The organism is Arthrobacter globiformis NBRC 12137, from assembly GCF_000238915.1.
Classification (GTDB): Bacteria; Actinomycetota; Actinomycetes; order Actinomycetales; family Micrococcaceae; genus Arthrobacter; species Arthrobacter globiformis.
This window is the reverse complement of sequence record NZ_BAEG01000118.1, coordinates 55,014-110,586: the sequence shown is the minus strand read 5'-3', so window position 1 is coordinate 110,586 and position 55,573 is coordinate 55,014. Positions and strand designations below refer to the sequence as shown.

The window sequence follows — 55,573 nt, the reverse complement described above, 5'->3', positions numbered from 1 at the left end:
GACGCCACCACCAGCAGGTGGTCGGCGACGGCCGCCAGGCGGCCGCGGCGCATATCGCTGATGGCGACGACCTTGGCGCCCGCCTGTTTTGCGGCTTCGGCGGTGACGATGATCTGCCGCATCGAGCGCCACATGTTGATGACCACCAGGACATCCCCGGGGCCCAAGGCGTTGGCGCTGGAGGCGAGGTGGACCGCGCCGCGGTTCTCGAGGGTAATGGGGTATCCCATGGTCGAGCCCAGATGGGCCATCACGCTGGCGGGGCCGGCGAACGAGCCCAGCCCCAGGACGATGATGGACTTGGCCGCCGCCATGGTGGCGATGGCCGCCTCCGCGTCGTCGGCCGTGTTGGAGTCCAGGGTCAGGCGCAGGTTCTCGATGTCGTGGTTGAGCGCATCATGCAGGGGACTGCGGTGTTCCCCGTGCTCGGTCAGGGTGTCCTCGGTGGAGATCATCACCAGATAGCGGGACCGCAGTTCCCGCTGGAGGTCCGGCCATCCCCGGTAGCCCAGGTGCTGGGCCGCGCGGACCACTGTCGAATTGTTGACGTCGGCCCGCTGGGCGATCTCTGCGATGTCTGCGTACGAGGAAAGCTGCGGGTTGCGCGCAATCACATCGACCACGCGGCTCTGGGCCTTGGACAGCGGAAGGTCCGGAAGCGCGTCGCCGAGCCACGCATGGGTGGCGGGACCCGCGCCGGTTTCCGTGCCGGGCTCCAGGCCGGCGGCGTTGGCGTTCAAGTCATACCTCATTTCTGTTACGGGATTCCTGGTACGTGGATCACTCTGCAAGATTGATTGCATCAAATGTACTCTGCAATTCTGTTTGCGTGAAGGGCTTTGTGGGTCTCCGGTGTGAAAATCCCGGGGTTGGCCGTCCATTGCAGCGGCGGCGGGACCGGTGGACCATGAGGGTATGAGCACCGAAATCCCGGGCGCCGGGGAGCTGAACCTCCCGCAGGCGTTCCTCGTTCTGGCAACGAATGACACGGACGGCGAACCGGAAGTGCCGCAGAGCGTCCTCAAAGCCGGACTGGCCGGGGCAATCCTGGCCGAGCTGGACCTGCTGGGCGCAATCGAGCTGCAGGGGAAATACGTCAGGGCCACCGGAGCCGCTCCGCAGTCTGACTTCCTGCACCAGTGGGAGCTGATCCACGACAAGTCCCGGCCGCACAGCCCGCGGCGGTGGGTTGCCATGCTGGAAAGCCGCGCCGAACTGCACCGCGTCTATGAGGGGATGGCGGCTCTCGGCATCGTGACCCATGTGGGCGAAAAGCATCTTGGCCTCTTCAGGACCACGCGCTACCCGGAGAAGGACCACGCTCCGGAGGCGGCACTTCTGGCGAGGATCGAAAGCGTACTCAACGGATCGCCGTCGGACGCCAGAACCGCTGCGCTGATTGGCCTGCTGCACGCGGCGGGCCTGATGGACAAGCTTTTCCCGGGGGCCAGTCCTGCCCGGCTCAAAGAACTGGCCGGTGATCATTGGCCTTCCCGTGCGGTGCGCGATGAGCTTCGCATGATCCGGCTGGCGGAGGCGGAGGCGGCCACGTAGCCGAAACCCTTGCAGGAAACCCAGCCTGCTGATTTACTGCCAGCACGGTTCCCTAAGCAAACGGGTCCGAGTGCATAGCGCGCTGCCATTGGGGGAGCACCTGTCGGAGGGGTTATGGCCGGGGAACATCGCGACGATTTGGTGATGCAGTCGCTGCTGCTGGACGAGATCGGCCAATCGGTTATCGGCATGGACGGCGACTGGCGCATCACGTACTGGAACCGCGCGTCGGAGCGGCTGTACGGGTTGGCCCCGGACAAGGTTCTTGGGCTCAAGATCACGGACCTGGGCATCATCGGCGGCGCCGAGGTCCGCGGCGGCGGCGCCACCGACCGCGAAATTGCCAACAGGGTGGCCCGCGGCGGGGACTGGGCCGGCGAACTGTGGGCCCGCCACAGCACCGGCCGTGAATTCCCCGTCCACGCCACAGTCAGCCGGATCAGGGGCCGGCACACCGTGCCCGTAGCCGTTGTCGCGATCTCGAAGGACATCACGGACCGCAAGCACACCGAGGCGATCCTGCGCAGGCTCTCGGCCATGGTCGAATCCTCCGGCGATGCCATCATCGGCGCCGACCTCACCGGGAAGATCACCAGCTGGAACGCGGGGGCGGCGAGGATGCTCGGCTGGAGCTCCTGGGAGGCTGTGGGACAGAGCCACGGCCTGGTAACGGCCGACGACGGCGCCTACTTCGGCACGGAGGTCACCTCCGGTTCGGGGAGCGGGGCGTTCGTCACCGGTGTGGAGTCCCGGTGGCGCTGCAAGGACGGGTCGGTGATCGACGTCGAACTGACAGTGTCCCCTGTCTACGACCAGGACGGCATCAGGGTGGGGGCATCCGCCATTGCCAGGGACATTACGGAGATCCAGCGGCTGAAGGCCGTGGCCGATGCCGAACGCGAGCGGCTGCTGGCTGCCCAGGAGATGGCCCACGTTGGAAGTGTCGAGCACACCGTTGCCACCGGGGAGACGTGGCATTCGGAGGAATTCGACCGGATCCTGGGAATCTCCGCCGGGGACCGGAAAGACCGGGAAGCCATCCTGGCGCGGACGCACCCCGATGACCGGGACCGTGTCCGCGACGTGTGGCAGAGCCTGGACCACGGGCTCGGTTTCGCCGACTTTGAATACCGGATCATTCGGCCCAGCGGAGAACAGCGTTGGCTGCATTCACGGATCCGGAGCATTAACGGCGCCGACGGCACCCCTGTCCGGTTCCTGGACACTGTCCTGGACATCACCGACCGGAAGAATGCTGAACAGATCCTCGAGTGGCAGGCGCGCCATGACGCCCTGACCGGCCTGCCGAACAGGTACATGGTCACCGAGGTCCTCCAGAATTTCCTGGACCGGACCGCCCGGCCGGTGGTGATGTTCGTCGACGTCGACCGCTTCAAGCTGATCAATGACGGCATCGGCCACGGCGCCGGCGACATGATCCTCGTGCAGCTGGGCGAGCGGCTGAAGGCCGCCGTCCGGGAAGGCGACACGGTGGGCCGGTTCGGCGGCGACGAATTCGTGGTGATCTGCGAGGGCCTGCAGATGTGCGGCGCGCAGGATCTGGCCGGGCGGATCAGGGAAGCGACCCGGCAGCCTTTCGACGTGGACGGCCGGCAGATCTACCTCAATGTCAGCGTGGGCATCGCCCTCGCGGACGTCGAGGATACCGCCGAGTCCATGCTTCAGGGGGCGGACGCCGCCATGTACCGGGCCAAGTCCGCCGGCGGGGATTCGTCAGCGATCTACGATGTCCGCATGACCGGGCGGGCCACCGGGCGCCTCGACCTGGAGTCCGATCTGCGCCTTGCACTGGACCGCAACGAGCTTTCCCTCAATTACCAGCCGATCATCGACGTTTCCACCGAGGGGGCCGTCGGCTTTGAGGCTCTGCTGCGCTGGCACCACCACGAACACGGCCCGATCATGCCCGATGCCTTTATACCGATTGCCGAGGAGACGGGCATGATCCTGCCAATCGGCACCTGGGTGCTCCGCGAGGCGCTGCGCCAGGTGCAGCAGTGGCGCACACAGGTCCCGGGAGCGGAGAACTTCACGGCGGCCGTGAACATCTCCGGCCGCCAGCTCGTGGCCGGCGATTTTCCCGACGTCGTCGAGGCGGCCATCCGCGATACCGGCATCGACCCCGCCGCCATCCACCTGGAAATCACCGAAACAGTGCTGATGGACCAGCCGGACCTGCCCAAGGAAACGCTCCAGCGGCTGGCCCGCCTGGGGGTAGGCTTGTCCATCGACGACTTCGGCACCGGCTACTCCTCGCTGAGCTACCTCAAGTGGCTCTCGGCACGGACCCTCAAGATCGACCGCACCTTCGTGGAGGAGCTGGGCGCCGATCCGCACGGGGCCACGATCATCGAACTGGTCCTTGGGATGGCCGAGAGCCTCCGGCTAGACGTCGTGGCCGAAGGCGTGGAAACCGCCGTCCAGCTGGGCGAACTCCGCCGGCTGGGTGTGCGCCTCGCCCAGGGGTACCTGTGGAGCAAGCCGCTGCCGGCCGAACGGATCCCGGCCTGGCTGCGGTCCCATCCGGCCAACGTTGCCGCCGCGATTTCCGCGCCGGTTGCCGCAGGAAGGTCAGCGGGGGAGCCCCTGCCGCGGGTGGGCTAAGGAGGCCGGTTGGCCAACTGGCCGGGAGTTTTTGTACAGATAATGGCCCCAAAACGCCGCCCCCCAAGTCGCGACAAGTGGACAAAAACTCGCCGGCGCGACCAGGTGTAGATTTGCAGCATGGAGGCCCGCAAACGCACGCGCCGCTGGGTCATGGCCGCCGCGGCGGGTGCCGCCGTGCTGGCGCTAGGGCTCGCGCTATTCAAGCCGTGGCTTCTGTTTGTTGACGTGCGCGTGGATGAGCAGCTGCCCACAGTCGCAGCCTCAGCAGTGCAGACGCCGCCAGCCCCCTCCGCCACCTCGAAGCCGCCCTCCGGAACCACCACGAAGATGCCCGCCGCTCCCGTTCAACTTGCCAAGGGTTCCCTCATTAGCCACGAACACGCCACCACGGGAACTGTCAGAATCATCCAGCAGCCCGGCGGCTCGCGGGTTCTGACACTGGAGAACCTCGACACTTCCAACGGCCCGGATGTGCACGTCTGGCTCAGCGCAGCGGACGTGGTGGAGGGAACTGCCGGATGGTTCACGGCCGGTTCCGCCGAACACGTTGACCTGGGGGTGATCAAGGGGAACCAGGGCAACCAGGTGTACGCGATCCCCGAGGACGTTGACCTGGCCAGGTACAGGTCAGTTGACCTGTGGTGCGTCCAGTTCAGTGTTTCGTTCGGAGCGGCCCAGCTCGCGAGGTGAGCGATCCGTTGACGCAAGAAGGACGACGGCGGGTGGTTCCGCCGTCGTCCTTCATTGGGGCGGAGTCTTTGTACAGATAATGGCCCCAAAACGCCGCCCCTCAAGTCGCGACAGGCGGACAAAAACTCCGGGCCCGGGCGCGGTTTGGTGGTGCGGCGCGGTCAGAGGTGCGTTGCGATGTGCTCGCCGACCGCGAAGGCCCGGGTGATGGCCGAGCCAAGGGTTGCGCCGCCGCCGGGGTAGTTGTTGCGGAAAACCCCCGCGGAGACGTTGCCCGCCGCGTAGAGTCCCGGGATGGGCTGCCGGTGCCGGTCCAGGACGCGGCCGTTGAAGTCGGTGTCCAGGCCGCCGGAGGTTCCCAGCACGCCGGCGGAAATCCGGACCGCATAGAACGGGGCGGTCGCGAGCGGCGCCAGGCACGGGTTGGGAGTGTTGGCAGCGTCGCCGAGGAAGCGGTCCTGCGGGGTGGCGCCGCGATGGAATTCCGGGTCCATGCCCTCCGAGGCACCGGCGTTGAAGCGGGCCACCGTGGCGGTCAGCCCGGCCGGATCGATGCCCACCTTGCCGGCCAGCTCCTCCAGCGAATCGGCGGCCGTCATCCAGGCGGCCGGAGAGCCCGCGGCTGAGCCGGCCACCGGGTACTTCGCCAGATACGCAGCGTCGAACACGAGCCACGCCGGGTTGTTCTGCTGGCGGCCGGTCAGCGGGTCAACGGAGGCGAAGACTCGGCAGGCATCGTGGTAGTTCAGCGCCTCATTCACGAAACGCTTCCCGGCCGCATTGACGGTGATCGAGCCGGGAAGGGTCATTTCCACGTTCCCCATCCGGCCGGACCGCACACCGTCGTATTCGTGCGCGGCCTCGGAAATCACCGGCACTCCCCAGATGGCGGTCATGTCCGCCACGGCGGCGCCGGCCTTCAGGCCCAGCTCCAGGCCGTCGCCCTCGTTGGACGGCGCGCTGATGGGCGTCACCGGAAACGGCAGGAACGCCTGGCGGAGCCGCGGGTTCCACTCGAAACCGCCGGAAGCCAGTACGACGGCGGCCGCCGAGACGGTTCTGCCGGCTGCGGCGCCGCCGAGGGCCACCGCCCACTTGCCACCATCGCGGCCCAGGTCTTCGACCGGTGCGGAGACCGCAATTTCCACGCCGCGGTCCAACGCGCTCGCCAGCAGCGACGCCACCAGGGCGCCGCCCATGGTCCGCACGCCAGTGGCAGCCCGCCGGGACAGCAGTTCCGGATCCGCCGCACGGCCGTTGAGCTGGTCGCGCTCCGTCATGGTCAGGAGCGGAAAATAGGACGACGGCCGGATCGCCTCCGCGAGGCCCGGGTACCCCGACGGGTCGAAGGCGTCATTGTCCAGGCCGCGTCCGCCGTCGGCCGCGCCGGACCACTCCATGTGGTAGTCCGGGCGGGCGATCGGCGTCAGCGAAAGCCGGGTTTCGTTGTCGAGATAGGCGACGGCGCGCGGAGCAGTCCTGACGTACCATTCCACCTCCTCGCGGGTCAGCACGTGCCCGGCAGCCTCGGTGAGGTAGGCGACGCCGTCCTCGTGGCTGTCCCGGTAACCGGCCTGCCGGGCGAGGTGGTTGTTCGGTGCCCACATCACACCGCCCCCGGCGGCCGTCGTGCCGCCGAGCAGCGGGGCCTTCTCGGCCACCAGTACCCGCAGCCCGGCGCCGGCGGCCCGGATCGCGGCGACCAGGCCGGCGGCGCCGCTGCCCGCGACCACCACATCGTAGGTGCCCGAGATGTTCCCGGCGGCCGTGAGCAGCGGGCTTGCCGCCGGGCCGTCCACGGCTTCGATCCCGCTCACGCCCGCACTCCCGTGAGCGCGCCAGTTCCCGCCGGGCGAGCGGACTGCGAGGCCGGCATGTCCACCACGATCTTGCCCACCGGTTCGGTGCGGCTGCGCATCAGTTCGAAGGCCTGCTGCAGGTCCCCGAAAGCAAAACGGTGCGTTATCAGCGCGCCGGCCTGGTCCCGGTGCCGGGCCAGCAGTTCCAGCCCTGCCGGGATGAGATTCAGGCTGTTCCGGCTGCCCAGCAGGTCGATTTCCTTGAAGGGGACGGCATTCATGGGAACGGACGCGGTCCGCGCCGAAATCCCCACCTGGACGATCCGTCCGGCGCTTGCCACCAGTCGGACGGCTGTCTCCAGCGAGGACGGTACACCCGTTGCCTCAATGACCAGCTCCGGCCCGGACGAGTCCGTCACCGCATCAAGCCGGACGGCCTGGTCGGCGCCGGGGAAGTCCGAACGGGGATCCACCAGCAGCGTGTCCACGGCGCCGAACATGGAAGCCAGCGCCAGCCGGTCCGGCTCGGTGTCGGCGCAAACTACGCTCACTCCCAGGTCCGTCAGGTACAGCGTGGCGAGCAGCCCGATCGGGCCGCTGCCCAGCACCAGGGCCGTTTCCCCCGGGGACGGCCGCCCCCGGTTCACCGCCTGCATGGCGATGGACGCGGGCTCGGCCATGGCTGCGAGATCGAGTTCCAGGCTGTCCGGCACGGGGCACAGCTTCTCCACCGGCACGCTGAGAATTTCCACGAGGGCGCCGTCCGAATAGCACCCGATGCAGCCGATGTTCTCGCAGACGTTGAACCGGCCCAGTCTGCACGGCCGGCAGAGTCCGCAGTAGACCATGGGGCTGACGGCAACGCGGTCACCGGTGCGGATGCCGGCGTCGTTGGTTCCGATGGCCTCGACGGTGCCGGCGAATTCATGGCCCTGGATGACGGGCAGCCCGGCCGGATAGTCGTCCTCCCAGATGTGCAGGTCGGTGCCGCACAGGGTGACGTTGTGGACGCGGACCAGGGCATGGCCGGGTTCGAGGGCCGGCTCCGGAATATCCTCATACCGGATGGTCTCCCTGGCGACGGTGCGCGCGATCAGCATGGCCTGCTCCTAGTTCCGCGTGGTGGCGGCGGCAGCGTCGGCACCAAAGAAGACGTTCCACTGCCGGATGCTGCGCTGCTCCACGAGGCCGTTGAGATAGAACGGGTCCTGGTTCATCAGGGCCTCGACGTCGGCCTTCGAGTCAGCCTCGATGATCAGCAGCGCGCCGGGATCCTCCTCCGGCCCGAACGGACCGCTCTTCACCAGCGTGCCGCCGTCGAACTGCTCCTGGAGGAATTCCACGTGGCGGGGGCGGTGTTCGTCGCGGCCGGCGGACGAGTTGGCGGCGTAGGCGTAGGTGACGGCGAATGTTGCCATGGTGTGTCCTCTTCGTTGAGTGGATGTTCCCTCCATCGTGGCCACCGGGATTGTGCCACGTCCAACACTTATTTGGTCAATGAGTATGTGTGAAAGACACATAATGCACGACGCCGGGAGGCGGGGCGGGGTGCCTCAGCCGGCCTGGGTGCCAGCCCGTGGAGACCGGGTCAGCCGGCCGGCGTCGGGAGGACTTCCTCGGCGACGCCCAGGGCCAGTGCCAGGGCGGGGGAGATGCCGGCGGGGTTCCAGGCGAGGCCTGATTCGAGCAGGGGCGCGCTGCCGGTCAGCGGGATGAACACGGTGCCGCCCGGCATGATGCTGGCGACGGAGGAGGGCATCAGGCTCACCCCGACGCCGCCGGCAACGAGCGACAGCGCGGTGTACGGATCCGTGACTTCCTGTGCCACCCTCGGCCGGAAGCCGGCGGCCGCGCAGGCGGAGAAGATGGCCTCGCGGAGCGTGGATCCCTGGGCGGCGCGCATGGTGACAAAACCGTCGTCGGACAGTTCGGCGAGCCCGACCGCCGGCCGTTCGGCCAGCGGGTGGTCAACCGGCACGGTGGCGCCCAGTTGTTCGAGGGCGATGGTGCGGGTGGTCAGCCCGCCCGCGTCCAGCGGCAGCCCGACGAAGGCCAGGTCCAGCGAACCGTTCCGGAGCTGCTGCAGGGCGTCCTGGGTCAGCAGGCCGCCGGTGAGTGTCAGGTCCAGGGACGGGTAGCGGTGCCGGAGCGCCCGGGTCAGCGGGGGAAGGGTCCGGTGGTTCAGCGCCCCGGAAAAGCCGATGCTGAGCCGGCCATAGAACGTGCCCGGCTCGGTGACGGCGGAACGGCGGGCGAGATCAAGTTCGTCGATGACCCGGCGGGCGTGGGGAAGAAAGGCAACACCCGCCGTCGTTAGTGCCACCGAACGGGTGTTGCGCTCAAACAGATCCGAGCCGAGCTCCTTCTCGAGCTTCCTGATGGTCTGGCTCAGCGGCGACTGGGCCATGCGGAGGCGCTGGGCTGCCCGGCCGAAGTGCAGTTCCTCGGCCACGGCAAGGAACGCCTCGATCTGCCGAAGCTCCATGCAGTTCCTCCTGTGTCGTGGGACGGCAGAACTATCCCACGAAAAGGCAGATAATGCCCTCAAACCGGCAATTTGAGGGCATTATCTGCCAGTTCGCGCTTCGGCTCTGTGCTAGCGGACCGGGTTGCCCAGCTGCCGCAGCGGGGTCTTGTGGGTTTCGCGGGCCCAGTAGGCGCCGGCCACAGCCAGCAGGGACGAGGCCGCGACGATCCAGGCGGCGGGGCCCCAGTTGGCCTTGTCGGCTCCCACCAGCGCGGTGCCCAGCAGGGGAGTGAAGCCGGCGCAGAGAATGCCGACCTGCAGGCCGATGGCCATGCCCGAGTAGCGGACCTTGACGTTGAACAGCTCGGAGAACCAGGCCGGATAGATCGCGTTGGACATGGAGTACGTGCCGGCCGTGATCACCGTGCTGGCGAGGAAGATCATGGGGATGTTGCCGGTGGAGATGACGGAGAAGTAGACGAAGATCATCAGTCCGGATCCCAGGACGCCGGCAATGAACACCGGGCGCCGGCCAAAGCGGTCCGAGAGGCGGGCCAGCAGCGGCTGGCTGAACATGGCGATCACGTTGCCCAGGATGCTCACCCACAGCATGGTCGACGCCGGGACTCCGACGGACACGGCGTACGCGAGGCCGAAGGACTGCATGAACGTGTTGGTGACGGTCTCGAAAGACATCAGGGCGACCTGGAAGAACTGCGCCGGATGCGTCTTGAACATCTTGGCGAACGGAAGCTTCACAAGTTCGCCGTGGTCGTGCTTTTCCTCGAAGACCTCGGGTTCCTCAAGGGAGCGCCGGACCAGGTACGCGACCACCAGCACCAGGAGGGACAGCCAGAACGGGATGCGCCAGCCCCAGGCGAGGCGGTCCGCCTCGCTCATGGCGGCGACGGGGAGGAAGGCCAGGGAGGCCAGGACGATGCCCGCGGAAATGCCGCTCATGGCGAAGCTGGCGAAGAAGCCGCGGCGGCCTTCCGGGGCCTCCTCGGTGGACAGGGCGGAGGCGCCAGCGGTTTCCGCGCCGGCGGAGAGGCCCTGCATGAGGCGCAGGAGGACCAGCAGGGCGGGTGCCCAGTAGCCGGCGGCGTTGAAGTCCGGGAGCACGCCGATCAGGAACGTGGCTGATCCCATGAGCACCAGGGTCAGGACGAGGGTGTTCTTGCGGCCGATCTTGTCCCCCAGGTGCCCGAAGACGACGGCACCGAAGGGCCGGGCCACGTAGGCGACGCCGAAGGTGGCAAACGAGGCGATGAGGGCGACGGTGGGGTCGCCTGCGGGGAAGAAGATCTTGGAGAAGACCAACGACGCCGCGGTGGCGTAGATGAAGAAGTCGTAGTACTCCAGCGCGCCGCCGAGGAAGGCAGCCAGGGCGGCCTTCTTGGCGCGCTTGAGCTGGTACTGCTTCGCCTCAGCGGTCTGGGTGGGGGCTAGATCGGTCATTGCAGGGGTCCTTCCGCACTGAAAGACGGGGTCCGAATTGGTGATTTGTGCGTATCGCGAACAAGCGTGCGATATGCGACTAGAAAAATGATAGCGCAGAGTGAAGTGACTCACAATCCGTTTTCCCTGCCCTGCACCCTCCCGGGCGGTGGACCGTATTCTGGGTACGTCAGGAACAGCGCAGCCTCTACACGTCTGAGCGGTCATCGCTGGAGGTTGCCGGAGGATGCAGGGAGCCCATGGACGAACAGCCGGCCTACTTTGTGAAATCGGTCGAAAAGGCGTTCGACGTGCTCCGGGCCTTCACCCCGAACGCGCCCCGGCTGACGGTGTCCCAGGTGGCCGCGGCGGCGGATACCACCAGGGCTTCTGCGCGCCGGTTCCTCCTCACCCTTGCCGACCTCGGGTACCTGAGGGCCGACGGTGCGCACTTCGAGCTGACCGCGCGCTCGCTGGACATCGGACGGTCCTTCCTGGCCAACCTCGAGCTTCCGGCCATCGCGGACCGGCACCTGAAGGCGCTTGCGTCCGAGCTGAACGAGACCACCTCCCTCTGCATTCTGGACGGCGCCGACGTCGTGTATGTCGCCTGTGTGCCCTCGCCCCGGCTGCTCAGCGTGACGATCACCGTGGGCACCAGGTTCCCGGCCTGGGCCACTTCCATGGGGCGCGTGCTGCTGGGGGCCCTGACCGAGCCGGATCTGCAGGCCTACTTCGAAACCGTTCGGCTGCAGAAGCTGACAGAACACTCGGTGGCAAGCCTCGACCAGCTGCGGACAGAAATTGACCGTGCCAGGTCAAGGGGGTGGGCCATGGTGTCGCAGGAACTGGAAGAGGGGCTGCGCGGCGTGGCCGTACCGGTGTGCCGCGGCCATGACGTGGTGGCTGCCGTCAACGTCTCCCTGCAGACCCACCGGTCACCTGCCGAGGACATTGAAAAGTCCGTGGTGCCGCGCCTGCAGCAAGCGGCCCGGCAGATCGGCCTGGACTACGGTGGGGACGCGTCCGGGCTGCGGCGGGCCTGATGGCCAACTCGCCCTCCGGCGAATCCGTCATCCAGCGCGTGGTGAAGATCCTGGATGCCTTTTCGAAGGGCCGGCCGCGGATGTCGCTGAGCGAACTGGTCCGGGCCACCGGCATGTCCAGCAGCACCGCCCACCGGCTGGCCAACGACCTGGTGGACAGCGGGCTGCTGAACCGCAGCGAGGCAGGGGACTACGGCGTCGGCATGAAGATGTGGGAACTGGCGTCCCGCAGCAACCCGCTTGAGGAATTCCGGCGCCGGGGCCTTCCGTTCCTCGAAGGCGTCCACGCCGCTGTCCGGGAGCAGGTGTCCCTCTCCATTCCCGACGTCGGTTCCGGCACCGTGCTCTACCTGGAGCAGCTGGACCGCCACGGCACCGCCACCAACCTTGCCGCGGTGGCCGGCCGGCTCCTGATCCACAACACGTCGTCCGGCATGGCCATGATGGCGCACATGCCGCGCGACGTGCAGGAGCGGTTCCTGGCCGGGCCGCTGGAGAAAACCACGGAGGCCACGGAGACGGATCCGGTGCGCCTGCGCGCCCAGCTCGCCCTGATCCGGGAACGCGGATACGTCCGCATGGCGGGCGTCCTGGTGGAGGAAAACACCGCCTACGCCGTCCCGGTCTTTGGCGAGGGCAACAGCGTGATCGGAGCGATCGCCGTCGTAATTCCGACGGCGGACGAGGACCCCAAAGTGGTTCTTCCCGTCCTGGTGGCCGCGGGGCGCGGCCTGTCCCGGACCATGGGCGCAGAACGCCGTCCGTACGGCACGCGGCCCTGGCTTCAGGGAGCCTGACCGGCGCCCTCGTCCACCCGGGGCCGAACAGAGCCCGCGTCCCGTTGAATGGGAAGTTTTGCCGCGGCGCTTTTCCCTGCTCCTAGTGTTTTCCTCCAGAGCAACCCACCGGACACGGTGCACGCTCACCACTTTGGCCCCACCAACTTCGGTGGCGGCCGCCCTGGAAACTCAATGAGGAGAACCTATGGGACATGTCCAGCCCCCAACCCCCGCCGCAGAGACCGCCGTCCTGGAACGCGCGGACAGCCTCCCCGCGAAGACCCCGAAGAAGGCCGCACTGGCTTCCTTCCTCGGATCCACGCTGGAGTACTACGACTTCTTCATCTACGGCACGGCAGCAGCGCTGGTGTTCCCGAGGATCTTCTTCCCCGGCGGAGACCCGGTGGTTGCCCTGCTCGGGGCGATGGCCACGTTCGGCGTCGGCTATCTGGCCCGGCCCCTGGGCGGCGTCATCATGAGCCACTTCGGGGACAGGATCGGCCGCAAGCAGGCACTGATGATCACCCTGGTGATCATGGGTGTGGCCTCCATCGGCATCGGCTTCCTGCCCACCTACGACCAGGTCGGCTACTGGGCCACGGCGCTCCTGCTGGTGGGCCGGCTGGCGCAGGGATTCTCCGCCGGGGCAGAGGCCGCGGGAGCATCGACCCTGACCATGGAACACTCCCCGGAAGGACGCCGCGGCTTCTTCACCAGCTTCGTGATGACCGGCTACGCGTCCGGCATGGTGCTCTCCACGGTGGTGTTCATCCCGCTCGCCGCCCTCCCGGAGGAGCAGCTGCTCGGCTGGGGCTGGCGTGTCCCGTTCTGGCTGTCCGCCGTGGTGCTGCTGGTCGCCTACTGGATCCGCACCCGGCTGGAGGAGCCGCCCGTGTTCGAGGAGACGGTGGAAGCGAAGAAGCCCAAGGGCATTCCGGCGGCCGAGGTGCTGAAAACCCAGTGGCGCGACGTTCTGCGCGTGGCCCTGGTAATGCTGTTCTCCGTCATGCAGACCACCTTCACCGTGTACGCGCTGGCCTACGCCACCGGCAAGGGCATCGGCCTGGACCGGACCCTGATGCTCACGGTCAACGCACTCACCATCGGCCTGTCCATGTTCACCATCCCGCTGGCCGGCATCATCTCGGACCGGTTCGGCCGCAAGAAGGTGCTCCTGGTGGGCTCCCTGGGCTGCGCCATCACCTCGTTCGGCTACTTCTGGGCCATCAGCGAGCACAACATCGCCCTGATCTTCGTCTTCGGATTCCTGAACATGTCAGTGTTCTACTCCTGCTGGAACGGTGTGTGGACCGTCTTCTTCCCCGAGATGTTCCCGGCACCGGTCCGCTACTCCGGGATGGCCATCGGCAGCCAGGTGGGACTGATCCTCACCGGCTTCGCCCCCGCCATCGCCACCGTCCTTGCCCAGCCGGGCCCCGGCGGCTGGATCCCGGTGGCAGTCTTCACCGTAGCCTGCCTGGCAGTCTCCGCGATCGCCATCGCCACGGCCCGCGAAACCCACAGGACCCCGCTCGAGGAACTCGGCCTGCCGCGCCAACGCAGCTCTTTCGCCTCCCGCTGAACCCGGCACCGCCCCACCCAGAATGAAAGTTGGAACCATGACCCCGTCAGCAACCGCCCCCCGCATGTACCGAGCCGGAATCGTGGGCTGCGGCGCCATCTCCCGCAACCACCTCGAGGCCTTCGGCGCCCTGGACAACGTGCAGGTGGTGGGTGTGTGCGACATCGACCTGGACCGGGCCCGCGCCACCGCCCAAGACTGGGACGTGCCGCATGCGGTGAACACCGTAGACGAAATCCTGGCGCTGGGCGTGGACATCGTGTCGGTCTGCACGCCCCACCCGACCCATGAAGAGGTGGTGCTCAAAGCCGCGGCAGCCGGGGTACATGTCCTGTGCGAAAAGCCGATCGCCACCCGGCTCGGATCGGCGGAGCGCATGGTCGCCGCCTGCGAGGAGGCCGGAGTGCAGTTCGGAGCGCTGTTCCAGCGCCGCTTCTGGCCGGCCGCGCAGCGGATCCGTTCCGCCATCGACGACGGGACACTGGGCCGGCCGCTCATGGCCCAGTGTTCCGTAATGCTGCACCGCGCGCCGGAATACTACAACAGGGATGCGTGGCGCGGCACCTGGGAGAACGACGGCGGCGGCGTGCTCATGACGCAGGCCATCCACCAGATCGACCTGCTGCAGTGGTACCTCGGCGACGTGGCGGAGGTGTACGGGAAGGTCAACACCTACCGGCACGGCGGCTACATCGAGGTGGAGGATTCCGCCACGGCAGTTATCACCTTCACCTCCGGCGCCATGGCAACGCTGGAGGCGTCGACGGCGGTGTCGCCCAACCTGGGCATCCAGCTGCGGATCACCGGCGAAACGGGAGCCTCGGCATCACTGACGGAGTTCCCCGAGGGCAGTGACGGCCGGCTCGACCTGTGGGCCGTGGGGGAGAGGATCACCGTGGAGCCCGTCCATCCCGAGGGCGTGGAGCCGAACGTCGACCTTTCCACCATCAACGGCCAACTGATTCCGCACCACACCAGCCAGGTCCGCGACTTCGTGCAGGCCCTGGACGCCGGCACTGAGCCCGCCATCACGGGCAAGGACGCGCTGAAATCGCTGCGGATCCTGCTGGCGGTCTATGAATCCTCGCGCACCGGAGCCCCCGTCCGCTTCGCCGGTTCCGGGGCTTCACCGGGCGTGGACATACCGGCCGACGTCGTGACCCGGGTCCCGGCAGAAGCGGCAGGCTAGGCCATGACGGAGCACAACACCGGCCACGCCGCCCGCCCGCTCACCCTGGGCCGGAACGGCCGCACGCCGCGGACCCTCCGCAACCGGCTCGCCTCCGCTCCGATGGAACGGAACTACGGCACCGTGGACGGGCACATCACCGGGCAGTACATCGACTACCTGGTCACCCGCGCCAGGGCCGGCCTCGGACTGGTCACCACCGAAGCCACATACGTGCGGGCCGACGGCAAGGGCCGCACGCACCAGCTGGGCCTGCACACCGACGCCATGGTTCCGGGGCTGCGCAGGCTCACCGACGCGCTGCACGCGGAAGGTGCGCTGGCCGCCGTCGAACTTAACCACGGCGGCCGGACCGCCCAGGCGGCGGTGTCCGGGCACAAGAACGTGGCGCCGTCACCGGTGCCGTGCGCGGTGGCCGGCGGGGAGGTGCCGCGGGAACTGACCGCCGGGGAATGCCATGACCTCGTGGCGGCATATGCCGCTGCTGCCCGCCGGGCGGTGGCCGCGGGCTTTGACGTGATCAATATCCACGGCGCCCACGGGTACCTGATCCATCAGTTCATGTCCCCCATCTCCAACCACCGCACGGACGAGTTCGCCGCCCCGGAGCACTTCCTGAACCTGGTCATCGACGCCGTGCGCGAGGCCGCGCCGGACGCCCTCGTCGGGGTGCGGGTGTCCGTCGTCGAGGGCCCGGCGGACGGCATCAGCGCCGAGGAGCAGGTGGCGATCATGGCCAAAGCGCACCTGGACCGGCTGGACTTCCTGGACCTGTCCGCCGGCAGCTACGACGCCGGGGAATGGATCGTGCAGCCCGGCGAATGGAAGCCCGGCCTGCTCCGGGACTACGCCACGGCCTACCGCCGGTTCGGGCTTCCGCTGGGCATGGCCGGGCGGCTGAACTCGCCGGCCGTCATCGAAGAGGTCCTCGGCGACGGCGTCTGTGATTTCGTCAGCCTGGCACGGGCCATCCACGCCGACCCGGCTTTTGCGGGCGGCGTGCTGCGGGGCGAGACGTACCGCCCCTGCATCGCCTGCAATGTCTGCATCGATACTCTTGGCCAGGGGCAGGTCACGTGCACCGTCAACCCGGCGGTCGGGCGCTCGCGGGTCCCGCTTCCGACGCCGGGGGTGCGCCAGGGCGCCCGGGTGGCCGTGGTGGGCGCCGGCCCCGCCGGCCTCACCGCCGCCCGGGAACTCGCACTGTCAGGCGCGCAGGTCACCGTGCTTGACGGCGGCGCCCGGCTCGGCGGGCAGCTCGCCCTCGCGGAACGGATGAAGTCCACCCCGGATTTCCACCGCTTCACCGACTGGTCCGCGGCCGAGAACGAACGGCTGGGCATTGATGTCCGGTTGGGCAACCAGGTGGATTCCCGCGACTTGGGGGCGCTGGTCCGGGAAACGGGGGCCGACGCCGTCGTGCTGGCCACCGGCGGGACCCGCCCGGGTGCAGGTTTCCCCGGCGCGGACCTGCCCGGCGTGGCCGACGTGCGCGATTGGCTTGCCGCCCGCCCCGAGGTGCTGCACCCCGATGCCGGCGGGGACGTTCCGGAAGCCGTGACCATCTGGGGTGCGGACTCGGTGGCGATGAGCCTGGCCGACACCCTCGCGGACCGCGGCACCGCCGTGCTGCTGGTGGGCCCGCAGGAGGTGCTCGCTCCGGAATCCGGGCGGCGGGCGAAGATCCTTGCCGTGCCCCGGCTGGAACAGAACCCCCGGGTCCGGATCCGGCTGGGTGCCACGATCGAGGAATACGACGGCGGCCGGATCCGGATCGCCGGAACGTCCCGGGACGGGGCCGACTCGGAGTGGCTGGACGCGCCGGGGAGCCTGCTGGTGTCCCGTTCAGTGCTGCCGCTGGACGGTTCCATCCCCGCTGAAGACCGCGAGGCAGTCCTTGCCCGCGAGGCCGGCGTGCCGGTCGTGTTGGCCGGAACGGTGGTGGACCGGAGCCCTGCCATCGCCTCCAACGCGGTGAAGAGCGGCTACGACGCAGCGCAGCGCATCGCCGCAGCCCTTGCCGCCGACCCTGCGACGCCCGAGACCGAACCCGCACCCCGCCCCTACGAACCCGTCGAACTCAGCATGAACGGAGCAGCATCATGAGCGCACCGCGCCGCCCGCTGGGCCTGGCCCAGCTGTCCCTCCTCAACACCGCCCCGCCGCAGCTGGTGGCCGTCGCCGCGGAGGCCGGCTTCGATTTCGTCGGTGTGCGCGTCCGTCCCGTCACCGCTGCCGAGCGCCCGTACGACCTGCAGCCGGGGTCGCCGATGCTGAAGGAGACCCTGGCCCGGATGGACGACACCGGGGTCACTGTCCACGACATCGAGTTCCTGCTGCTGGACGGCACCGACCAGCGCGACGCGTGGCTTGGGATGATGGCGGCGGGGCAGGCCCTCGGTGCGGCATCCCTGACGGTGGCCGCGTCCGATCCCGACACTGCGCGCCTTGCCGACACGCTGGCGCGCATGACGGAGGACGGCCGCAACCACGGCATCGTTCCCACCCTCGAGCCCATCTCCTACCAGGCGGTGCACTCCATCCCGGACGCGGTGGCCCTGGCCCGGACCGCCGGCTGCAACATCGTGGTGGACGCACTCCACCTGAACCGCTTCGGGGCTGTCCCGGGGTCCGCGCAGTGGCGGGACCTCGAGGCTAACTGTGACCTGGTGCCGCTGCTGCAGCTGTGCGACGGGCCTGCAGCGCGTCCGGCCGACCGTGCGGCGCTGGTGACGGAGTCCCGCTCGGAACGCGGTGTTCCGGGCGAAGGCGGCTTCGACCTGGCCGCCTTGGTCAACGCTTTCCCCGCCGATGTTCCGGTGAGCGCCGAGGTGCCGTCGGACAGCACGGTCGCCCGGCTGGGCGAGCTGGGCTGGGCACGGAAGCTCAGAGCCGCATCGGACACCGTGCTGCAGGCCGCAGACAACCTCCAGAAAGCAGGAAGCAAATGAACGGGGCAGCTCAGGAAAGCCAGGAAGTACAGGAAAGCACGACGGTGGAACTGGCGCCCGGCGTCGTCATTCCCCTTATTGGCCTGGGCACCTGGCCGATGACCGGCGGGGAGGCTGCCGACGCCGTGGCCCGCGCCATCACCAACGGTTACCGGCACATCGACACGGCTGAAAATTACGGCAATGAGGAGGCCGTGGGTGAGGGGATCCGCCGCAGCGGCGTCCCCCGCGGGGACCTGTTCCTGACCACCAAATTCAACAGGCAGTGGCACGGCAAAGCCGGTGTGCGCGAGGCGTTCGGCGCGGCAACCCGGCGGCTGGGCACCGGGTATCTGGACCTCTTCCTGATCCACTGGCCGAATCCTGCCGAGGGGCGGTTCGTCGAGGCAGCGGAGGGGCTCACCCGGCTGGCAGAGGAGGGGCTGATCAGGTGCTGGGGTGTTTCCAACTTCAAGCCGGCCCACCTGCGGGAACTGCAGGCGGCAGGCCTGGAAAGTCCCATCAACCAGGTGCAGATCGATCCCGAACACCAGCAGCTGGACCAGCTGGCCTTCCACCGTGGGCACGGCATCGTCACCGCCGCCTACAGCCCGCTGGGCCGTAATGGCGGCTTCCTCTCGGCGCCTGCGGTCACCGGTCCGGCCGAGGCATACGGCAAGACACCGGCGCAGGTGGTGCTCCGCTGGCAGGTCCAGTCCGGCCGGGTGGCCATCCCCAAGTCCGCCGACGACCGGCGGCAGCGCGAAAACCTCGACGTCTTCGGCTTTGCCCTCACGGAGGCCGAAATGGCCGGCATCGACGCCCTGGACACGGGCGCACCGCCGCGGCTCGACTCAGACGAATTCGGACACTGAAAGAAGTACTGGAGCAAGAGATGACTTTCCCGACAGATGCAACAACGCCGTCCGCGGCCGGAGCCGGAGGGTCGGCCGGAGCCGGTGCGCCGGCCGGAAGCCCCGACACTCTGACCTGCGACGCCCTGAACTGTGACGTCCTGGTGGTGGGCTCCGGCGCGGGCGGCCTGGCCGCCGCCGTGACGGCCGCGTACCACGGGCTGAAGGTTGTGGTGGTGGATAAGGCGGACGTGTGCGGCGGCGCCACTGCATGGTCGGGCGGCTGGGCCTGGGCGCCGGGCAATCCGCTGGCCAGGGCCGCCGGCGTCAGCGAGGACAAGGAGACCTTCCGCACCTACCTGCGCGGTGTCCTGGGGGCCGACTACCAGGCCGACCGGGTGGACGCATTCCTGGAGGCTGTGCCGCACATGGTGGGCTTCTTCCACCAGAAGACGTCGCTGCAGTTCGTTCCGGGTGCCAAAATCAACGACATCTACGGCGGACTTCCCGGCGCCGGGACCGGGCACCGCTCCGTGGGGCCCAAGCCGATGAACGCCCGGCGGATCCGTCCAGAGGTGCGCGCCAAGCTCCGGCATCAGCTGTATGAAACCTCGTTCCTGGGAATGGGCATCATGGCCGGACCTGATCTGGCCAAATTCCTGTCCGCGTCCCGGGGCAATCCCCGCGGGCTTTTCCATGCAGGCTGGCGCTTCGGCCTGCACATCCTGGACCTGGTGACGCACCGGCGCAACATGCAGCTGGTCAACGGCACGGCCCTTACCGGCCGGCTGCTGCAGTCCGCAGACCGCTTCGGCGTGGACATCCGCGTCTCCACGCCCGCCCGCCGCCTGCTGACCGACGGCAGCGGCAAGGTGACGGGCGCCGTCGTCGGAACGTCCGCAGGGGAGCTGCGGATCAACGCGGCACGCGGCGTGGTCCTGGCCGCTGGAGGCTTCCCGCACGACGCGGAGCGCCGGCAGACGCTGTTCCCGCACACGCCCACCGGACGAGAACACTGGACGCTGGCGCCTGCCGAGGCCAGCGGCGACGGCATCAGCCTGGGCCAGCAGGTGGGTGCCCGCTTCAGGGCCGACGTGAAATCCGCAGCCGCGTGGTGCCCGGTGTCGCTCGTGCCGTACCGCAGCGGCCGGACCGGCACGTTCCCGCACATTATGGACCGCGCCAAGCCGGGCAGCATTGGGGTCCTCCGCAATGGGAAGCGGTTCGTCAACGAAGCCAACGGGTACTACGACTACGTGGCGGCGATGCTGGAGGCCACGCCGGCGGGGGAGCAGGCGGAGGCCTGGCAGATCGCCGACTCCCGCTTTGTGCGCCGCTTCCCGCTGGGCATGGCCAAGCCGCTGCCCGTGCCGCTCTTTCCCTACCTGCGCTCCGGCTACCTGAAGAAGGGCCGCACGCTCGAGGAACTCGCAGAGCGGTGCGGCATCGACCCCGCCGGGCTGAAGGAGACGGTGGAGCGGTTCAACCGCCATGCGGCCGCCGGCGCGGACCCGGACTATGGCCGCGGCTCCACGCCCTTCAACCGCTATGGCGGCGACGCCGCCGTGAAGCCGAATCCGTCGCTGGGCCCCATTGAGAAGGGCCCGTTCTACGCCGTGCGCGTGGTGCCGGGCAGCTTTGGCACGTTCGCCGGACTGGATGTGGACGGTCGCTCCCGGGCCCTGGACGACGGCGGCCGGCCCATCCCGGGGCTGTATGTCGCCGGCAACGACCAGGCCAGCGTGATGGGCGGGCACTACCCGGCCGGCGGCATCAACCTCGGCCCGGCGCTGGCGTTCGGGTACGTCGCCGGACGCGACCTGGCCGGCGCCGTTGAGTACGAGGACGACGGGACCGTGCCCGCGGACTCCGGCGTGGGGGCACTGTGAGCGGCAGCCTGCACGGCCATTGACTTCGTTCCTGTACGGTCATATCCTACAACCAAATGGTTGTAGATCAGCTTAGCGATGCCGAACTCGACCGCCTCTTCCAGGCGTTCGCGGACACCACCCGGCGGGACATCATGCGCCGGGTGGCGGTGGGCGAGTACTCGGTGACCGGCCTGGCGGCCCTCTACGCCATGAGTTTTGCCGCCGTTCAGAAGCACGTGGCGGTGTTGGAGCGCGCCTCCCTGGTCACCAAAGAGAAGCGCGGAAGGGAGCAGATCGTGCGGGGCAACCATGACGGCCTGGAGAAAGTCCGCCGGCTGCTTGATGAGTACGAGGTGATCTGGCGGCAGCGCGTCGCCCGGATTGCAGACATCCTCGCTGAAGAATAGGAAGGGTCCGGCAATGACGGTTATCAGTTCCACCAAGAATCCCGAGGCGCTCAGCTTCATCCTCGTGGCCGAGTTCAACGCCGACGTGAAACGCGTGTGGCAGATCTGGGAAGACCCGCGGCAGCTCGAGCGCTGGTGGGGTCCGCCCACCTGGCCGGCAACGTTCAGCCAGTACGAATTCACCCCCGGAGGAGAGGCTTCCTATTACATGACCGGCCCGGAAGGCGAAAAGGCCGGCGGCTGGTGGCGCATCACCGACATCCAGGCACCGAACCGCCTTGAGTTCGACGACGGCTTCGCCGATGATAACGGCGCTCCCGTCGAGGCCATGGGCAGCGCGCATGCCACTGTCACGCTGGAGGACATCGGCGGCCGCACGCGGATGACCGTCCAGTCCGTCTTCGAATCCGAAGAGCAGATGAACACGATGATGGAGATGGGCATGGAGGACGGCATGAGGGAGGCCGCCGGACAGATCGATGCCCTCCTGGCCGAGCACACCCGCGCCTGACGCGCAGCTCCGGCAGGCTCCAACTGCTCCGGCTTAAACGCAAGAGGACGACGGCGGGAATGTCCCGCCGTCGTCCTCTTGCGTTTTGTCCGGGGTGCTGGTTACAGCGCACCGGTGTTCAGGCTGAGCGTGAACGTGTTCGGGCCGGTGAGGTGGACCGCAACGTCATTCTTGTGGGCGTTCGCCCGGCTCGAAAAGTCGTGCACCAGCGATTCCAGCGTGTGGTCCACTGCGGAACGGTCCCAGATCTTGATCGTCATTGATTCAGTGTTGTCAAAGGTCATTTCTCAGTGCTTTCGTGTCTGGGCATAGCGCCAATGCGATGCCGCGGAACGGGTCGGCCCAGAGAACGCTCGGAGGCCTAAGGCAGCTCGACGAGCTCACCGGTTTGGCCTCATTGCGTCCACCAGGATTTTGTTGTGTTTGAACTTCTAAGCTCGAGTTTGGAAAGCGTATTCCTACCGGGCTTCACTCTATGATGCACAGGCGGCGGAAGGCTTTTCAACCGATTTGGCCCCAAACGGTGGGTGAGGTTTGACACATGCCGCCCGCGGTGCGTATGAGACGAGACCCGCCCCACGTTCAGCGCGAACGTACACTTGAGGCCCCTAGGAAGCGGTTTCCAGGGGCCCCAAGTGTACGTTCGCGTGGGGTGGCCGAGCCGAGGACGCCGTCGTCCATCCGTTGCGTTAGCCGGTAGCGGCTGAGCCGATAAGCGCCAGGACCGAGCCGGAGGTGATCACGTCGCCCGGGCTGGCGGCGACGCCGGAAAGGATGCCGCCCCGGTGGGCGGGGACGCTGGTCTCCATCTTCATGGCCTCCAGGACCACCACGGGATCGCCGGCGGTCACGTCGGCACCCGGCTCCACGAGCCACTTCACCACGGTGCCGCTCATGGCGGCCCGGAGTTCCGCCGGGTCAGTGGAGACGCCGGAGGAAGCGCCGTCCGGGGAGCCGCCGCCGGACGGCCCAGCGGCGGAAGCCCCCAGGCCAGCGGGAAGCGCCTGGCCTGAACGCGCCCAGCCGTCCAGCAGGTCAGCCGGAAGCCCGACCGCGAGCCGGCGGCCGTCCACCTCCACGGTGATGGTCCGCCGGCGGCCGTCGGGGCCGGTGGGGCTGAAGTCGGGATCGGTCGGGATGCTGTCGGCGAAGTCCGTTTCGATCCAGCGCGTGTGGACGTCGAGGCCCGTCTCGGAAACGAAGTCCGCGGCTTCCACCACCGCGCGGTGGAACGGCAGGACGGTGGCCACGCCGGTGATGCTGATCTCGGCGAGGGCGCGGCGGGCCCGGCGCAGGGCCTGCTGGCGGTCGGCGCCGGTGACGATCAGCTTGGCCAGGAGCGAGTCGAACTGCGGTGCCACGAAGGAACCGGAGCGGACTCCCGTGTCCAGCCGGATGCCGGGGCCGGTGGGTGCGGTGAAGTCGCTGACGGTGCCGGGGGAGGGCAGGAAGCCGCGTCCCACGTCCTCGGCGTTGATCCTGAATTCGAAGGCGTGGCCGCGCGGGGCGGGATCCTCGGTGAAGTGCAGCCGTTCCCCGGCGGCGATCCGGAACTGTTCCTGGACCAGATCGATCCCCGTGGTTTCCTCGGTGATGGGGTGTTCCACCTGCAGCCGCGTGTTCACCTCGAGGAAGGCGACGGTGCCGTCGGCGGCGACCAAAAACTCCACCGTCCCCGCGCCCGAGTAGCCGGCTTCCCGGCAGACTGCCTTGGCGGCGTCGTAGATCTGGGTCCGCTGCCCCTCGCTGAGGAACGGCGCCGGGGCCTCCTCCACCAGCTTCTGGTGGCGGCGCTGGAGAGAGCAGTCGCGGGTTCCGACGACGACGACGTTGCCGTGCGTGTCGGCCAGAACCTGGGCTTCCACATGGCGCGGGCGGTCCAGGTAGCGTTCCACGAAGCATTCGCCGCGGCCGAACGCGGCCACAGCCTCACGAACGGCGGAGTCGAAGGCTTCCTCGATCTCCCCCATATTCCGGACCACCTTCAGGCCGCGGCCGCCGCCGCCGAAGGCCGCCTTGATGGCGATCGGCAGGCCGTGCTCTTCGGCGAAAGCTCGGGCCTCCGCCGCGGATTCCACCGGTCCGTCGCTGCCCGCTACGAGCGGCGCCCCTGCACGGACGGCGATCTCGCGGGCGGTGATCTTGTTGCCGAGCTGGCGGATGGCCTCCGGCGACGGACCAATCCAGGCGAGTCCGGCATCCAGCACGGCCTGGGCGAAATCCGCGTTCTCGGACAGGAAGCCGTATCCGGGGTGCACGGCGTCCGCTCCGGCCCTGGCTGCGACGTCGAGCAGCTTGGGGATGTTCAGGTAGGTGTCCGCCGGGGAGTTGCCGCCGAGGCTGAAGGCTTCGTCCGCGGCGGCGACGTGCATGGCGTCCGCGTCGATGTCTGCATACACGGCCACGGAGGCCAGCTGGGCGTCGTCGCAGGCCCGGGCGATGCGGACGGCAATTTCGCCGCGGTTGGCAATGAGGACCTTGTGCATCAGTTACTCGCTTCTCTTTCTGGAGCTTCTTCGGAGGGGCCGGCGGGGGCTGCGGCAGTTTCGGGGGCGATGCGGAAGCGGATGCTCCCGCCGATCGGGACCTGGGCGGCCAGGTCGAGCTGGTGGTCCACCACTACGCCGATCACCGGGTAGCCACCCGTGATGGGATGGTCGGCGAGGAAGAGGACGGGCAGGCCCTCCGGGGGCATCTGGATGGCACCCGCCACCGTGCCTTCGCTGGGCAGCTCGCCGGTGCGGCTGCGCTGCAGCGGTGTTCCCTGCAGCCTCATGCCCACGCGGTTGGACTCCGGCTTGACAGTCCAGTCCTGGCCGCACAGGGAGTCGATCGCGGCCTGGTCGAACCAGTCCGCACGCGGGCCCGGGACGATGTCCAGCACGGTGACCCCGCCGCTCGGATAGTCGGGCTGGATTTCCGGGCTGCCCACGACGCCGGACTCGGCCGCGCCGCCGGAGGGCAGCAGCTGGCCGGCTGCCAGCGGCTTCGGCCCGATTCCGGACATGGTGTCCGTGGAGCGGCTGCCCAGCACCGGCGGCGCGTCGACACCGCCCCGGACAGCTATGTAGCTGCGGAAGCCGGCGTCAGGAACTCCGATGGTGAGGATTTCGCCGTCCAGGAGGGCGAACGGTGCGGCCACCGGAACGGTCCGCTGCCGGTTCTGTGAGTCGCCGTTCTGTGTCTCGCCGGTGTCCGGCGCGTCGGGGGAGGCCGACGGCGTTACGACGGTGAGTGCCGACGGCGCCCCCGCAACGGCCAAAACCTGGTCACCGACGGCCTGGACCCTGAGCCCGCCGGAGACGGTCTCGATGGCGGCTGCCGACGGCGCGTTCCCGACCAGGCGGTTTGCCCGGCGGAGCGAGGCCCGGTCCAGAGCGCCGGCAGCGGAGACGCCGAGGGCTGAATGCCCCTGCCGGCCCAGATCCTGGATGAGGCTGTGGATTCCGGGCGCGAGGACGCGGAGCCCGGAGGTGGCTGCCGGGGCTTGCTGCTGGCTGTCGGTTTGCCGGGTGTCCTGGCCTGCCAGCTGGACCACATCGCGGACGGCGCGGAACTGGACCCGGTGGCCCGGACTGGCAAGCGCCGGTTCGGGGCGGTCGAGGTCCCACATCTTCGCTCCGGTGCGGCCGATCAGCTGCCAGCCTCCCGGAGACTTTCGCGGGTAGACGGCCGAGTAGTTCCCGGCCAGCGCCACCGATCCTGCCGGGACCGCGGTGCGCGGGGAGCTGCGGCGGGGAACCTCCAGCGCCTGGTTCTCGCCCACCATGTACCCGAAGCCGGGGGCGAAGCCCGCGAAGGCAACGGTCCAGATCTGGCCGGTGTGGGCTGCGATCACGCCGTCGGCACCGAGGCCTGTCAGCTGCCCCACTTCGGCGAGATCCTCGCCGTCGTACACGGTATCTATGACCACCAGGCCGCCGGCCTGCTCCGCCGGTGCCGTGAGGTCCAGCTCCAGGAGGGCCTGCCCGATCCGCCGGGCAGCGGCGGGAGATTCGGCCCTGACCATGACGGTCTCGGCGGCGGCCAGGACATCCTGCTGGCCCGGCAGCGGCGCGTCGAGGAGCGCGGCCTGCAGGGCGAGCACGTCCTGCGTTCCGGATACTTCGGCGAGGACCGTGCGGGTTCCCACCGGCCGCACCGCGCGGACCCTTCCGGGGCGGGGAGCATCCGGGCGGACGGTGTCCGGGGGCGCGGTGTTGGTACCCGTGGTGGTTGGACGGGCGGTGTTGTGGCGGGCGGCCGCCGCGGGCTGGCCGAATGATGCAAAGGGCATGTCTACGTTAATGTTTGCCATCGGGTCCTGAATCCGTCGCTTCATGCTAGACGAAGGCCTTGATGCTGATGCCGGCGGCGTCGAGGGCGCGCTTCACGGCCACGGCCATGGCCACAGCGCCCGGAGAATCCCCGTGGACGCACACCGATTCTGCGCTGATCAACAGGTCCGAACCGTCGATGGCGCTGATGGCCTCCCCGGTGGTCATCTGCAGGACGCGGGCGGCAACCGCCTCCGGATCCTCCAGCACGGAACCGGGCTGGGAGCGCGACGTCAGCGTGCCGTCCGGGTTGTAGGCGCGGTCAGCGAACGCCTCGGAGACGGCGCGGAGCCCGGCTGCCTCCGCGAGCCGCAGCACTTCGGATCCGGGCAGGCCAAGGACGGGCAGGCCGGGATCCACCGACTTGACGGCGTCCACCACGGCGCGTGCCTGCGCGGTGTTGCGGACGATGGCGTTATAGAGGCCACCATGCGGCTTCACGTAGCTGACCCTGGTGCCGGCCGTCGCGGCCAGCGCCTGCAGGGCCCCGATCTGGTAGACGACGTCGTCAGCCAGTTCACGGGGGTCGACGTCCATGTACCGGCGGCCGAATCCGGCCAGGTCGCGGTAGCCCACATGGGCCCCGACCACCACGCCGGCCTTGGCCGCCGCCTCGCAGGTGGACCGGATGACGCTGGGATCGCCGGCGTGGAATCCGCAGGCGACGTTGGCGCTGGATACGGAAGCCATCATGGCTGCGTCATCTCCCAGGCTCCATCGCCCGAAGGATTCACCGACGTCGCTGTTCAAATCTATTGCGTGCATTGTGACCCTCATCTCAACTCGTCCTTACACAAGGATGCACCCTTCCGCGGGAATGTTCAACAATTCAACAATCTGATTGTGGTTGGTTCGTGTAAATTCGGTGTATGGCCACAGTGAATCCGCATGAATCAACGGAGCGAGCAGCGCCCGGTGCAGCGCGGCTGCGCGTGGCCGTGCCCTCAGTGGCCACCCGGGTCGCAAGCGAGCTCCGGCTCCAGATCGCTGAAGGTGCGCTTCCCCCCGGCACAAAGCTGAAGGAGGAGGCACTTTCCGAGGAGCTAGGGGTCTCCCGCAACACTGTGCGCGAGGCGTTCGCCGAACTCGCCAGTGAGCGGCTGGTGGTCCGCCAGCCCAACCGCGGCGTCTTTGTCGCCAGCCTTGAGGCCAGCGACATCCACGACGTCTACACCGTCCGGCGGGCCATCGAGGTCAGTGCGGTCCGGGGCGGCGGCAGTGCCGAAAGTATCGCGGCCGTGCGCGCGGCCGTCGAGGAAGGCAAGCGCGCGGCCGAGGCCGGCGACAGTGAGCGGCTTGGCAGCGCCAACCAGCATTTTCACGGTGCCCTCGTTGCCATGGCCGGCAGCGAGCGCCTGGATATCATCATGTCGCAGGTGCTGGCCGAAATGCGGCTGTTCTTCCACAAGGCCTCCATCGACGGCGGCTTCTACCAGGACTACCTGTCCGAGAATGAGCAGATCTGCACGGCACTGGAAGCCGGCGAGTATGAGCGGGCCGCTGAACGGCTCCTCGCCTACCTCGACCGGTCCGAAGAGCACCAGACCGCCGTCCACTCGTCCTAGCTGAGGCCTTTTCACCACACGCAACGCGAACGGACACTTGCGGCCCCGCTTTCGAGGGCTGCGAGTGTCCGTTCGCATTTAAGCCTCTTGACGGTGTGATCCAGGTCGCGTACATTGTTCAACAAGTTTGGATTGTTCTACATTTCCACAATCCAACAGAATGCTCCGCTTTCGGCGGCTGCCCGGGGGAAGCCGCCAATCAGCCTCAGTGCCCGCGCTCCTGTCAACGTCGCAGGGCGGGCGGGCTGGCGCACCAGCGCATCCGTAGCAACACGGGTGGCATCCACACTCTTCATGGAGGAACAAATGGCCAATCAATCCGCAATGGCCTCCGCAGGCACCAGGCCCGCCGTCGGGCGCAAGGACATGTACAAGGCGTTCGCGGCCAGTCTCACCGGGACCGCGCTGGAGTTCTACGACTTCGCTGTCTACTCCGCAGCGGCCGCCATCGTTTTCCCGCTGATTTTCTTCCCGGCGTCGGACCCGGTGACGGGCACCCTGCTGGCGTTCTCGACGTACGCGGTGGGCTACATTTCCCGGCCCGTCGGCGGCATCATCTTTGGCCGGCTGGGTGATGAGATCGGCCGCAAGAAGATCCTGGTCTTCACCCTGATGCTGATCGGCGTGGCCACCTTCCTCATCGGCCTGCTGCCCACATACGGCAACATCGGGATCATCGCCCCGGCGATCCTCGTCTTCCTGAGGTTCGCGCAGGGCGTGGGTGTCGGCGGTGAATGGGGCGGCGCCGTCCTGCTGTCCAGCGAATTCGGCGAACCCAGCCGGCGCGGCTTCTGGGCCTCCGCGGCACAGATCGGCCCGCCTGCCGGCAACCTCCTGGCCAACGGCGCCCTCGCCGTCCTCACGCTGGCGCTGTCCGAGCAGGCATTCCTGGACTACGGCTGGCGGATCGCCTTCCTGATCTCCGCACTGCTGGTGGCCTTCGGGTTGTGGATCCGCCTGAAGCTGGAAGACACCCCCGTCTTCAAGGCCATGGAAGCCCGGGGCGAGCAGCCCAAAGCCCCCATCCGCGAACTCCTCGCCACCCAGCGCAGGCCCCTCCTGGCCGCCATGCTCAGCCGCATCGGCCCGGACGTCACCTACGCGCTCTGCACCGTCTTCACCCTGACCTACGGCATCCAGGAACTCGGCTTCGACCGCGGGCAGGTCCTCCTTGCCGTGCTCATCGGCTCGGGCCTGCAGCTCTTCACGATGCCGCTCGCGGGCGCCCTCTCCGACCGGATCAACCGGCGCCTCGTCTACGGCATCGCGGCAGTCGCCGCGGCCGTCTGGGGCTTCCTGTTCTTCATCGTGCTGGAAGGCCGCTCCCCGGTGATGCTCGTGGTGGGCACTGTGCTGGGCCTGCTTTGCCACTCCTTCATGTACGGTCCGCAGGCCGCGTTCGTCGTCGAGCAGTTCTCCCCGCGGCTCCGCTCCACGGGAAGCTCCCTGGCCTACACCTTTGCCGGCATCATCGGCGGTGCCATCGCGCCGTTCATGTTCACCCTGCTGCAGAGCACCTTCCACAGCTGGGTCCCCGTGGCCATCTACCTCAGCGTTGCCTGCCTGCTGACGGTGGTGGGCCTTGCCCTCGGCCGCGACTCGAATGTGGCCGAGGACGAGGAATACCTGCGGGCGTCAGCCGAAGTTGCCGGAAGCGCGGCCCGATGACACCGGCGAACGCCCTCCAGGCGCCGTCGGAAGCCCGCCGGCAGTTCCGCGACGGCCTGGTCACGCCCACCTCCGGCTGGAGCGACGGCTACACCCAGGCCAACCTGATCGCGGTGACGGCGGACTACGCGGACGAGTTCCTCGAGTTCTGCCGGCTCAACGCCAAGGCCTGCCCGGTTATCGACATCATTCCCGCGGGGCAGTACGAAAGTTCCCTCGCCGCGGGCTCAGACATCCGCACCGACATCCCCGCCTACCGGGTGTGGAGGGACGGCGTCCTGGCCGCCGAGGTCTCCGATGTCCGCTCGCTCTGGCGCGACGACATGGTGGGCGTGCTCATCGGCTGCAGCTTCACGTTCGAAGCCGCGCTGGCCGCCGAGGGCATCCCGCTCCGGCACACCGAGACGGGCCGCAACGTCCCCATGTACCGCACTAATGTGGAGTGCACCCCGGCGGGGCGCATCCATGGCCCCATGGTCGTCTCGATGCGCCCGATGCCCGCCGAACTGGTGGAGACCGCTGTCAGGGTGACCGCGGAGGTGCCGAAGGTCCACGGCGCGCCGGTCCACGTCGGATCACCCCAGGAGCTCGGCATTGCCGACCTCGCGCGCCCCGACTTCGGGGACGCCGTGGACATCCGGCCCGGGGAAGTCCCGGTGTTCTGGGCCTGCGGGGTAACGCCGCAGAGCGCCGTGATGGCATCCCGGCCGGCCTTCGCCATCAGCCACGCTCCAGGGCACATGTTCATTACGGATGTTCCGGAGAGCACGTACCGGGTGCCGGCAGGGCAATAAGCGCAGAACAAAGGCGGGGCAGGGCCACACCATCAGTGGCCCTGCCCCGCCTTTGTTCTGCCTGCCTAGAAGCTCCTGGCGTTCGCCAGCACGGGCAGCTTTCCGCGGACGTCCGGAATAACGGAGGGGTCGACGTCGACCACCGCCAGTTCGGGTGCGCCGCCCAGCGCGACCAGGGGGGAGCCCAGCGGCGACACCACCGCACTGTGGCCGATCCCGGTGGGCGTCGCGCCGGCGGACGGCAGCCCGAGTGTTGCCGGGTCAGCCTGGCCGCACGCCACCACAAAGGTGGTGCTGTCCACCGCCCGCGCACGGATCAGCAGGTCCCACTGCTCCGCCTTGCCTTCGCCCGCACCCCAGGATGCGCAGACGATGTTGACGGCGGCGCCGGCCCTGGCGTTGGCCGTGAACAGTGCGGGGAAGCGGACGTCGTAGCAGGTGGCAAGGCCGATGGTGGTGCCGTTCAGTTCGAATGTCACCGGGGCTGTTCCTGCGTCCACCGACTCGGACTCGGCGAATCCGAAGGCGTCAAAGAGGTGGATCTTGTCATAGGAAGTCTCGATCCCCGGGCCGGTGACCAGAAGCGTGTTCCGCACCCTCCCGCCTTCTCCGGGGGTGAACATGCCGGCCACAACGGCGATGTCCAGGTCTGCGGCTATGGCCCGGACTGTGGTGGCCCACGGCCCGTCCAACGGTTCGGCGATGTCAGCCAGCGGATGGCCGAAGGCGCGCATGGCCGCCTCGGGGAACACCACCAGCTCTGCGCCGGCCGTCTTTGCCCGGGTGGCGTAGTCTCGGATCAGCCCGAGGTTGGCCGCCAGGTCGGCGCCCGTGACGATTTGGGCAACTGCTAAACGCATGAATCTGCTCTTCTCTGTTGTATACCTGATGTATGCGAAAAAGTTCGGGGACGGCGGCGTCCGGCCGGGAGAAGGCGTACGCCTACCTGCGTGAAAACATCCTGACCGACCCGGAGATGCAGGGGCGCTTCCTCAACGAGCAGGAGCTGGCCGCCGAAATCGGGGTCTCCCGCACGCCGGTCCGCGAGGCACTGCTGCTGCTGGTCTCCGACGGTCTGGTGGAACTGATCCCGCAGCGGGGGGCCTACGTCCCCCCGGTGACCGGCCGTGAAATTTCGGAGCTGATGGAGCTGCGCGGCGTGCTGGAAAGCCATGCCGCCCGCCTGGTCATCGAGCACCGGAGTGTCCCGGCGGACAAGATGCAGGACACCCTCGACCAGCAGTCCAGGCTGCCCAGGAACGAAGGCGCGGAAGCCGCGCAGGAGTTTATCCGGCTGGACACCCTCTTCCACCAGCAGCTCATCGACGCTGCCGGCAATGAACTGATTTCCCGGACCTACAGCAAACTGCACGTCCGGCAGATCGTCGTCGGGGTTTCCGCCCTGTTCCGGACCGGGGGCAGGCGCGAGCAGGTGTGCTCCGAACACCAGGACATCCTCGATGCCCTGGTGTCCGGGGACGCAGCGAAGGCGCAGAAGGCCATCGACCACCACCTGGCCGTCACCCGCGACATCCTGCTCCGCACCTGATGGAGTTTTGTACAGATAATGGGACTTCGGGGGGCCTTGAGCGCCCAATATCTGTACAAGAACTCGGTGGGGGACTAGGCAGCCCCGGACTGCTGGCGGGCCGACGCGGAACCTTCCAGAAGCAGCCGGTAGTCCAGATCCTCAATGGTGTCGTTGTCCCGGCCGAGGGCCAGCCCCACCACGGTGACGGCTGCGGCAACGGCCACGTAGATGGCCACCGGAATCCAGGTGCCGAACTGGGCGAGCAGCACCGTGAACAGCAGGGGCGCGATGGCGCCGCCGATCACGCCGGCGAACGTGTACGCCAGCGAGCTGCCGGTGGACCGGAGCCGCGGGGAGAACTGCTCCACGATGAAGGCCGCCTGCGGACCGTACATGAAGGAGTGGGCCATCAGGCCCAGCACAATGCCCACAATGAGCATGGGCTGGTTGTTGCCGCCCAGGACGCCGAAGAAGATGAACGTCCACACCGCTCCCACCACGGCGCCGACGCCGTAGACCAGGCGGCGGTTGAAGCGGTCGGAGACGGCGCCGGCCAGCGGAATCATGAACAGCTGGAAGGCGGAGCCGATCAGGACGGCGGTCAGCACCTGGTTCCGCTCGTAGCCCAGGGCCTGGATGCCGTAGGTGAGCGTGAAGACGGTGAACAGGGCGTACAGCACGTCCGGTCCGACACGGCACAGGATGGCGGCGATCAGCGGACGCAGTTCCTTGCTGAAGACCTCGCGGACGGGGGCGTGCGGCTGTTCGCCGTGGGCCTCGATGGCCTTGAATATGGGGGTGTCCTCGAGCTTCAGCCGGATCCAGAGGCCGAAGCCGACCAGCACGGCCGAAACCAGGAACGCGATGCGCCAGCCGAAGCTCAGGAACTGCTCCTCCGTGAGCGCGACCGTCAGGACGGCAAGGGCGCCGTTGGCCAGAAGATTGCCGGCAGGCGGACCCACCTGGGCCGCGGAAGCCCAGAAGCCGCGGCGGTGCGGGTCGCCGTATTCGCTGGAGAGCAGGACGGCGCCGCCCCATTCGCCGCCCACACCCACGCCCTGTGCGAACCGCAGGAGGACCAGGAGGATACCTGCCGTGGCGCCGATGTTCGCGTAGCCGGGCAGCACGCCGATGAGCACCGTGGCCACGCCGATGATCATCAGCGTGGTCACCAGGACCTTCTTGCGGCCAATGCGGTCCCCGAGCCGGCCGAAGATGATGCCGCCGACCGGGCGGGAAACATAGCCGACGGCGTAGGTGGAGAAGGCGAGGATCGTCCCGGTCAGGGGATCGGTCGCCGGGAAGAAGACGACGGGAAATACGACGGCGGCCGCGGCCGAGTAGACGGCGAAGTCGTACCACTCGAGCGCGGTGCCGGTGAGGCTGGCGGCAAAGGCCTTGTACAGGCCCTTGGGGTGAATCGTCTTGTGCGGATGCGGCGCTGTGCCGGGACCCGGAACTGGAGCGTTGGCCATGGTGTTGTCCTCCACGAGGTTTTTCTAGTGACGCCTGTCACGCTGGGGTTAAATGTATACATTACGCATACTGGATGTACATTGGCGACCGTTTCCGGTTTCCGGTTTGTAAAAATTTCTGCAGCAAAATGCAAAGGATGGATCCACGATGACGACTCTGAGCCTTGAACTACCGGACGGCCGCACGCAGGATGTGGAGGTCAGGCTCCTCCTGAATGCCGGCTACGCAGGGCGTGAGCAGGATGAAGTCCAGGCCCATATCGCTGAGCTCGCTGAACTTGGCGTTCCGGGCCCGGCTACTACTCCCGCCCTGTATCCAGTGTCCCCCTATCTGGCCCAGCAGGTATCGGAAGTCCAGGTACAGCATGGGCGCACCTCCGGGGAGGCGGAGTGGGCCCTTGTCATCACCGACGGCGGTGTGCTGCTCACCGTCGCCTGTGACCATACGGACCGCGCGCTCGAGGTGCACGGTGTTGCGTGGAGCAAGAATGCGAGCCCGGATGTGCTGGGCCGCAAGGCGTGGCGGCTCGATGACGTGCGGGACCACCTGGACCAGATCACCCTCAAGGCCTGGGTGGGGGAGGGCGACACCCCCGATACCCTCATCCAGGACAGCTCGCTGGAAGCCCTGCTGACCCCGGACTACTGGCTGGACGTCCTCACCGAACGCGGCCTGAACGCCCCCGGGACGGTGCTCATCTCCGGCACGGTGGCCATGACGGGCGGAGTCAACCAGTTCGCCCGCAGCTGGAAGGTGGAGATGGCCGATCCGGTGACCGGCCACTCCGTGGATGTCCAGTACGTGGTGGAGCAGATGGCGGAGCCGATCGGCTAACGTTTCCGGCCGCAAGGCAGGACGACGACGGCGGGAGAGTCCCGCCGTCGTCCGCTTCCCTCAGCCGCTGCGGCGGCAGTGCTCAGGCGCTCAGTTCGTCCGGCGCGTGGTGGGCGTTGCCGGACATGGCGCGGGCGCGGCCGGCCTTGGCCCGGTACGAGGCCAGGAAGGTGGCGATGCGGCGCACGGCCTCGCGGATGTCGTCCACGGCGGGCAGGATGACGAACCTGAAGTGGTCGGTGGCGTGCCAGTGGAATGCCGTCCCGTGGGAGACCAGGATTTTCTGGTCCTGCAGCAGGTCAAGGACAAACTGCTCATCGTCCACGAACGGATACATCTCCGGATCCAGCTTCGGGAACAGGTACATCGCGCCGGCCGCCGGCACGCAGCTCACGCCGGGAATCTCGTTGAGCAGCCGGCAGGCAAGGTCGCGCTGCTCCCGCAGCCGCCCGCCGGGCCGGATCAGGTCCGTGATGCTCTGGTAGCCGCCAAGCGACGTCTGGATCGCGTGCTGCGCGGGAACGTTGGGGCAGAGCCGGAGGGAAGCCAGGAGTTCGAGGGACTCCCGGTAGGCTGCGGTGGCCCAGCGCGGACCGGAAACGGCCACCCACCCGGCCCGGTAGCCGGGCATCCGGTACGCCTTGGACAGGCCGGAGAAGGTCAGGACTGGAATGTCCCGGGCCACTGAGGCCGTGTGGATGTGGACCTGGTCCTCGAACGTGATCTTTTCGTAGATCTCATCGGAAAACAGCACCAGGTCATGGCGCCGGGCCAGGTCGGCGAACTGCTCCAGGACGTGCCGCGGGTAGACGGCCCCGGTCGGGTTGTTGGGGTTGATGAGCACGATGGCCCGCGTGCGGTCCGTGATCTTGGCCTCGACGTCGGCCATGTCCGGCCACCAGTTGTTCTCCTCATCGCACATGTAGTGCACGGCGCTGCCGCCGCAGAGCACTGTGGCCGCAGTCCACAGCGGATAGTCCGGGGACGGGATAAGGACCTCGTCACCCACCTCGAGGAAAGCCTGGAGCGTCATGGAGATGAGTTCGCTGACTCCGTTGCCGATGAAGATATCCTCGACGCCGATGTCCATCAGGCCCTTGGTCTCGTAATACTGCGAGATGGCGGTCCGGGCGGAGAAGATGCCCTTCGAATCGCTGTAGCCCTGGGCCTCGCGCAGGTGGTGGATCATGTCCACCACGATGGATTCCGGCGCATGCAGGCCGAACGGCGCCGGATCCCCGAGGTTCATGCGCAGAATGCTGTGGCCTTCCGACTCCATTTTCTTCGCCGCATGCTGCACCGGTCCCCTGAGGTCGTACCGGACATGTTGCAATCGGCTGGAATTCTGCATGGCGCGCATGAGGCATGTTTTCACAGCTGCGCCGCTCCGGACAATGTGATGAACCGGCCGCGTCGGACGACGGCGGGACCTCCCCCCGTCGTCAGCTGCCCACTGTGCCGGTCAGAGTTCCGGGACGCATTCCCCGCCGCCCAGAACGGCCAGTCCGGCGAGGTCGCCTGCGGCGAACTCCGTAACGCCGGCGCCTTCCGGGTTCATGAGCTGGGTGGGGTCGTTCACGTGGTCCAGCCCCACGACGTGGGCGAGCTCGTGCATGATGACGGCCCGGGCGAACCGGCGCCCGTCCGGCCACTGCAGAATGCCGGCAAAATCGGGGGCGTCGAGGGCCACCTGGCCCGCCACCAGCACGTACGGCTGCCCCTCCATGTAGGCGTACCCGCTGCCGCCCAGGCCGTCGACGTCCCCGGCCAGGTCAGGACTCTCCGCAGGGTTGGACCAGGCAATAAGCACGGGAGCCCACCTCTTGCCGTACAGGTCGGGCTGGAACATTTCACGGTCCTCGCTGGGTGCCTCCGGCGTGAGGCCGTCATAGACAAAGCGCAGGCCGGTGGCGGCCGAGACTTTGGCGACCGCCTCCTGGATCATCTGGTCGGCGCCGGGCGGGGCGTTGTCCGGACGGACCACGTAATGCACGGGCCGGCAGGGATCGTATGCGGCGAAGGGCTGACCGGGATCGGGGGATTCCTGCAGCACGTATGCCTGGGATCCTGTGCTGGCGGGCGGCCGCCCGAGCGGTGATGCCGCAGCCTCGAAGCCTGCCGGCGGCACCGCCGCTCCGGGAAGGTACGGCAGGACGGCCGGCAGCACATAGCGGTCGAACACCATCGGCACGGAGGAGAGGCCCACCAGCAGGACGATGCCTGCGCCGATGGCCCACTGCGGAATTCGTCCGCTCGCGGGCCTTCGGACTCCCGGCGGCAACCCCGCGTTGGGTACGCCAAAACCTGGTGGTGGCGGGCTCTCCCGCCAGTCGGAATCCGGACGCAACAGTGTCCCCCTGGTTGTTGCACGTCGCCCTCACGAGAAATGGCTCACCCAAAGCATAGGCGCCGGGAGACAAAAGCGGCCATCATTCCCTGACGGCCGGCCGCCGCCGTTGCCGCGGCCAGGGCACCTGACGTAGCTTCGGGGAAGAGCAAGCGTGGCAGATAGCCAGAAGGAGAGTTGAGGATGTCCCTGTTCCAAGGACTTGTGAACGGAGCGCTCGCCGGCGCCGCGGGCACCACGGCGCTGAATGCCGTCAGCTACCTGGACATGGTGTGGCGCGGCCGGGCGGCGAGCACCACGCCCAGCGACTCCGTGGAGAGGCTGGCGGAACGGGCGGGAGTGACCATCCCGGGAACCGAAGCCCAGCGCGGGAACCGGGTGGAGGCCCTGGGCCCGCTGCTCGGGATCGCCACCGGCATGGGCCTCGGCGCCGTGCTGGGGGCGGCCGGGTCACTGGGGGTTCGCACCGGGCCCGTCCGGTCAGTGGCGGTGGCCTCGCTGGCTGCCCTGCTCGTCTCCAACATTCCCATGACCGCCCTGGGCGTGACTGATCCGCGGACCTGGAGTGCCGCGGACTGGGCCAGCGACATCGTGCCGCACGCCGCATACGGGGCGGTCACAGGGCACCTGCTGGAGCACCTGCCCAAATAAGTGGCTGTTTCCAAAGACACCGCAAGGGATGCTGTGACCGACCCGGACGTCCCGCAGAATAACGGGCCGGCGGAGCCTGCGGTCCCGCAGCGTGCCGGAGGCCAGACGCCGCAGGAGCCGGAGCACTCCCGGCCGGACAGCCGGAAGGCGCGCTGGGGCACCCGCTGGGCCACCGTCGTCGCCGTCCTCCAGCGGCTGCTGTACGTGGTTATCACCGCCGCCGTGGGCTGGGCCGTCTATTTCTTCCTGCTCGCCCGGCTGGCCAGGGGCCCGGAGCAGGTGTGGGTGTTCCTCCCCGTCTGGCTGATTGCTGCCTACGCCTTCCTGCCCCGCGTCCACAAGATCCTCAGCAGCCTGTACCTGCCGAACTACTTCATCGGGCGTGCCCGCACCGGCGACGGCGTGCTCGGCGATCCGGTCAATCTCGCCGTCGTCGGTCCGGCGGACGAACTGCGCACCGCGATGCTCACGGCAGGGTGGATCGAGGCCGACCCCGTCACCCCGTCCACCGCCTGGCGCACCCTCAGCGCGACGCTTCTGGGCCGGAGCTATCCGCAGTCGCCGGTCAGTGCCCTGTACGTCTTCGGGAACAAGCAGGACATGGCGTTTCAGCGGGAAATCGACGGCAATCCGCGCAAGCGGCACCACGTGCGGTTCTGGAAATGCCCGGAAGGCTGGATGCTTCCCGGCGGGTTCGCCGTCGACTGGGTGGGTGCCGGAACATACGACAAAAGCGTGGGACTCTCGCTCTTCACGTTCCAGATCACCCACAAGATCGCGGACGGGACCGACGAGGAACGCGACTTCATCATCGGCACGCTGCAAACTGCCAATGCCGTGGAATCCGTGCACGTCATCCGGCACTTCTCCTCCGGGTACCACCACCGCAACGGCGGCGGAGACAGCATCCGCACGGACGGGCACCTTCCCATCATCGATCTCCGGCCGCACGGCCAACGGGATTCCGCACCCGCGCTGTGAGCCGGTCAGAAAACGCAAGCGGACGACGGCGGGACGCACCCGCCGTCGTCCTCTTGCGTTTGGCACAATGGCGGTTGGACCTGGGCAACGGAGGATAAGGACGGCATGAACAAGGCGATCACTAAATGCCCGCACTGCGGCCAGGCTGGCGCAGCACCGGCTCCTGTTCTGGACCGCTGGCTGAAGGACGCGCTGGCGTGAGTGCTGCCGGCCTTCCTGCCGTGGACACTGCTGCGGCCGACGTTTTCTGGTCCGAATACGCCGCTGCCCGCCCCGAAGCGGTTCGCCTCTGTTCCGACTACACTGTCGAGCGCTTCGGGGATTCCGCCGTGCTGGCCGATGGGCTGTTGCGGGCCGTGACCGAGGGGGCCAAACGTGCCACCTCTGAACTCGCCGACGAATTCCTTGCGGCCGGGGACAGCCTGCCCCGCATCGGGTCGCACTGGATCGCTTGTGACGGTGCCGGCGTCCCGCGCGTCGTGCTGCGTACCGTCGAGCTGCGGCTCGGCCCGTTCACCAGTGCCGATGAGGCGTTCGCCCGGGATGAGGGGGAAGACGACCGGTCGCTGGCGAGCTGGCAGGCGGAGCACCGGAAGTACTGGACCCGCGTCCGGGGCCGCCGCGGGCTGGAATGGACCGAAGGCGACGAGATTGTTTTTGAGCGGTTCCGGGTGGCCTGGCCTCCCGAGCTGGCGGACCCGGCCTAGGGCCGCCGGGTCCGCAGCTTAGGGCCGGTCTCAGATTGTCCGCGGAGCCTTTGCCAGGTTCTCCGTGAGCTCCGCCGCGTTCTGCCGGACCACGTAGGCAGGGCGGTCCCGCTCGACGCGCCAGCTGTCGGACAGGGGGCCGACGTTGACGGTATCGAAGCCGAACTCGTCGTATAGCCTCGCCACCAGCTCACTTGCCTCGGGATAGTCACTCGCAGTGGCCAGCGCGCGGCGGTTCTCCGTGCCCGGCGGGGTACCGTCCGAGGTGATCTGCTTGGCCATGATGTGGTTGAAGCCCTTGGCCACCTTGGACTCCGGAAGGTGTTCCTGCAGCAGGCCGGACGTGGTGGCTTCCCCGTTGTCCAGCGCCGGGATGCGGCCGTCCCGCTCCCAGTAGTAGTTGTTGGTATCGATCACGATCTTTCCGGCCAGCGGCTCCACGGGGATGTCCCGGTAGCTCTTGAGGGGAACGGTGACGACGGCGAAGTCGCCCATGGCCGCAGCCTCCGCAGCCGTGGCCGCCTTTGCCTGCGGCCCCAGCTCCGCAACGAGTCCGGCCAGGGTTTCCGGCCCCCGCGAATTACTGATGACCACGTCATAGCCGAGCTCCACAGCCTTCCGTGCGACCTGGCTTCCAATGTGTCCTGCACCGATGATTCCGATTGTTGTCATGTCCGGCGCAACAGCGGGTAGCCCGCAGGTATTTCGCACATTACGCCAGACGACCTGCGCCAGCCGACGGCGGGAGCGCCGGAGGCCCGCGAGTGCCCAAGTAGCGGCCGCTGCGCAAATTCGAGTACCCGCTACCGGTGCCTGTCCACGCTGTGGCACATAGGGTTGTTGTATTGGGTGGTGGAAAGTGTGCCGGTGCCACCAATTGCCGGCACACACCGGGCTGGGAAGGCCGCCACGGTTGTTGCCGGACCAGCCGGTCCTCCCCGGCTGATTCGGCACGTCGGTGATCGCCGGAGCAGTTGGACTTGGGCTCGGAAAGCCTCGTCAGACGGCCGGCAGTCACGATTGAATACTCGGTCCGGCCTTTAGTTGCCGCCCCACCTGCGAGGGCCCCATGAAGATTCCGAGGTCTGAACTTCCCGTCATCACGGCGGCTGTGAACGCTGCGCCTGCGAAGGTGGGCCCCGACCAACCCCCCGGTCCCCGCTCCAGCGCGGCGGTTCCCGCCGGGCCAAGACAAAGCCCGGTTCAAGGACCGGCCGCAGCCGCCCCGGGCGGCGCAGGCACACGGCCGCCGGGCGACGAAGTCGCCGCCGTTCCGGCGCGCGCGGATATCGGCAACTGGCCGGACCCTATGTAAGCCGGAAACCTAAGCGTGCATCGGTGAAGGCGTACGACGGCGGGAGGTCCCGCCGTCGTCGTTCTGGCCGGCGTCTGCCTGGTTCCGCCCAACGATCCGTTGAACACTCCGGCACGCGCCGGAATACTGGAACCGGGGCAATGTCCGGCGGCAGGGGCGGTGACACGGTGATGGGTGCAGCAGGCAGCAACTTCAGGCGGAAGGTGGAGCGCGCAGCCGAACTCCGCGCGCTCCGGTCCTCCGGGGGGACAGCGGAGGACGACGCGGAGCTGTCCGCCGCCGAGTCCGAGCTGCGGGAAAAGCGCCGGAAGGTCACCGATGCGGCCCGCGCCGACTACCTCATCCGGGATGCGATGGCGCAGGGGAAGTTCGACAACTTGAAATACTCGGGCAAACCGATTCCCGGACTCGGGGAGGGATATGACCCCGACTGGTGGGTCAAGGGCCTCATCCAGCGCGAGCACCTTAGCGGCCTGGGGCCAAAAGCCATCCTGCTGCGCACCGAGGATGCGGAGCTGGACGCCAAACTGGACGCGCAGTACACGGAAAAGCAGGTTCGCGACATCGTTGAGGACTTCAACGCCAGCGTCATCGAGGCGCGCCGCCAGCTGCAGGGCGGGCCGCCGGTGGTCACAAAAACCCGTGACGCCGACGCCGAGGTGCAGCGGTGGCGCGAACGGCGTGCCGTGGCGGCCGCGGCTGCACCGCAACCTGTCGCGGAAGCCAAACCCCCGTGGTGGCGACGTCTGGGGCACCGCTCCTCCTGAAGCGCCCGCAGGTGGCACGATAAGGGAATGGTGGCTGTTCTGCTGGGCTGGAACCCGGGCGTAGGCGATACCTGGCCGGGCTATTCGCGGGTCGTGGACGAGCTGGGTGCTGCCGGCGTGCACCGGCGCGCGTGGCCCACCGGAACCGGCACCCTGCCGGGGCCGGGAGCGGATGCCTGGCTCCTGCTGCACGGAAAGGCAGGAAGCGGGCTGATCGGCCATGGCGTGGTCGCCTCTGCGCCATATCCGGTTGCCGCGCCCGAGTTGGAACACGGGACCCAGACCTGCATTGACGTGGACTTTGACGTGCTGCTGCCGCTCGGAGACCAGGTCCCGGTGGACATCCTGGCGGCCCGCGCGCCGCTGACGGACTGGGCTGCTGCCGCGGCCACCGGCGCGTGCCGGCCGCTCCCGGAGGACCAGGCGCGGGCCATCCGGGAGCTCTGGGCCGAGTGCCTGCCGGCCGACGAGAACGATCCGGTCCTTCCCGTGCCTGGCACCCTGCCGCAGGACGCCCTGATCCGGGTGGGCGTGAACAGATACGAGCGCAATCCGCACGCCCGGCGCGTCTGCCTGGCGCACCACGGCACCTCATGCGCCGCCTGCGGGTTCTCCTTCGAGGCGGCCTACGGCCCGGAAGGCGAAGGCTTCATCCATGTCCATCACCTGGTGCCGGCCAGCCAGCTGGGGCCCGGCTACGAGCTGGACCCTGTGGGGGACCTGGTTCCGTTGTGCCCCAACTGCCACGCCATGGCGCACCGCCGCCGGGTTCCGTACACCGTGGCCGAACTCCGGGCCATGAGGTCCAGCGCGGGGTACATCAGCGGATCCGTGGTGTCACAGCAGGAGCTGGATGCCCAGGCTGAGGCCCGCCGCATCCTGGGCAGCAAGTGAGCGGCCCGGGGAGCTACGGGGACCAGAGCCACTCCCGGTTGAAGTCGGGGTGGTCACTGTAGGGGACCGCCAGCGCATTGAGTGACAGGGTGGTCCATTCCAGCGCCTGCGGAATCCACTCGGTCTCGTCGCCGAAGGGATCGCTCACGAGGGTGGCCAGCGCCGTCTGCCTGGCCGCCTCGACGATGCCGATCAGGCGCCGCTTGGCTTCGCACTCCAGCAGCAGGCGGCGTTCGTACCACTTGCCCGATTCCGACGTCGTGCGGTCGTCCAGCAGCTTGCGCGCCACGGCCTCGTCTTCGGCGATGCGCGCGGACAGGAACTCCACGATGTCCACTGTCTGAGCGTACGCCCGCCGCTGCGCGGGCACACACGGTGCTAGACGGCGGCGCGCAGGTCCGCGGCGGGGCTGATGTCCAGTGCGGGGCTGAGGTCCAGTGCGGTGCTGAGGTCCGCCGGGGACAGAGGCAGGTAGTAGGCGGAGTGGTAGCGCGTGCGGTCGCCGGTCACCACCCACGCTGAGCCCTTGCGGACGCGAAAGCGCTTGGTCAGGACCGTCCTGTCATGGTGGATGAGGTGGGCGAGGACATCTGCCATGACATCCTCGTGCGTGCACAGGACCGTTCCCGTCCCGCGGGCCTTGGCAACGAGGTCCAGTGTGGCCGCCAGGCTGCCGGCGGCCAGGTGCTCAGAACGCTCCACTACGAGGGATTCCCGCCGTGCCAGCTCGGCGACCGTTTCGAGGCAACGGATCGAGGGTGCGGAGACGATGCGCTCGATGTCAAACACGGCTCCGAGTGAGGCGAGTGACCTGGCGGCCTGCTCGCCGATCCGCGCCAGGGGCCGGCTGCCTGCTGCCGGGTCCCACTCGTCCCGTTTCGTCATTTCCGCCCCGCGCACCAGCAGCAGCATTTTCTCCCGCTTCGGCACCGGACGGATACCCAACTCCAACTGGAGCAGGGTGCCCAGGGCGATGATGGCGGGCCTGTCCCGCGGCTCGGTGACGGTGCGCAAGGCCGCCGGCAGCGAAAGCCACCTGACGGCGTCGACCTCTTCATTGGGAGTGAAGCGGCCTGGCCCCGCCGCGGCAGCCCAGTAACGGATGCTTTTGATTCTGCGTTTGCTGTCCTCGTAGCGGATGGTGGGCAACTCCGCGCCCAGACGGCACTGCAGGCCCGTTTCCTCCCGCACCTCACGTTCCGCGCATTCCGGGCCCGTTTCCCCCGGGTCCGCTTTGCCCTTGGGGATGGACCAGTCGCCGTGGGCCGGCCGGTGGATCAGGAGCACTTCAAGGGCGCCTTTCCCTCCGATCCGCCAAGGCAGTGCACCATACGTCGGGGGCTTCGTCCTGCTCATGCGCTCGTCTCCGTTTTGAGGCTGCCGCTTTCGGCAGGAACCAGGGTCAGGGCCGGAGTGTCCTTGGCATGCTGCAGACTGTCCAGCCGGCTGTAGAGGCCGCCCGCCGCGGCGAGTTCGCTGTGCCGGCCGCTTTCCACAATCCGCCCCTTGTCCAGCACGTAGATCCGGTCGGCCCGTTTCAGCGTCGAGAGCCGGTGCGCGATGACGATCACCGTCCGCCCCGCCATGAGCCGTTCCAGGCCGCGCATGACGTACTGCTCAGAAATGGCGTCCAGGCCGGATGTTGGTTCATCGAGGATCACGATGGGTGTGTCGCGGACCAGCGCGCGGGCGATGGCGATGCGCTGGCGCTGCCCGCCGGAGAGCGTGACGCCCCGCTCGGCCACCGGGGTGTCGTACCCGAGGGGCAGGTTGCGGACGAACTCGTCCACGTGGGCTGCCTCGGCCGCGGCCAGGACCTGTTCCCGGCTGACGCCCTCCGAGCCGTAGGCGATGTTGTCGTAGATGGTCCCGCGGAACAGGATTGATTCCTGCAGCACGATGGATATCTGCCGGCGCACCGTGGCCACCTGCAGGTCCCGCACATCGATGCCGTCAAGCAGAACTTCCCCCTCGGCCGCATCGTAGAGCCGCGGAATCAGGCTGACGACGGACGACTTTCCGGCGCCCGTCGGGCCAGTGATCGCCACGACCCTGCCAGGCTCCACCGTGAGGTCAATTCCGTGCAGCACATGCCGGTCGCCGTGGTAGCCGAAGCTCACCGAGCGCAGTTCCACCGCGCCGGCCAGCCGCGGGGCCGGCCGTGCGCCGGGCAGGTCAGATATGGCCGGCGCCGTGTCCAGGATTTCCTGGATGCGCTCGGCGCTGGCCTGGCCGCGGCTGATGACGGTGGTGAGCTTGGCCAGGGACTTCATGGGGGAGTACAGCGCCTTGAGGTAGGCGAGGAACACAAGCAGCAGGCCCAGTGTCAGGGTCCCGTCCAGCACGCGCTGGGCGCCGATCCATAGGACCAGCACCGTGCCCAGGGTCGCGATGATGTCAACCAGCGGCGAGAACATGGACTGCAGCCGGATGACCTTCAGGCCGGCGTCACGCCGTCCGTCATTGCGGGTCCGGAAGTCCTCCTCGTGGTGTGCCTCGCTCGTGTAGGTCTGCATCACGCGCACCGAGGAGAAGGTCTCCGACATCGCCGCCGCAATGTCGCTGTCCCTGCTGCGGGCCTCCTTTGACGCGACCTTGATGCGGCGCCGGTAGAAGAGCACGGTGACGAACAGCAGTGGCGACACCGCCAGGCCGATCAGTGCGAAGGTCGGGTCGATCAGCACGCAGATCGTGATCACGAACCCGAGGATGAAGACATTGGGCAGCAGCACGGACAGGATCGACACCATGAGCGCACGCACGTAGTCGACGTCGGTGGTGGTGCGGGTGACGAGGTCGCCCAGCCGCTGCTTGTCGTGGAAGGCCAGAGACAGCCGCTGCAGATGGGTGAAGACTTCGGCCCGGATCGTGGCCATCGCCCTCTCACCGACGCCGTTGAGCAGGCGGGTGCCAAGATAGTCCGCGCCCGCGTTCAGCACTGTCATGGCAAGCAAGGCCGACGCGGCGAGCAGAAGCAGCTGGAGCTGGCTCAAGCCGGCCAGGCCCAGGAAGGCCGGCGTCTCATGAAGCTGGGAGCTGCCCGTCGGCTGCAGCACGTCGTCGACGATGACTTTCATGGGCCACGGCAGGGCAACTTCCACGGCGGCGACGAACACCACCAGCAGCGCCCCGCCTGCCAGCGCCCAGACATGCGGGGCTATCGCCCCGCGGAACCGCCAAAAGGTTTGAAACATGTCTCCCCCTAAGAACCGGCGGTCGCGGACATCGCCCGAACGCTGTGCGTTGGGCGGTGCTCTGAGACCGTCCAGGGATAGTCCCTGGTCAGACTCACTATTTCCCACAGAGCTTTAGGAAACCCCTCCCGGAGCTTGGGGAAAACCTGTGGCAATTTGGAGTACGACGGCGGTTGCACCGTTTGGGGGGCTTACATCCGGGCCGTCTCGGACTACCGTTTGCAAGTAGAGGCAATTCCAGCCCGCACGGCAGCAAAGGAGACCCCATGGGTGAGGTGTGGATCCGCACCATCAGCCACAGCCTGGTGCGGGCCGACAGGGTCACGGAGATTGCCTCGTCCCGCGGGTCGGTCCACGAAGAGCGCGGGTATTCGATCAGGGCGGTGGCCGAGGGCAGGGCCTATATTCTCGTCGACAACAGCGACCTCGAGGGCACGGCGAAAGCCAGATTCGGGCATGCCCGGCGCATGCAGGCGGCATTGCTGCTCGCCATGGATGCAGCAGGCACTTCCGCCGCGTCCATGGTGATCAGTTATGAACAGGACGGGGAACGCTGGATCCTCACCCCGGCGTCGGACATTGCGGGCGTAACGGAGCCGGCCGTGCCGATGGCGAAGAGCACCTGAACGCCTAGCGTGCCACCCCGTTGGCATCCTCCGGGCCCACAAAGTCGCACGAGCCCGGGTGGCGTTCGGGCAGGATGCAGGTCCGGCCGGTGGCCAGGTGCACATTGCCGCAGCGGCCCGCCAGGGCCACGTCTTCGCGGACATGGAAGCTTCTGAGATCGGGCCGTTCCCCGCTGCTGACCGGAAGAACGGACGGTGCTGGCCTGCTGTCGCCGTCGGAACTATTCATGCCTACAGAACTCCTCGTCGAGTGGCTGCCCCCGGGACGCAAGGCCAGTCGTGCGGATCCAAGGTCTCCAGTCTCCCGCCGCGGCATTAACGGCGGGTTACGGGGCTGTTAGATCCGTTTGGCCATCTTGTCCCGGCCCGGGCTACCTTGCTCCGTTATCCGAGCAGATCGTCCACGTAGCACCACCGCCAGTCCTCACCCGGTTCGATGCTGCGCATCACAGGGTGTCCGGTGGCATGGAAATGCCGGGACGCGTGGGTGGCGGGAGAGGAATCACAGCAGCCCACGTTCCCGCACTCCAGGCACATCCGCAGGTGGACCGTGAGGGTGCCTTCGCGGACGCAGGCGTCGCAGTGCGCCTCGGGGGGAACCTCGGGATCGCGGGCGGCCTCCAGATGCTCGCAGTCTCCGCCCGGCCGGGCGACGGCGCGGGACCCGGAAACGTCGGCCTCCTCGATGACGGCATCCAGCATCGACTCTTCGACGTCGAGCCGTTCCAGGACATTGCTGAGCACTTCGTGGGCGTAGTTCCCGCCGCTTCTGAGTTCGAGGACCTTCGCCCGCTCCGCCTCGAGCATGGCGAGCCGCAGCTGGGCATAGCGCTGGCTGGGAGTGGCGGCTTCCGCCGTCGGCCTGCCCAGGCGTTCCCACGCTGCGAGTCCGCGCTCCAGCGTCCTCCGCTTGAGCATGGCCACCACCTCCGGAGGATCATCGTCGGTCCGGAGTTCGTGCAGCCGCTCCACTCCCGCCGCCGTGGCCTGCTGCGTCAGCGAGGCCTGGGCCAGCGCGTCCTCGCCCGGATCGGGGCCCTGCACGCGGAGCAGCCGCACCAGGGCGGGCAGCGTGAACCCCTGCAGCGCCAGCGTGCCGGCCACCACCACCATTGCCGCCAGGATCAGCACAGTGCGGTGCTCCAGGTCCTCGGGCAGCGTGAGGACTGCGGCGAGCGTGACCACGCCGCGCATGCCGGCCCACGAGATGATGGCCGGGTACTGCCAGGGTGGTGCTGGGTCGTTCCGGGCGACGGACGGGATCAGCCGGGGCAGGTAGGTTGCCGGGAAGACCCAGACCGGCCGCAGCAGCAGGACAGCCAGCAAGATCACCGCACACCCCGCCCAGATTCTGGCGGCGCCGAGGGAGTCGTCCTGGACGCCCTCGATGACGGTCCGCACCTGCAGGCCGATGAGGAGGAACACTGAGTTTTCCAGCAGGAACTGCACCGTCTCCCAGTTGCTCCGCTGGCTCTGCCGGGCGGCCCCGTTGGGCATGGAGGGTGCCTTGGTGCCCATGATCAGGCCGGTCACCACCACCGCCAGGACGCCCGACGCGTGGATTGCCTCCGCCGGCAGGTAGGCCACGAAGGGTGCCATCAGCGACGTCGAGGTATTGATGGCAACGTTGCGGATCCGCAGGCGCAGCTGGGTGAGGACGTAGGCTGCGGCCAGTCCCACCACCAGCCCGCCGCCGGCGGCCACCAGGAAGTCGGCGCCGATCTCCAGCACGGAAACGGTTCCTGCGAGGGCGGCGACGGCTGCACGCAGGCATACCAGGGCGGTTGCGTCGTTGACCAGCGATTCGCCTTCCAGGATGCTGACGATCCTGCGCGGCATCCCTACCTTGCGGGCAATGGCGGTGGCGGCCACCGCATCCGGTGGAGCCACCACGGCAGCGAGCGCGACGGCCGCGGCGAGCGGTATTTCCGGGAACAGCCACCAGACGACGAGGCCCACCACGATGGTGCCGAAGACGACGTAGCCCACGGAGAGCAGCCCGATGGCCCGCCGGTTGGAGCGGAAGTCGTACAGCGATGTCTGCAGGGCGGCGGCATACAGGAGCGGCGGCAGCAGCCCCACGAGGACCAGTTCAGGGTTGAGGTCGACGCGGGGCACGAACGGGAGGAAGGAAGCGGCCACCCCGGCGAGCACCAGCAGCAGCGGGACGGACACATCAAGCTTGCGGCCCAGCGCGCTGACCGCGCACACCACAGCGGCGAGCGACAGCAACCCCAGAGCGACGTCCATGCGGCTATTCTCTCAGCCGCCGCGGACTGCCCGACGGCGGGCGGGGACTTCGGTCAGGATGTCTCCGCACGCTTGGGCGCAGGTTCGACGACGTCGTCAGCACCTTCGGCCGGATCCTGCGAATGCATGCGGATGTCGGTGGGGTCTGCCGTTTCGTCCCCTTCGGCGGGGGCTTCGCTGTGGATGCGCTGCAGCGACTCCGGGTTCTCGCTCATGACTGCCGTTCCTCTGTTGGGGTTGTGTGCTGTGGGCCATCGCTTAACGTTCATCTAGCTACCGCACCAGTCAGCCTGTCAAGGACCGCCGCTGCGCTCTGGCCGGGGATGCTGTTCTGTGTTGAACTGTTGGGGTTGCACCCGAAATGCCCCCGCGGTTGACGCCGCAGCACCGCCCTTAGCACCGTCTACCCAGCCGGTCCGCGCCGGCTGTTGGGAAGGAACTCCACTATGGCAACGCACAAGATCGGCTATTTCGTAGGGAGCCTGGCCAGCGGCTCCATCAACCGGACGCTTTCCAAAGCCCTTATCAAGCTGGCCCCCGGCGACCTCGAATTCACCGAGATTCCCATCAAGGACCTGCCCCTGTACAGCTACGACTACGACGCCGACTTCCCGCCCGAAGGCCGCGCGCTCAAGGAGGCCATCGAAGGCTCCGACGGCATCCTGTTTGTCTCCCCGGAATACAACCGGTCCATCCCGGGGGCGCTGAAGAACGCCATCGACTGGGGATCCCGGCCCTGGGGCACCAACTCATTCGCCCGCAAGCCCACCGGCATCATCGGCGCCTCGCCCGGGAGCATCGGCACTGCGGTGATGCAGTCCTCCATGCGCGCCGTGCTGAGCTTCCTCGACGCCCCGCAGCTGAACGCACCCGAGGCCTACGTGAAGTTCAACCCCGATGTGTTCGGCAGCGACGGCGAGGTCAAGGACGAATCCACTGAGGCCTTCCTGCGGCACTACATGGAGGAGTACTGCGCCTTCGTCCAGCGGGTCCTGGCGGCCAACGCACCGGGCCACATCGGTGACCCGGAACCCGACACCCAGAAGCTCTCCCGCTAGGCAAGCCCCCTCTTCCAGCCCTCCTCATGCCCAGTTTTTGTACAGGCAATGGCCGCTCGGAGGCCCGAAGCCCCATTATCTGTACAAGAACTCCTAGCAGTGGAGGGGCCTAGAGGGGGAGGGGGACGAGGCCGCCGAGGTTGCGGTACTTTTCGAGCCGCTGCGGGAGGAGCTCGGCCACCCCGGCGGCCGAAAGCGCGGCCAGCTCGTACTCGATCGCCTGCCCCAGGCGCTGGCAGAACGCCCTGCCCTCGAGGGCGGCGTCGCCGCGTTCGTCCACGATGTGCTCCACCATGCCATGTGCGTAGAGAGAGGCGACGTTGACGCCCTGCGCCTCGGACATGGCCGGGGCGAACTCGGTGCTGCGGTGCACGATGGCGCTGGCCCCTTCGGGCGGCAGGGGGGACAGCCAGGCGTGCTGTGCGGCGATGGTGCGGTCGGCCGGGAACAGTGCCAGGGCGCCGCCGCCTGTGCCCTGGCCCATCAGCACGGAAACCGTGGGGGAGTTGAGTCCGATGAGGTCATGGAGCGACCGTGCGATTTCGCCGGCCAGCCCGCCCTCTTCCGCTTCCTTGGACAGCGCCGCGCCGCCGGTGTCGATCACCGTCACCAGGGGCAGCCCGAGCTCTTCGGCCAGCCGCATGCCGCGGCGGGCTTCCCGCAGGGATGCGGGCCCCATCGCGGTCTGCTGCGAGGGCCGGGGCCGGGTGTGCCCGATCACCACGCAGGACTTCTGCCCGAAGCGGGCCAGTGCCAGCAGCAGCCCCGGGTCCTTTTCGCCCTGGCCGGTGCCGTTGAGCGGAAGCACGTCGCGGGCCCCGTAAGCCAGCAGCTGGCGCAGGTCCGGGCGGCGCGGGTTCCGGGAGATTTCGATCGATTCCCAGGCTCCGGCGTCGGACGGTTTCACGGACAGCGTCCGCGGCGGCCGGACCCGCGCGTGCGGGCCGGCGACCAAGATGCTCAGGGCGCGGTCGACGACGTCGGACAGCTGCCACGGCGGGACCACCGCGTCCACGAGCCCCTTGTCGAAAAGGTTCTCGGCCACCTGGACGTTCGCCGGAAAAGGGGTACCGTACAGCGCCTCGTAGACGCGCGGCCCCAGGAACCCGAGGAGGGCGCCCGGCTCGGCCACGGTGATGTGCCCGAGGGAGCCCCAGGAAGCCATGACACCGCCGGTGGTGGGATGCCGGAGGTACACGAGGTAAGGCAGGCCCGCCTGCCGGTGCGCCCGGACAGCCGCGCTGATCTTCACCATGGAGAGGAACGCGATGGTGCCCTCCTGCATGCGCGTGCCGCCCGACGCCGGTCCGGCCAGCAGCGGCAGGCCCTCCCGGGTGGCGCGTTCGACGGCGTTCACGATCCGTTCCGCGGCGGCCAGGCCGATGGAGCCTGCCAGGAAGCGGAACTCGCTGACAATGACGGCCACCCGCCGGCCGCGGATGAGGCCTTCACCGGTGAGGACGGACTCGTCCACGCCGGTCTTCTCCCGGGCGGCGGCAAGTTCCTGCCGGTACTCGGGGCTGGGATTGGGGTCCACCACGGGGGAATCCCAGGAGCGGTACGAGCCGGGGTCAAGGACGGCTGCGATGAGTTCGGTGGCGTCCAGGTGCCGGACCTTCTGACCGGCGGACGGATCTGCGGCCATGGTCAGCGGCCCTCCCCGGCGGCGGCGCCGGCAGCGGCGTCTGCCGGAACGAGCCCGAGCCATTGCCTGATCTGCTCTCCGTCCTGGTCCAGCAGCGGCGGAGCCGTGTGCGTCTTCAGCGTGGTTTCCGCGGTGTCCGCGGCGCTGAAGAAGCGCAGTGGCGGCCCCGGCAGGGTGACATTCCCGAGGATCTTGTGGTCGACGTCGATCACCAGGCCCTGCGAATGGACCTGTTCCCATTCGTAGACCTCGTCCAGGGTGCGGACCTTGCCCGCCGGGATCCCGGCCTCGTTCAGCATGGCGAGCAGGGGCTCCGCCTCGTATCCGGCGAACGCGCGTTCCACCTCCTCGATGACCTTTTCCCGGTTCCGGACGCGTTCGGCGTTGGATGCGAACTCCGGACGGTCCGCGTCAATGCCGAATGTTGAGGCAAACGTGCGCCACAGCTTCTCGCTGCCCACGCTGATCTGCACGCGGCCCTGCCGGCAGTGGAACAGGCCGTACGGTGCGATGGACGGGTGGTGGTTGCCCTGGGCCTTGGGCACCTCGCCGGCAACGGTGGCGCGTGTGCCCTGGAACGCGTGCACACCGATCAAGGCGGCAAGCAGCGAGGTCCGCACGATCTGCCCCTGGCCAGTCCGTTCGCGCTGCAGCAGCGCCGCGAGCGTGCCGAACGCCCCGTACATGCCGGAGAGGAGGTCCGCGATGGGCACGCCCACCCGTTGGGGGTCGTCCGGGCCGGAGCCGGTCAGGGACATCAGCCCGGCCTCACCCTGCAGGATCTGGTCGTAGCCGCTGCGGCGCGACTCCGGACCGTCGTGCCCGAAACCGGTGATGGACAGGACCACCAGCGAAGGGTTCAGCGCGTGCATCTCCGCGGCGGAGAACCCGAGCCGGTCCAGCACGCCGGGGCGGAAGTTTTCAATGACGACGTCGGCCCGTTCCAGCAGTTCGCGCAGAACCGTCCGGCCGTCGTCGCTCTTCAGGTCCAGGGCGATGGATTCCTTGTTGCGGTTGCAGGAGAGGAAGTACGTGGCCTGGGGATCGTCCTCGGGGCCGACGAACGGCGGCCCCCAGCCGCGCGTATCGTCGCCGGTGCCGGGATTCTCGACCTTGATGACCCGGGCGCCGAGGTCTGCGAGCATCATGCCGGCGTGCGGTCCGGCGAGGGCCCGGCTTAGGTCCACCACAAGGTAACCGGAGAGGGGGCCTTCGGGCTGGGGCGTGGATTCATGGCTCATGCTGGGTGTTCCTTCTCTTGCTGGGAGGGGCTGCTGGTGCTGGTCCGGCCGGCTACATCCAGCCGGGGAGCACCATGACCAGCCACGCGATGGCGGGGCCGGCGATGACGACGATGCCGCTGTAGGCCAGGATCTGCTTGTAGAACTTGTCCTTGTCCACGTCCTCCGGGGCGTTGGCCAGAACCAGCGCACCGTTGGTGGAGAACGGCGAGACGTCCACGATCGTGGCGGCGACGGCCAGGGCGGCGATCACACCAACCGCGCCGATTTCGCCGGTCGACAGGAACGGGACGGCCAGCGGGATGAGCGCGGCCAGGATGGCGGTGGAGGAGGCGAAGGCCGAGACCACGGCACCGATGTAGCAGATCAGCAGGGCCGCCAGCAGGGGCATCCCGAGGTGGGCGACGCCGTCGGACACGAACTTGATGGTGCCGGCTTCCTCGAGGACGCCCACAAAGGTGAGCATGCCGCAGATGAGCAGGACGGTGGACCAGCTGATCTTGTTGACGGCGCCCTTCTGGGCGGCGGGCGAGACGAGGGCCAGAATCATGGCGATGGTGATGGAGACGAACCCGACGTCCACCTTGAAACCGAGCGAGATGACGGCGAGCGCGATCAGACCGGCAATGGTGACCAGCTGCGGAATGGTGGCGCGGGCGCCGGCCGCGTCAGCTGCTGACGGGGAGGCTGAAGAGGAGCTGGAGGTTCCCTTGCCCGCAACGCCGGAGGGGGAGATGTCGGAGCCGGAACCCTGCAGAGTGGCGCCGGCGGCGCGGGTGCCGACACTGACGGCCATCCTCGATTCAGCTGCCTGCTCCACAAGCCGGCCGGTCTTGGTGGAGAGCAGCTTGCTGCCGCCCAGGACGATGAAAAGCACTACGGCGATGGCAAGGTTGAAGACAAAGCTGGCAAGGAAGATCGCCATGGGGCTGGCTGCGAGGTCCGTCTTGGCGATGATGCCATTGACCGTGACGCCGTAGACGGCGATCGGGGAGAAGCCGCCCGCCTGCGCCCCGTGGATCACCATCATGCCCATCATGAGCGGGTTGATCCTGTGCTTCGCGGCGAAGCTCAGCGCGATGGGCGCGATGATCGCGACAGCGGCAGGGGACAGGGCCCCGACGGCGGTGATGACCGCCGTGATGGCGAACATGACCCAGGGGATGAGCGCCACTTTGCTGCCCACCATCCGGACCGCACCGCGCACCAGCAGGTCGATGGTTCCGTTGTTCTGGGCGATCGCGAACAGGTAGGTGACACCGACGATCGTCAGGAACAGGCCGCCGGGAAAGTTGGCAAGAATGTCGCTGGTGGACATCCCGAGGACCACTGAGCCCAGCAGGAACGCCCCTACGAACGCCAGGGCGCCCATGTTGAGGGGCAGCACCGTGGCCAGCAGGAACATCACCGCCAGGATGATGATGGAGAGTACGGGAGCGGACATCGTTGTTCCTCCGGGGGTGAGAGTTGATGTGATGTGGCTTACAAGGCTCACTGGCCTAGCCTCCTAGACACTAGGTGACTTTGTCAATACTCCTCCGCTAAGCTGATGCAAGAACGCCGGAAGGATGCGAATGCCCAAGAAGACCGCAACGCAACAGATTTCCCGCGTCGCGCGCCCGCGGCTGTACGAACAGCTCGTAGAGCAGCTGATGGACTTCATCGAGTCCGCGCAGCTGGGGCCCGGCGACACCCTCCCCGCTGAACGGGACCTGGCCGAACGGCTGGGCGTCTCGCGGGCGACGCTGGCCCAGGCTCTGGTGGCCCTGGAGGTCCTCGGCGTCATCGACGTCCAGCACGGTACCGGCGCGGTCCTGGTCTACCGGCCCAACGTTCCCTCGGTGCTCAAGGGACTTCGCGAGCACCGGAGCCGCCTTCCGGAGATTGTCGAAGCCCGCAGCACGCTCGAGGTCAAGCTGGCCGAACTTGCTGCCGCGCGGCGCACGGACGAGGACATGCAGGCCATCGACAAGGCGCTTGACGCCATGGCGGAAGAGGTGGCTTCGGGCGCGAAGGGGGCACACGGCGACGAACTGTTCCACCAGGCCATCACGGCCGCGGCGCACTCCGGCGTGTTGGCCCAGCTCATGACCTTCATTGCCGAGATGATCCTCGAAACGCGCCTCGAGTCGCTGGGGCAGCCCGGCCGGCCCGAGCAGTCACTGGCGTCCCACCGCAAGATCGCGGACGCCATCCGGGCCCAGGATTCGGAGGCCGCCGCGGCGGCGATGCTGGACCACATCACCCTCGTATCCGACGTCGCCCTGCTGAAGTAAGCACGTGAAGCCGTTTCTGTTGCTCGCCTCGCGGGCCGAGGACGTCGCCGCGGAGGACGAATACGAGGCGTACCTGCGCTTTGGCGGACTGGAGCCGGACCAGCTGAAGCGGATCCGGATGGAGCGCGCGCCGCTTCCGGAGCTGGACCTCGATGACTATTCCGGCATCATCGTGGGCGGCAGCCCGTTCACTTCGAGCGACCCTCCCGAAAAGAAGAGCGAAGCCCAGCACCGTGTGGAGCGCGAATTGGCGGGGCTGCTGGACCGGATCGTGGACGAGGATTTCCCGTTCCTGGGCGCCTGCTACGGGGTGGGCACCCTTGGCCTGCACCAGGGCGCCGTGATCGACCGGACCTACGGCGAGCAGCTGGGCGGGGTAACCATCAGCCTGAGCCCGGCGGGCCTGCAGGATCCGCTGCTGGCCGGCCTTCCGGGGCAGTTCACCGCCTTCACCGGCCACAAGGAGGGGTGCACGGTGCTGCCCCCGCACGCGGTGCTGCTCGCCAGCTCCGCCGCCTGCCCGGTGCACATGTTCCGGATCAAGCAGAACCTGTACGCGACGCAGTTCCACCCCGAGCTCGACGCCGAGGGCCTCGTGACCAGGATCGACATCTACCGCCACGCCGGCTACTTTCCGCCCGAGTCCGCCGAGGAGCTGATGGAGGCAGCCAGGACGTACTCGGCCACCGAACCCATGAAGATCCTGCGGAACTTCGTGAAGATCTACGGCCGGTAAGGGCAGTTCGCTGTCACCGGCGCCCACTCGGTGCACGCCTCAGGCTTCGGTGGGTGCGCAGATTCCCCATTGACTTCGGCTGGCGGAGGTCTACGGTTGGACTACGTCAACATTGATCTGTTGCGTGCGTGTGCGGCGAGGGGGCAGCCACACCAACAATTTGCGGCTGTTGAACGGTAACGCCTCCGTGGCAGCATGCACCTCGCCAGCGTGGGGCTTCTCCCGAAGCCGCCTTTTTGATTTCAGGTCTCAACCAAATCTGCAGGTACCGTCCATGACCGCTAATTTCATTACAGCCCTTGCCGTCAAATCCTTCGACGAACCGGATAAGAAGAGGTGCCCGGACAAGGCCGAGGTGGATCTGGTCAGCGTCAACGATTTCTCCGTTGCCCGGCTGATCCTCGCCCCCGGCTGGCGCTGGTCCGAATGCACCAAACCCACGGAGCAGACACCCTTCTGCCAGCACAACCACCTCGGGTTCTGCCTGTCCGGCGTCATGGAGGTGGAGTCGCCCGAGGGCACCCGATCCTTCATCCACGCCAATGACACCTACGCGATTCCTCCGGGGCACGACGAATGGGTTGTGGGTTCCGAGCCGTTCGTTGCCGTTGAATTTCTCGGCGCGGCATCGTTCGGGCGGCCGGTCAGCCGCGGACTCCACGCCAGAATCTGAGCCGGCCAAATCTGAGCCGCAGCATCGCAGGCGCCGGTAGCTGGGGCGGCGCCATTGCCGTGCGCGCCATTGCCGTGCGGGCCCTTGTGGCACGGCGTCTTATTGGCACGGCGTTCCGGAAGGGATAACGTCACTGCCATGGGATGCCGGTCCAGCTGAGGAGTCGCCGCCATGGCCATCATCGATAACGCCGTGTACGTGGCCGGCCGCAGGACGGCTGATCCGGAAGGGCTGGAGGAGACCTACTTCCTGCTGCGGCAGCGCGAGGGCATGGCCTGGATCGG

General features: G+C 68.0%; 53 protein-coding genes (2 of these 53 only partly in view). 29 read left to right on the top strand and 24 right to left on the bottom strand.

Annotation, left to right across the window (positions count from 1 at the left end):
* Positions 1–752, bottom strand: partial view of a MurR/RpiR family transcriptional regulator gene (locus ARGLB_RS22260; RefSeq protein ID WP_050934457.1) — the 5' portion only. The gene continues 154 nt to the left of window position 1, outside the view; the window shows 752 of its 906 coding nt (coding positions 1–752); the start codon lies at positions 750–752; its stop codon lies off the left edge, out of view.
* 163 nt (positions 753–915) lie between these two features.
* Here ARGLB_RS22260 and ARGLB_RS22255 point away from each other — a divergent pair, with 163 nt between their 5' ends.
* The 3 genes from ARGLB_RS22255 (at position 916) to ARGLB_RS22245 (ending at position 4,872) form a co-directional block, all read left to right on the top strand.
* Entirely contained in the window at positions 916–1,554 is a 639-nt protein-coding gene (locus tag ARGLB_RS22255) for a GOLPH3/VPS74 family protein (RefSeq protein WP_003806447.1), read from the top strand.
* Between the two features lie 114 nt (positions 1,555–1,668).
* Positions 1,669–4,179: a sensor domain-containing protein gene (locus ARGLB_RS22250; protein WP_003806446.1), complete on the top strand. Its 2,511-nt coding sequence runs from the start codon at positions 1,669–1,671 to the stop codon at positions 4,177–4,179.
* 120 nt (positions 4,180–4,299) lie between these two features.
* The gene (locus ARGLB_RS22245; protein WP_003806445.1) at positions 4,300–4,872 is read left to right on the top strand and encodes a DM13 domain-containing protein; all 573 of its coding nucleotides are present in this window, start codon (positions 4,300–4,302) and stop codon (positions 4,870–4,872) included.
* A 161-nt stretch (positions 4,873–5,033) separates the two neighbouring features.
* Here ARGLB_RS22245 and ARGLB_RS22240 read toward each other — a convergent pair whose 3' ends face one another.
* The 5 genes from ARGLB_RS22240 to ARGLB_RS22220 all read right to left on the bottom strand — a co-directional run bounded on the left by ARGLB_RS22240 (position 5,034) and on the right by ARGLB_RS22220 (position 10,596).
* On the bottom strand, positions 5,034–6,689 hold the full coding sequence (locus ARGLB_RS22240; RefSeq protein ID WP_003806444.1) for an FAD-dependent oxidoreductase: 1,656 nt from the start codon (positions 6,687–6,689) through the stop codon (positions 5,034–5,036).
* A complete protein-coding gene (locus ARGLB_RS22235) occupies positions 6,686–7,771 on the bottom strand; it encodes an alcohol dehydrogenase catalytic domain-containing protein (RefSeq protein WP_003806443.1) in 1,086 nt (361 codons plus the stop codon). The genes ARGLB_RS22240 and ARGLB_RS22235 overlap by 4 nt, the downstream gene beginning before the upstream one ends.
* A gap of 9 nt (positions 7,772–7,780) precedes the next feature.
* Positions 7,781–8,089, bottom strand: a complete 309-nt coding sequence (locus tag ARGLB_RS22230) for a YciI family protein (RefSeq protein WP_003806442.1) — start codon at positions 8,087–8,089, stop codon at positions 7,781–7,783.
* 170 nt (positions 8,090–8,259) lie between these two features.
* On the bottom strand, positions 8,260–9,156 hold the full coding sequence (locus ARGLB_RS22225; protein ID WP_003806441.1) for a LysR family transcriptional regulator: 897 nt from the start codon (positions 9,154–9,156) through the stop codon (positions 8,260–8,262).
* Between the two features lie 111 nt (positions 9,157–9,267).
* Complete coding sequence (locus ARGLB_RS22220; protein ID WP_003806439.1) at positions 9,268–10,596, bottom strand: MFS transporter; 1,329 nt, start codon at positions 10,594–10,596, stop codon at positions 9,268–9,270.
* Positions 10,597–10,835: 239 nt separating this feature from the next.
* Here ARGLB_RS22220 and ARGLB_RS22215 point away from each other — a divergent pair, with 239 nt between their 5' ends.
* The 10 genes from ARGLB_RS22215 to ARGLB_RS22170 all read left to right on the top strand — a co-directional run bounded on the left by ARGLB_RS22215 (position 10,836) and on the right by ARGLB_RS22170 (position 21,744).
* Positions 10,836–11,621, top strand: coding sequence for an IclR family transcriptional regulator domain-containing protein (locus tag ARGLB_RS22215; RefSeq protein ID WP_003806438.1), 786 nt, complete (start codon positions 10,836–10,838; stop codon positions 11,619–11,621).
* On the top strand, positions 11,621–12,418 hold the full coding sequence (locus tag ARGLB_RS22210; protein ID WP_003806436.1) for an IclR family transcriptional regulator: 798 nt from the start codon (positions 11,621–11,623) through the stop codon (positions 12,416–12,418). The genes ARGLB_RS22215 and ARGLB_RS22210 overlap by 1 nt, the downstream gene beginning before the upstream one ends.
* A gap of 187 nt (positions 12,419–12,605) precedes the next feature.
* A complete protein-coding gene (locus ARGLB_RS22205) occupies positions 12,606–13,982 on the top strand; it encodes an MFS transporter (RefSeq protein ID WP_003806434.1) in 1,377 nt (458 codons plus the stop codon).
* A gap of 37 nt (positions 13,983–14,019) precedes the next feature.
* Positions 14,020–15,171, top strand: coding sequence for a Gfo/Idh/MocA family protein (locus tag ARGLB_RS22200; RefSeq protein ID WP_003806432.1), 1,152 nt, complete (start codon positions 14,020–14,022; stop codon positions 15,169–15,171).
* A gap of 3 nt (positions 15,172–15,174) precedes the next feature.
* Complete coding sequence (locus tag ARGLB_RS22195) at positions 15,175–17,277, top strand: oxidoreductase (RefSeq protein ID WP_003806431.1); 2,103 nt, start codon at positions 15,175–15,177, stop codon at positions 17,275–17,277.
* Entirely contained in the window at positions 17,274–18,122 is an 849-nt protein-coding gene (locus ARGLB_RS22190; protein ID WP_003806430.1) for a sugar phosphate isomerase/epimerase family protein, read from the top strand. The genes ARGLB_RS22195 and ARGLB_RS22190 overlap by 4 nt, the downstream gene beginning before the upstream one ends.
* The gene (locus ARGLB_RS22185; protein ID WP_003806429.1) at positions 18,119–18,976 is read left to right on the top strand and encodes an aldo/keto reductase; all 858 of its coding nucleotides are present in this window, start codon (positions 18,119–18,121) and stop codon (positions 18,974–18,976) included. The genes ARGLB_RS22190 and ARGLB_RS22185 overlap by 4 nt, the downstream gene beginning before the upstream one ends.
* Before the next feature lie 20 nt (positions 18,977–18,996).
* Complete coding sequence (locus ARGLB_RS22180) at positions 18,997–20,844, top strand: FAD-dependent oxidoreductase (protein ID WP_003806428.1); 1,848 nt, start codon at positions 18,997–18,999, stop codon at positions 20,842–20,844.
* 56 nt (positions 20,845–20,900) lie between these two features.
* A complete protein-coding gene (locus ARGLB_RS22175) occupies positions 20,901–21,233 on the top strand; it encodes an ArsR/SmtB family transcription factor (RefSeq protein WP_003806427.1) in 333 nt (110 codons plus the stop codon).
* Positions 21,234–21,246: 13 nt separating this feature from the next.
* Positions 21,247–21,744: an SRPBCC family protein gene (locus ARGLB_RS22170; RefSeq protein ID WP_003806426.1), complete on the top strand. Its 498-nt coding sequence runs from the start codon at positions 21,247–21,249 to the stop codon at positions 21,742–21,744.
* Between the two features lie 101 nt (positions 21,745–21,845).
* Here the strand turns inward: ARGLB_RS22170 and ARGLB_RS22165 are convergent, their stop codons facing one another.
* The 4 genes from ARGLB_RS22165 to ARGLB_RS22150 form a co-directional block, all read right to left on the bottom strand.
* Positions 21,846–22,028, bottom strand: a complete 183-nt coding sequence (locus tag ARGLB_RS22165) for a hypothetical protein (protein ID WP_003806424.1) — start codon at positions 22,026–22,028, stop codon at positions 21,846–21,848.
* 405 nt (positions 22,029–22,433) lie between these two features.
* Positions 22,434–24,230 (bottom strand): ATP-binding protein, encoded by a 1,797-nt coding sequence (locus ARGLB_RS22160; RefSeq protein ID WP_003806423.1) that lies wholly within the window; start codon positions 24,228–24,230, stop codon positions 22,434–22,436.
* Positions 24,230–26,041, bottom strand: coding sequence for a 5-oxoprolinase subunit B/C family protein (locus tag ARGLB_RS22155; RefSeq protein ID WP_003806422.1), 1,812 nt, complete (start codon positions 26,039–26,041; stop codon positions 24,230–24,232). Before ARGLB_RS22155 ends, ARGLB_RS22160 begins: the two co-directional genes overlap by 1 nt.
* Before the next feature lie 25 nt (positions 26,042–26,066).
* Positions 26,067–26,825 carry a LamB/YcsF family protein gene (locus tag ARGLB_RS22150; RefSeq protein WP_003806421.1) on the bottom strand — a complete coding sequence of 253 codons (759 nt, stop codon included), beginning with the start codon at positions 26,823–26,825 and terminating at the stop codon, positions 26,067–26,069.
* 104 nt (positions 26,826–26,929) lie between these two features.
* On the opposite strand from ARGLB_RS22150, the gene ARGLB_RS22145 reads away from it, so the two are divergent.
* From ARGLB_RS22145 to ARGLB_RS22135, 3 genes are all read left to right on the top strand, one after another.
* A complete protein-coding gene (locus tag ARGLB_RS22145; protein WP_003806420.1) occupies positions 26,930–27,625 on the top strand; it encodes a GntR family transcriptional regulator in 696 nt (231 codons plus the stop codon).
* Positions 27,626–27,931: 306 nt separating this feature from the next.
* Positions 27,932–29,293 carry an MFS transporter gene (locus ARGLB_RS22140; protein ID WP_003806419.1) on the top strand — a complete coding sequence of 454 codons (1,362 nt, stop codon included), beginning with the start codon at positions 27,932–27,934 and terminating at the stop codon, positions 29,291–29,293.
* Positions 29,290–30,087 carry a putative hydro-lyase gene (locus ARGLB_RS22135; protein ID WP_003806418.1) on the top strand — a complete coding sequence of 266 codons (798 nt, stop codon included), beginning with the start codon at positions 29,290–29,292 and terminating at the stop codon, positions 30,085–30,087. The genes ARGLB_RS22140 and ARGLB_RS22135 overlap by 4 nt, the downstream gene beginning before the upstream one ends.
* 65 nt (positions 30,088–30,152) lie before the next feature.
* Here the strand turns inward: ARGLB_RS22135 and ARGLB_RS22130 are convergent, their stop codons facing one another.
* On the bottom strand, positions 30,153–30,947 hold the full coding sequence (locus tag ARGLB_RS22130; RefSeq protein ID WP_003806417.1) for a carbon-nitrogen hydrolase family protein: 795 nt from the start codon (positions 30,945–30,947) through the stop codon (positions 30,153–30,155).
* 32 nt (positions 30,948–30,979) lie between these two features.
* Here ARGLB_RS22130 and ARGLB_RS22125 point away from each other — a divergent pair, with 32 nt between their 5' ends.
* Positions 30,980–31,636 carry a GntR family transcriptional regulator gene (locus ARGLB_RS22125; protein ID WP_003806416.1) on the top strand — a complete coding sequence of 219 codons (657 nt, stop codon included), beginning with the start codon at positions 30,980–30,982 and terminating at the stop codon, positions 31,634–31,636.
* Positions 31,637–31,710: 74 nt separating this feature from the next.
* On the opposite strand, the gene ARGLB_RS22120 is transcribed toward ARGLB_RS22125, so the two are convergent.
* Positions 31,711–33,093 carry an MFS transporter gene (locus ARGLB_RS22120; protein ID WP_083839728.1) on the bottom strand — a complete coding sequence of 461 codons (1,383 nt, stop codon included), beginning with the start codon at positions 33,091–33,093 and terminating at the stop codon, positions 31,711–31,713.
* Between the two features lie 148 nt (positions 33,094–33,241).
* On the opposite strand from ARGLB_RS22120, the gene ARGLB_RS22115 reads away from it, so the two are divergent.
* On the top strand, positions 33,242–33,928 hold the full coding sequence (locus ARGLB_RS22115) for a DUF2848 domain-containing protein (protein ID WP_003806414.1): 687 nt from the start codon (positions 33,242–33,244) through the stop codon (positions 33,926–33,928).
* A gap of 82 nt (positions 33,929–34,010) precedes the next feature.
* Here ARGLB_RS22115 and ARGLB_RS22110 read toward each other — a convergent pair whose 3' ends face one another.
* Both ARGLB_RS22110 and ARGLB_RS22105 read right to left on the bottom strand, forming a co-directional pair.
* Complete coding sequence (locus tag ARGLB_RS22110; RefSeq protein WP_003806413.1) at positions 34,011–35,288, bottom strand: pyridoxal phosphate-dependent aminotransferase; 1,278 nt, start codon at positions 35,286–35,288, stop codon at positions 34,011–34,013.
* Between the two features lie 102 nt (positions 35,289–35,390).
* Positions 35,391–36,209, bottom strand: coding sequence for a M10 family metallopeptidase domain-containing protein (locus tag ARGLB_RS22105; RefSeq protein ID WP_175305051.1), 819 nt, complete (start codon positions 36,207–36,209; stop codon positions 35,391–35,393).
* Positions 36,210–36,458: 249 nt separating this feature from the next.
* Between ARGLB_RS22105 and ARGLB_RS22100 the strand changes: the two genes are divergently transcribed.
* The 3 genes from ARGLB_RS22100 (at position 36,459) to ARGLB_RS22090 (ending at position 38,614) form a co-directional block, all read left to right on the top strand.
* On the top strand, positions 36,459–36,926 hold the full coding sequence (locus ARGLB_RS22100; RefSeq protein ID WP_003806410.1) for a hypothetical protein: 468 nt from the start codon (positions 36,459–36,461) through the stop codon (positions 36,924–36,926).
* A 33-nt stretch (positions 36,927–36,959) separates the two neighbouring features.
* Positions 36,960–37,907 carry an LssY C-terminal domain-containing protein gene (locus ARGLB_RS22095; RefSeq protein WP_245531596.1) on the top strand — a complete coding sequence of 316 codons (948 nt, stop codon included), beginning with the start codon at positions 36,960–36,962 and terminating at the stop codon, positions 37,905–37,907.
* A 197-nt stretch (positions 37,908–38,104) separates the two neighbouring features.
* Positions 38,105–38,614: an ASCH domain-containing protein gene (locus ARGLB_RS22090; RefSeq protein ID WP_003806407.1), complete on the top strand. Its 510-nt coding sequence runs from the start codon at positions 38,105–38,107 to the stop codon at positions 38,612–38,614.
* Positions 38,615–38,644: 30 nt separating this feature from the next.
* On the opposite strand, the gene ARGLB_RS22085 is transcribed toward ARGLB_RS22090, so the two are convergent.
* On the bottom strand, positions 38,645–39,445 hold the full coding sequence (locus tag ARGLB_RS22085) for an NADPH-dependent F420 reductase (RefSeq protein WP_280959918.1): 801 nt from the start codon (positions 39,443–39,445) through the stop codon (positions 38,645–38,647).
* A 624-nt stretch (positions 39,446–40,069) separates the two neighbouring features.
* Between ARGLB_RS22085 and ARGLB_RS22080 the strand changes: the two genes are divergently transcribed.
* The gene (locus ARGLB_RS22080) at positions 40,070–40,696 is read left to right on the top strand and encodes a DnaJ family domain-containing protein (protein ID WP_003806405.1); all 627 of its coding nucleotides are present in this window, start codon (positions 40,070–40,072) and stop codon (positions 40,694–40,696) included.
* Between the two features lie 27 nt (positions 40,697–40,723).
* Complete coding sequence (locus ARGLB_RS22075; protein ID WP_003806404.1) at positions 40,724–41,590, top strand: HNH endonuclease; 867 nt, start codon at positions 40,724–40,726, stop codon at positions 41,588–41,590.
* A 13-nt stretch (positions 41,591–41,603) separates the two neighbouring features.
* Here ARGLB_RS22075 and ARGLB_RS22070 read toward each other — a convergent pair whose 3' ends face one another.
* From ARGLB_RS22070 to ARGLB_RS22060, 3 genes are read right to left on the bottom strand one after another with little or no spacing between them, the layout of a single operon-like run.
* Entirely contained in the window at positions 41,604–41,927 is a 324-nt protein-coding gene (locus tag ARGLB_RS22070) for a DUF6221 family protein (RefSeq protein WP_043420211.1), read from the bottom strand.
* Positions 41,928–41,968: 41 nt separating this feature from the next.
* Positions 41,969–42,946 carry an NUDIX domain-containing protein gene (locus tag ARGLB_RS22565; protein ID WP_003806402.1) on the bottom strand — a complete coding sequence of 326 codons (978 nt, stop codon included), beginning with the start codon at positions 42,944–42,946 and terminating at the stop codon, positions 41,969–41,971.
* A complete protein-coding gene (locus ARGLB_RS22060; protein ID WP_003806401.1) occupies positions 42,943–44,784 on the bottom strand; it encodes an ABC transporter ATP-binding protein in 1,842 nt (613 codons plus the stop codon). The genes ARGLB_RS22565 and ARGLB_RS22060 overlap by 4 nt, the downstream gene beginning before the upstream one ends.
* Before the next feature lie 266 nt (positions 44,785–45,050).
* On the opposite strand from ARGLB_RS22060, the gene ARGLB_RS22055 reads away from it, so the two are divergent.
* Positions 45,051–45,410: a hypothetical protein gene (locus ARGLB_RS22055; protein WP_003806400.1), complete on the top strand. Its 360-nt coding sequence runs from the start codon at positions 45,051–45,053 to the stop codon at positions 45,408–45,410.
* A 4-nt stretch (positions 45,411–45,414) separates the two neighbouring features.
* On the opposite strand, the gene ARGLB_RS22050 is transcribed toward ARGLB_RS22055, so the two are convergent.
* From ARGLB_RS22050 to ARGLB_RS23790, 3 genes are all read right to left on the bottom strand, one after another.
* Entirely contained in the window at positions 45,415–45,639 is a 225-nt protein-coding gene (locus tag ARGLB_RS22050) for a hypothetical protein (RefSeq protein ID WP_003806399.1), read from the bottom strand.
* A gap of 155 nt (positions 45,640–45,794) precedes the next feature.
* Positions 45,795–47,660 (bottom strand): Na+/H+ antiporter, encoded by a 1,866-nt coding sequence (locus tag ARGLB_RS22045; RefSeq protein WP_003806398.1) that lies wholly within the window; start codon positions 47,658–47,660, stop codon positions 45,795–45,797.
* Between the two features lie 53 nt (positions 47,661–47,713).
* A complete protein-coding gene (locus ARGLB_RS23790) occupies positions 47,714–47,875 on the bottom strand; it encodes a hypothetical protein (RefSeq protein ID WP_003806397.1) in 162 nt (53 codons plus the stop codon).
* A 231-nt stretch (positions 47,876–48,106) separates the two neighbouring features.
* Between ARGLB_RS23790 and ARGLB_RS22040 the strand changes: the two genes are divergently transcribed.
* Positions 48,107–48,718, top strand: coding sequence for an NADPH-dependent FMN reductase (locus tag ARGLB_RS22040; RefSeq protein WP_003806396.1), 612 nt, complete (start codon positions 48,107–48,109; stop codon positions 48,716–48,718).
* A 109-nt stretch (positions 48,719–48,827) separates the two neighbouring features.
* Here the strand turns inward: ARGLB_RS22040 and ARGLB_RS22035 are convergent, their stop codons facing one another.
* The 3 genes from ARGLB_RS22035 to ARGLB_RS22025 are packed head-to-tail and all read right to left on the bottom strand — an operon-like array spanning position 48,828 to position 53,048.
* The gene (locus tag ARGLB_RS22035; RefSeq protein WP_003806395.1) at positions 48,828–50,363 is read right to left on the bottom strand and encodes a carboxyl transferase domain-containing protein; all 1,536 of its coding nucleotides are present in this window, start codon (positions 50,361–50,363) and stop codon (positions 48,828–48,830) included.
* A gap of 2 nt (positions 50,364–50,365) precedes the next feature.
* Complete coding sequence (locus tag ARGLB_RS22030) at positions 50,366–51,604, bottom strand: CaiB/BaiF CoA transferase family protein (protein ID WP_003806392.1); 1,239 nt, start codon at positions 51,602–51,604, stop codon at positions 50,366–50,368.
* Between the two features lie 52 nt (positions 51,605–51,656).
* On the bottom strand, positions 51,657–53,048 hold the full coding sequence (locus ARGLB_RS22025) for an SLC13 family permease (protein WP_003806390.1): 1,392 nt from the start codon (positions 53,046–53,048) through the stop codon (positions 51,657–51,659).
* A 130-nt stretch (positions 53,049–53,178) separates the two neighbouring features.
* On the opposite strand from ARGLB_RS22025, the gene ARGLB_RS22020 reads away from it, so the two are divergent.
* The 4 genes from ARGLB_RS22020 to ARGLB_RS22005 all read left to right on the top strand — a co-directional run.
* Positions 53,179–53,880, top strand: coding sequence for a FadR/GntR family transcriptional regulator (locus ARGLB_RS22020; protein WP_003806389.1), 702 nt, complete (start codon positions 53,179–53,181; stop codon positions 53,878–53,880).
* 4 nt (positions 53,881–53,884) lie between these two features.
* Complete coding sequence (locus ARGLB_RS22015) at positions 53,885–54,616, top strand: glutamine amidotransferase (protein ID WP_003806388.1); 732 nt, start codon at positions 53,885–53,887, stop codon at positions 54,614–54,616.
* 274 nt (positions 54,617–54,890) lie between these two features.
* Complete coding sequence (locus tag ARGLB_RS22010; RefSeq protein ID WP_003806387.1) at positions 54,891–55,289, top strand: cupin domain-containing protein; 399 nt, start codon at positions 54,891–54,893, stop codon at positions 55,287–55,289.
* A 171-nt stretch (positions 55,290–55,460) separates the two neighbouring features.
* Positions 55,461–55,573, top strand: partial view of a magnesium and cobalt transport protein CorA gene (locus ARGLB_RS22005; protein ID WP_003806386.1) — the 5' portion only. It continues 904 nt past the right edge of the window; 113 of the gene's 1,017 nt are visible here — the first part of the coding sequence; it begins with the start codon at positions 55,461–55,463; its stop codon lies off the right edge, out of view.

What these genes read in the sequence shown, in the direction of transcription:
- ARGLB_RS22155 (WP_003806422.1), bottom strand. Translation starts at nt 26,041, where the DNA reads ATGGCAAACATTAACGTAGACATGCCCTTTGCATCATTCGGCCAGCCC.
- ARGLB_RS22010 (WP_003806387.1), top strand. Translation starts at nt 54,891, where the DNA reads ATGACCGCTAATTTCATTACAGCCCTTGCCGTCAAATCCTTCGACGAA.
- ARGLB_RS22045 (WP_003806398.1), bottom strand. Translation starts at nt 47,660, where the DNA reads ATGGACGTCGCTCTGGGGTTGCTGTCGCTCGCCGCTGTGGTGTGCGCG.
- ARGLB_RS22040 (WP_003806396.1), top strand. Translation starts at nt 48,107, where the DNA reads ATGGCAACGCACAAGATCGGCTATTTCGTAGGGAGCCTGGCCAGCGGC.
- ARGLB_RS22255 (WP_003806447.1), top strand. Translation starts at nt 916, where the DNA reads ATGAGCACCGAAATCCCGGGCGCCGGGGAGCTGAACCTCCCGCAGGCG.
- ARGLB_RS22050 (WP_003806399.1), bottom strand. Translation starts at nt 45,639, where the DNA reads ATGAATAGTTCCGACGGCGACAGCAGGCCAGCACCGTCCGTTCTTCCG.
- ARGLB_RS22170 (WP_003806426.1), top strand. Translation starts at nt 21,247, where the DNA reads ATGACGGTTATCAGTTCCACCAAGAATCCCGAGGCGCTCAGCTTCATC.
- ARGLB_RS22020 (WP_003806389.1), top strand. Translation starts at nt 53,179, where the DNA reads ATGCCCAAGAAGACCGCAACGCAACAGATTTCCCGCGTCGCGCGCCCG.
- ARGLB_RS22245 (WP_003806445.1), top strand. Translation starts at nt 4,300, where the DNA reads ATGGAGGCCCGCAAACGCACGCGCCGCTGGGTCATGGCCGCCGCGGCG.
- ARGLB_RS22060 (WP_003806401.1), bottom strand. Translation starts at nt 44,784, where the DNA reads ATGTTTCAAACCTTTTGGCGGTTCCGCGGGGCGATAGCCCCGCATGTC.
- ARGLB_RS22075 (WP_003806404.1), top strand. Translation starts at nt 40,724, where the DNA reads ATGGTGGCTGTTCTGCTGGGCTGGAACCCGGGCGTAGGCGATACCTGG.
- ARGLB_RS22035 (WP_003806395.1), bottom strand. Translation starts at nt 50,363, where the DNA reads ATGGCCGCAGATCCGTCCGCCGGTCAGAAGGTCCGGCACCTGGACGCC.
- ARGLB_RS22080 (WP_003806405.1), top strand. Translation starts at nt 40,070, where the DNA reads ATGTCCGGCGGCAGGGGCGGTGACACGGTGATGGGTGCAGCAGGCAGC.
- ARGLB_RS22125 (WP_003806416.1), top strand. Translation starts at nt 30,980, where the DNA reads ATGCGAAAAAGTTCGGGGACGGCGGCGTCCGGCCGGGAGAAGGCGTAC.
- ARGLB_RS22130 (WP_003806417.1), bottom strand. Translation starts at nt 30,947, where the DNA reads ATGCGTTTAGCAGTTGCCCAAATCGTCACGGGCGCCGACCTGGCGGCC.
- ARGLB_RS22135 (WP_003806418.1), top strand. Translation starts at nt 29,290, where the DNA reads ATGACACCGGCGAACGCCCTCCAGGCGCCGTCGGAAGCCCGCCGGCAG.
- ARGLB_RS22235 (WP_003806443.1), bottom strand. Translation starts at nt 7,771, where the DNA reads ATGCTGATCGCGCGCACCGTCGCCAGGGAGACCATCCGGTATGAGGAT.
- ARGLB_RS22145 (WP_003806420.1), top strand. Translation starts at nt 26,930, where the DNA reads ATGGCCACAGTGAATCCGCATGAATCAACGGAGCGAGCAGCGCCCGGT.
- ARGLB_RS22055 (WP_003806400.1), top strand. Translation starts at nt 45,051, where the DNA reads ATGGGTGAGGTGTGGATCCGCACCATCAGCCACAGCCTGGTGCGGGCC.
- ARGLB_RS22160 (WP_003806423.1), bottom strand. Translation starts at nt 24,230, where the DNA reads ATGCACAAGGTCCTCATTGCCAACCGCGGCGAAATTGCCGTCCGCATC.
- ARGLB_RS22195 (WP_003806431.1), top strand. Translation starts at nt 15,175, where the DNA reads ATGACGGAGCACAACACCGGCCACGCCGCCCGCCCGCTCACCCTGGGC.
- ARGLB_RS22250 (WP_003806446.1), top strand. Translation starts at nt 1,669, where the DNA reads ATGGCCGGGGAACATCGCGACGATTTGGTGATGCAGTCGCTGCTGCTG.
- ARGLB_RS22565 (WP_003806402.1), bottom strand. Translation starts at nt 42,946, where the DNA reads ATGAGCAGGACGAAGCCCCCGACGTATGGTGCACTGCCTTGGCGGATC.
- ARGLB_RS23790 (WP_003806397.1), bottom strand. Translation starts at nt 47,875, where the DNA reads ATGAGCGAGAACCCGGAGTCGCTGCAGCGCATCCACAGCGAAGCCCCC.
- ARGLB_RS22165 (WP_003806424.1), bottom strand. Translation starts at nt 22,028, where the DNA reads ATGACCTTTGACAACACTGAATCAATGACGATCAAGATCTGGGACCGT.
- ARGLB_RS22225 (WP_003806441.1), bottom strand. Translation starts at nt 9,156, where the DNA reads ATGGAGCTTCGGCAGATCGAGGCGTTCCTTGCCGTGGCCGAGGAACTG.
- ARGLB_RS22025 (WP_003806390.1), bottom strand. Translation starts at nt 53,048, where the DNA reads ATGTCCGCTCCCGTACTCTCCATCATCATCCTGGCGGTGATGTTCCTG.
- ARGLB_RS22180 (WP_003806428.1), top strand. Translation starts at nt 18,997, where the DNA reads ATGACTTTCCCGACAGATGCAACAACGCCGTCCGCGGCCGGAGCCGGA.
- ARGLB_RS22150 (WP_003806421.1), bottom strand. Translation starts at nt 26,825, where the DNA reads ATGCACGCAATAGATTTGAACAGCGACGTCGGTGAATCCTTCGGGCGA.
- ARGLB_RS22175 (WP_003806427.1), top strand. Translation starts at nt 20,901, where the DNA reads ATGGTTGTAGATCAGCTTAGCGATGCCGAACTCGACCGCCTCTTCCAG.
- ARGLB_RS22115 (WP_003806414.1), top strand. Translation starts at nt 33,242, where the DNA reads ATGACGACTCTGAGCCTTGAACTACCGGACGGCCGCACGCAGGATGTG.
- ARGLB_RS22190 (WP_003806430.1), top strand. Translation starts at nt 17,274, where the DNA reads ATGAGCGCACCGCGCCGCCCGCTGGGCCTGGCCCAGCTGTCCCTCCTC.
- ARGLB_RS22185 (WP_003806429.1), top strand. Translation starts at nt 18,119, where the DNA reads ATGAACGGGGCAGCTCAGGAAAGCCAGGAAGTACAGGAAAGCACGACG.
- ARGLB_RS22205 (WP_003806434.1), top strand. Translation starts at nt 12,606, where the DNA reads ATGGGACATGTCCAGCCCCCAACCCCCGCCGCAGAGACCGCCGTCCTG.
- ARGLB_RS22100 (WP_003806410.1), top strand. Translation starts at nt 36,459, where the DNA reads ATGTCCCTGTTCCAAGGACTTGTGAACGGAGCGCTCGCCGGCGCCGCG.
- ARGLB_RS22030 (WP_003806392.1), bottom strand. Translation starts at nt 51,604, where the DNA reads ATGAGCCATGAATCCACGCCCCAGCCCGAAGGCCCCCTCTCCGGTTAC.
- ARGLB_RS22220 (WP_003806439.1), bottom strand. Translation starts at nt 10,596, where the DNA reads ATGACCGATCTAGCCCCCACCCAGACCGCTGAGGCGAAGCAGTACCAG.
- ARGLB_RS22110 (WP_003806413.1), bottom strand. Translation starts at nt 35,288, where the DNA reads ATGCGCGCCATGCAGAATTCCAGCCGATTGCAACATGTCCGGTACGAC.
- ARGLB_RS22210 (WP_003806436.1), top strand. Translation starts at nt 11,621, where the DNA reads ATGGCCAACTCGCCCTCCGGCGAATCCGTCATCCAGCGCGTGGTGAAG.
- ARGLB_RS22200 (WP_003806432.1), top strand. Translation starts at nt 14,020, where the DNA reads ATGACCCCGTCAGCAACCGCCCCCCGCATGTACCGAGCCGGAATCGTG.
- ARGLB_RS22120 (WP_083839728.1), bottom strand. Translation starts at nt 33,093, where the DNA reads ATGGCCAACGCTCCAGTTCCGGGTCCCGGCACAGCGCCGCATCCGCAC.
- ARGLB_RS22230 (WP_003806442.1), bottom strand. Translation starts at nt 8,089, where the DNA reads ATGGCAACATTCGCCGTCACCTACGCCTACGCCGCCAACTCGTCCGCC.
- ARGLB_RS22140 (WP_003806419.1), top strand. Translation starts at nt 27,932, where the DNA reads ATGGCCAATCAATCCGCAATGGCCTCCGCAGGCACCAGGCCCGCCGTC.
- ARGLB_RS22215 (WP_003806438.1), top strand. Translation starts at nt 10,836, where the DNA reads ATGGACGAACAGCCGGCCTACTTTGTGAAATCGGTCGAAAAGGCGTTC.